Below are 47,354 nucleotides of genomic sequence, written 5' to 3'. Positions count from 1 at the left end.
CATCCGGCTCTCCTCCTCGAAAGCCGGGCATCGAATCACATCTGCGCCGCTCTCAAAACCCCAATCGATTCAATCCGATCGGACACTGCTCTAGGTAGCTTACATGACAATCTCGTGTCGCAGTGCCGCAACACGCTGCGTGATGATGTAAGGAGTTTGAATGACCTCGATCGAGACGTTGGCGGATACGCTTCGTGAGCTTGCAGCCTCTGCGACGAAGCCCAAGGACCTGATGGCTGCCACTCGCGAGAAGCATCCGAACGCCAGCAAGAAGGAAATTGTCCGCGCAGCCTTCTACAGGCTGATCGAGAGCCACGGTGCTGACCCTGAGCATGTAAAAGGTCTTCATGCGTTCGCTCTCAATGAGCGCTCTGCAGATGATGGCGAGCCGCCAAAGGCCGCCAAACTACGTAAGAAGAAAATTCATAAGAAGGAAGGGGAAACGAAAAGTTCTCACTGAGCAAGCCGGTTTGATATTGGCCAAAAGTCTGCCCGGGCTTTTGCCGAGCACCTAATCGTTAGCGCCTATTTGGAATAGCCGCGACTGATTGAAACCTTTGGCCGCCTGTACCGGAAGCTCCCATCCTGCCGGCAGAGCCTAATCACTCCCTTTCTCGCCGCTGCCTTGAAGCTGTCGCAGCCGATCCTCCAAATCTGTGGCAGCATCGCCGTACAGCTCGAAGCGGCGGCGATACAGAGCACGTTTTTCCTCATTTTTCGCGTCTTTGACTTTCTCAGCCGCATGCTGGGCCTTCTGGCGAAACTTACCGGCTAGCTTCTCGTAGGACCCTGCGATTTTGGTCGAGATGTCGGCCGTCTCCTGCTTCAGATCGATCGGTTTGCCATTCTTAGCCATCGGATTGGCGCTCCAATTGGGTATCCCGGAAGGTGGGTCGAACGGGACGAGGAGAGGAAAGCCTGCCCGCTCGACCGCACCCGTTGCAACCATCCTTGGGAAGGATCGATGGCGCAACGCATTACGTATACCATTCGGCGTTCGATCGTATGTGACAGGGGGAGTAATAGCATGCCAGCCGTCGAACGATGTCGGCACTTCTTGAATGTTCTCGCGTCTGTGAAAGACACGTCCTTCACACATCGGGTGTGTCAGGCGTTGGATGATCCGGAGGCGGTCTACCTAAATCGGGCGTGCCGAGCGGACGCGTTGTCTTAGTTCTTGCTGTAGATACGAAGACAGCAACAAGCCCGGCCGTTAACGGCCTTCCGATGCTTCCTCGTTGAGAAGGTCAAGGAAGGCGTTGCGCTAGAAAGTCGGGTTTACAGGGACGATCTTGTGCGGGGGCGATATGGGATCCGGCGGTGGATAGAGCTAGACAGGATAGAGAAATAGATTTCCCCGGCGCCGAGAACCGTAAAACTTGCCCATAGGCAGCAAAAACCAGAATATTTCTAAGATCACAGTTTTGTGAGGATAAATACGGGCTAACGTGGCTTCATTCGAGAGCGTCTCTCTACTATCTATGAGTCGGCTCGAAATCGTACTCGCTGGTACCTTCATCTTATGTGGGACCATGCTTATCCTGCGGCTGATTCGACAGTAGATCAGCTTCAGGCCGCGCGTGAGGCTGCCGTAGCCTCAGGCGCTGCGAGCATCGGCGTCAACTCCGAGAGCGGTATAGGGTGAAAGAATAGGTAGCCCTGCATCTCGTCGCAGCCCTCCCATTGCAGGTGATCGCGCTGCTCGACCCTCTCAACGCCCTCAGCCACCGTGGTAATGCCAAGATCGATGCCGAGCCGGATCACCGCCCTGACGATCGCCGCGCAGTGGCGGTTGGTTGCCAGTTCTCGCACAAAGGACTGATCGATCTTGATCTTGTCGAATGGAAACGTTCGCAGGTAGCTCAGCGACGAGTAGCCCGTACCGAAGTCGTCCATGGCGATCCGCACACCCAGGGTGCGGAGCTGGTGTAGCACGGCGAGATTGGCCTCGCTGTCGGCCAGCAGCACCGACTCGGTGATCTCCAGTTCGAGTCGATCCGGTCTGAGGCCCGACTCAGACAGCGCCGTGAGGACGGCCGAGACCAGTCCACATTGTCGAAACTGGACTGGCGAGAGGTTCACTGCCACCCTGACCGACTCCGGCCAGAAAGCGGCATCGAGACAGGCCCGGCGCAGGACCCATGCGCCGATGGGAGTGATCAGACCGGTCTCCTCGGCGATCGGGATAAAGTCGGCCGGCGAGACGAAGCCGTGTTCGGGATGGCGCCAGCGCAGGAGGGCTTCGCAGGCGCTGATGCGGTTGTTCTGCACGTCGAGGATGGGCTGATAGTACAGCTCCAGACCGCCGGTCGCGAAGGCCTGCCGCAAGTCCCGCTCGATGGTCCGGCGTGCCTGAACGCGGGCGTTCATCTCTGCCTCGAAGAAGCGGAAGCTGCCGCGCTTCTCGGCCTTTGCGCCGTAGAGTGCCAGATCGGCGTTGTGCAGCAGAAGGTCCGGTGTGGCTCCGTCACTCGGCAGCATGGCGATCCCCAGGCTTGCACCGACCACGAGGGACTGGCCCTGGATGGTGAAGGGCTTCGAGAGCTGCCCGATCAGGCGGGCGGCGAGCTGGCTGGCCGCCTCGGGAGCTGGAACGGCGGTTTGGAGGATCACGAACTCGTCGCCACCCAGGCGCGCGACGGTGTCAGTCTCACGGACGCAGGCTCTCAGACGATCTGCCACCGCACGCAGGAGGGCGTCGCCGGCCGCGTGCCCGAGCGTATCGTTGACCCCCTTGAAGCCGTCGAGGTCGAGGCAGAGCACGGCGCCCTGCTGCGGCTGCCGGTGCTGACGCGCGAAGGCAGCCTGCAGCCGCTCATGGAAGCAGGCGCGGTTCGGCAGGTCAGTGAGCGCATCGTGATGCGCCATATGGGCGATCCGCGCCTCGATGGCACGTCGCTCCGTCACATCCTCGCCAACCCCGAGGAGGTAGCGCGGCCTGCCCTCTTCGTCGGAGACCGCCAGCTTCTTCATGTGCAGGAGGCGTCGTCCCTTGGCCCGGGTCTCGAACACCCGTTCCTCGACGAAGGCTTCACCGGGCTCGGATTGCACAACCAACCGGTCCTGCTCGATCGCCCGCGCGGCGATCTCCTGGGGAAACAGATCGTGGGAGGTCTTACCCAGGAGTTCGGCGCGGGGAACGCCGAAGAGCTCCTCCCCGGCGCGGTTCACCAGCAGGAAGCGGTGTTCGACAGCATCCTTGACGAAGAGCACGGCGGGAATGTTCTCGACCACGGTATCAAGAAAGCTGCGCGTCCGGCGCAGTTCGGCTTCGGCGAGCTGACGCTCGGTCACGTCGATGACAGTGACGAGGATGGCCAGACAGCCACGCAAGGTCAGCGGGCGGGCATAGGGCATGACCTGGATGCTCGCGCCATCGGCTCGGATGTGCCGCCAGGCCCGGTCGGCATCGTACGGGGTGGCGCGCTTCATCAGGATGGCGCGTGCCCGATCACGATCCTCCTCCGGCAGAAGGTCGACCAGGCTCATACCAAGGAAGCGCGCTCGATCGTGGCCGTAGTGCTCCAGAGCGGCCGTGTTGACGTCGAGGAAGCGCAAGGAGCCGGCCTCGACCACCCACATCGGCAGGGGGTTGGCTTCGAACATCAGCCGGAAGGAGGCCTCGCGGGTTCGCAGCTCGGTGATGTCGACGAGGGTGACGACGAGGAGATCGTCGAGGACCGAGGCGGAAACCTTGAGGAAGAACTCGACCCCATCCCGCACGTAGTCGAGTTCGAAATCGGCGCTGCCTCCGCGCTCGACCAGACCGAGGAGTCGGGCGATGATGCTGTGCGCGTGCAATCCGAGCTGGAGGCCCGAGAGGGGCTGCCACAGAAGCGCGCTGGCGGGCTGACGCATCAGAGCCGCGGCCCCTGCGTTCAAGGTGACGATCTGCAGATCGCAAAGCTGGCCATGTTCGTCCCGCACAGGGGTGAAGGCCAGGATCCCCTCGTGGGTCGACTGATAGACCCGCTCGATGAGGCTAGAGCGGAGGCTGGGCTCGCCAACATAGACCAGGACCAGGGGAAAGCCCCATTGCGTCTGTAAAGGCAGAGCCAGGATCTCATGGCGCTCGACGATCCCGTTCTCAACCCGGCTGGCCGTTTGTCGCTCTGGTCGGGCGTCGGTCAGGGCGCGACACACGCCCTGGCGCAGCACGCGGGCGCAGTCGCTGCGCCCCGGCGTATCCCGATCCAAGTCCGACCCGTAGAGCCAAGCCTCGAACCGGGGCGCCATGCGCAGGATAGCCAGCTCGCCTCCCTCCACACGGATCAAAGCGGTGCCATCGGCCAGACGACCAAGATGGCCCAGCGCGATCTCCTCGTAGGGCGGCAGCATCGCCCCCGGCCTACGCGCGGCCTGCCAGCGCTCGCAGAGGGCCAGCACGGGGTTAGCCGGGAGCTCGAACGACGGGGGCTGTATCACGCTGGATGCACCGCTGCGGGAAGTCGGAATGATCCCGTCAGGGACGTACAGCATCAAATCTGCTAAGCAATCGCAAAGAGTTTGCGGATAGTACCCTCATAATATCAAGTATATAGTCGGCAAAACTCTCCGCGTAAGATTGCTCGATGCATCGGCTTGCCCGGCATGGCTTGGTCGATTGCAGCCAAGACCCTGAGGGAGACCCTGTGCATGTCCGAGCGCATCTACAACGTCCTGTTTCTCTCGACGCGCAATGCGGCCCGCTCGATCCTCGGAGGCGATGCTCAGCAAGGAGGGGCGCGGACGCTTCCGGGCCTTCTCCGCCGGTATCCAGCCCAGCAGCGAGCCGCACCCGCTGGCCTTGCAGGTTCTCCGAGAAAGTAACTGCCCGATCGACAGGTTGCACGCGAAGTCCAGGGATGCCTTCCTCGGGTTGGCCCGGGCAACCAGTGACGGCGGAATGGACGATTGAGGACCCTGCTTCCGTCGAGGGATCGACCATCGATCAGAAAACCGCACTCGTCACCACCCAGCGCTATCTGAAGAACCGCATTGGGGCGTTCATTGCGTTGCCGATCAACGAACTGGATGCGGTTGCCCTGTCGTCCCGCGTGGAGGCGATCGGATAGCCCTCGAACGGTGGGTAACAAACTCTTCGACGGTTCGCCCGCAACGGTTCAACGACTTGGCTGATACCGTCTTCAACTGCGAGATGGCCGCTGCATCGTAGATTCTCGAACATCTCGAGGCTCTGTAACAAAGGAGCCGCCCCGGCAAGGAGGCGGCTCAAAGTCGCTGGCGGTGCCCTTGGGGGGGGGCTTGCTCACGGATCCAGGAGAAATGGATCTTGTGCGGCGCACTAACTCCGGAGTAAGCGCATAGTTAGTAAGCGCATAGTTCTCAGCGATTGACATCGATAGACGTATAGACTTGTATTTTCGCTATGGAGCCGACAGACATTTGCTTGCAGAAAATGAGTGCCGCCGTACGCATCACCGACTCGACGGTGATTGCAGAGGTTGCGGATGCCCTCGACGAGCTCGAGGCGGCATACCCCCATCCTTGTGACCGAATCATCGCCCTCGAAAAGGTGTTCTCGGAGTTCAGGCGCCGTCGGCCGAGTGAGGCAAAGACGCCCGCCGCGCGGCTGATCCGCGTATCCATCGAACGCCGTCAGATCCGGTGTAGCCGTCGCTACGTATGACAGATCAGTGACACGCCGCGGTTGGGAGCTGTGTCCGATTCAGCACGCAATTCGCCACCGACATCGCGTAGGTGAGGGCATGGTTCCTTCCCGAGACCCGGAGCCTCTCCTTGGCGGCGCACCTTCCTGAGGCTGCGCCGTCTTTCTTTTCCGCCGTAATCAATGATTCTGCTTGGCAGGCTAATTCACAGGGTTCTGGTCGGGTCGTTCGTCGACCGTCTGCTCGACGAGTGCCCGAACGCAAATCGGGTCTTCCCGATGGTCGGCGCAAAAGAGCCAGGACACCGCACCGAGATCCAGGGAACCCTAGTCTCTCACTCGGTGCCACTCGTGGACCTGACGCTGATGCTCGCTCAAACCACGACAGCCTCGTGGGCGGCCTGAAGCAGACAGACGCGGCATTCGCCGCGCCCGGTCTCCTTAATCCGTCGGACGGGCCTACACGGCCCGGACCCGGCCGAGGAAGGTCTCGATCGCCCTTTGCAGGCTATGTGCCCCGCCAGTCACCTGCAGGGCGCTGTTGCGAACTTGCGTAGCCTGGACCTCGTTCGAGGCCGCAGCCTCCTGGACGCCTCCGACGCTCTCGGACACGGTTCGGGCATCGGCGGCAGCGCTGGCGATCGCGCGGGCAATCTCCTGGCTGGCCTGCCCCTGCTGATCGGCTGCCGCAGCCACCTCAGCCGCGATCTCGTTCATCCGTGCGATCGTCCGGCCGATCGAACCGATCGCGCCTGCTGTACCATCGGCCGCCACCTGGATCGCCTCGACTTGGCCGGTGATCCGATCGGTGGCCAGGGCGGTCTGGCTCGCCAGGGTCTTGACCTCGGCGGCGACGACGGCAAACCCGCGACCGGCCGCCCCGGCGCGCGCCGCCTCGATCGTGGCATTGAGGGCCAGGAGGTTCGTCTGATCGGCCACGCTACGGATCAGCGTTACCACGGCCCCGATCTCGCTCGCGGCTCGGGACAGGGCGCCCACCGTCGTCTCAAGGCCCCGCGTATCGGACAAGGCGACGGATGCGATCTCGTTCGTATGCCGCACCTGTTCCTCGATCTCCCGGGCCGAGCTCGACAGCTCCTCGGCCGCGCCGGCGATACTGTCGATGACACCGGCGGACTGGTCGGAGGCATTCGCAACCCGGATAGCCTGCGCCGTCGTGTCTCCGGCCGTACCGGAGAGGGTATCGGCGGCAACCTGCATCGTCGCAGCCGAATTGGTCAAGTCGGCGACCGTGCTCTCGGTGTCGGCCTCGAACGCCCGGGTGGCCTCGGCCAGAGCCGTGGCGCGTCGGACGTCCTCGGTTGTCCGGGCTTCGGCCTGCGCATCGAGCTGCCGCTTCTCGACCAGGGTGATCTGGAAGGCCTGGATGGCCTGCGCCATCTCGCCGATCTCGTCGCGACGCTTGGTGAAGGGGATCACACCGTCGAGTTGGTCGGCTGCCAGGGTTTGCATCGTGCCCTTCAGGCGATGCAGGGGCCGCTGGATCTGGCTCACGATGATCCAAAAGGCGGCGAGCAGTCCGCAGACCAGCGCGATCGCCGGAACCGTCAGGAGCGTCAGGGTGGCCCAACGCTGCGCTTCGGCCGCCGCTGCACGCTGCACCTCGAGGCGCGTCAGCACCTCGGTACCCAGGGCGTTGATCTCGCGCACCATGCGCTCGCGGTTCTTCACCGTTGCCTCGTCGGTGGCCTGGATCAGAGCCGCCTTGGGCGAGATGGTGAGGCCCAGCTCTGCCGTATCGGTTTGGTAGGAGACAAACTCCTTGACCGTGAGGTCGAGCTTGCGTTTGCGCTCGGGTGAGAGCTGGCCGTCCATCGCGACGAGGAAGGGAGCGCGGGACCGTTCCACCTCGGCGAGGGCGGCCTGCAAGGCCGAGAGGCGGCCCTTGGCCTCATCCGTATCGGTGGCGGTGTAGACGGCCGTGGCCTGCACGACGGCGTGCTCGATCGCCTGGGCCAGGGTCCGCGCCTGCAGGCCAGCGTCCCAGATGGCCTCGGTCACCGCGGTGCGCTGATCCTCCTGGGAGGCCTGGTGCAGGGCGAAGCCGGAGATACCGACCGAGACGAGGCCGAGCAGGCCAACCACGGCGGCAAGCTTGTGTCCGAGGGTGATGCGCATGAAACGAAGGCCGATTTCCGTATAAAGCAGGATCGGACGGACCCTTGCGCCAAGATCGTTTACAGACGCGTTAAAGATAGCTGGCAAACGTTGCTGGGAGAATGCTTTAAAATATCAGTGCTATTTATATAGTAAACCTTTTGCAGCGATCAAACTATTATTCTATTGCTTCGAAATTTAGCTGCTTAGAGGAAAGGAGCCGACCCGAGGCAACATGCACTGACCATCCGGTCGACATGAGGCTCGCTCATTGGCCCGGGAATAAGCGATTTCGACATACCCTTCGAACGGTGATGCACTCTGCGTCAACGATCGCAACGACAGTTTCTTCGTCCAGTCGGACGATCCGACACACATCAACAGGCGCAATGCAACTTTTCCTGTCATATCACGAAAAAGTGATCTAGTAAATCTAATATCCACTCATTTAAAGCTAGATATCCACTCATCCTATCAAATCCATCGATTGTTTTTTGGCCGGAACTTTCCGATTGAGGACTAGGACCGGACGCAGAGAAGCCCCGTGGCACTCGAAATCGAACGCAAGTTCATCGCGACCAACGCAGCCCTGGTCCATTGCCGCGTCGGGACGCCCATCGTCCAAGGATACCTCTACACCAATGCGGCGAACACGATCCGGGTGCGTCGCGCCGGCGGCCGAGCGTTCATGGCATGGAAAGGTAGGCGTGAGGGATGCTCCCGGCAGGAGCACGAGCATGAGATCTGTTCCAGGCGTGCCGAGCTGACCTTGGCAGGGCTGCGGCCCGACCAACGGATCGAGAAAACGCGCTACCGCATCGAACATGCCGGGGCGATCTGGGAGGTAGACATCTTCGCGGGCCCACTCGCCGGCCTCATCCCGGCGGAAATCGAACTCGCACATGAAGGCGAGGTCGTGATCCTGCCGCCCTGGATCTCCCGCGAAGTGACCCTGGACGAGCGGTACCGCAACTCTCGGCTTGCAAGCCAAGCGGCCATCCCGCTGCAGAGCGCAGCTTGGAACGTGACGCCCCTCTGTACATCGCTTGATCTGAAGTCAGAACGCCTGCTCGTCCGGTAAGGCTTCGACGTGAGACCGTTGGTGTTGCCGTAAGAATGGATGATGGCCTTGCGGGGGCTGGCGGATCGATGATTTCAGGGGGAGGTCTGTTCATGATCAAGTCCGAGCTCATCTTACGCATCGCGGCCCAGAACCCGCACCTCTATCGGAAGGATGTAGAGGCGGTCGTTGACGCGATCCTGGGCCGGATCTCGGATGGGTTGCTGGCCGGTGATCGGGTAGAGCTCCGCAGGTTTGGAACCCTCTGGGTCAGAGAGCGAGGCGTCCGGTTCGCTCGCAATCCCAAGACTGGCACGCGGGTGTCCGTGGCAGGGAAAAAGAACATCACCTTCAAGCCCAGCAAGGGTATGCGAGCTTGTCTGAACCGCTCCCCGTCGACAGCGGAGCCCCTGTGGGCCGCCGAACCATTCCGCCTGCCCCGCTTGAGCCAACGTCGTCCCCGCGACGAAAGGAGCTCTGCGCCGACCTGTTGAAGCTCTACCGATCGGATGAATAGCTTCCAGGCCGTTGATCCCGTCTTCTTGGTAGAGAATTGTAGACACCCTGCTCTACATAGCCAACCAATTACTTTGGTGCACCCGCCAAGACTGTATGCAATGAATGGTTTTGTTGCTTATATGGCATATGTTAGGTCATTTCTTGACGCGATGACCGGATTTGTGTCTGGACAAGCGCGATCGTATTGGATTTAGTGGCAGCGACCGAAAGCTCTGCTTTGGCTCTGGTGCGCCCGACGACGGGCTTGGTACCGTCCAGCTGTTGCCGGGGATGCGTACGCGTAATCCCGCCCCCTTCGATGGAGTGATCGTCAGCACGTCAGGTTTCCCGTCACCTCGGTTCATCCCCGCCGGTCCTCGGCGCGGGCATCATACAGGGGGACGTCGAGGCCGCTTCGGCTCGTCCGTGCCCCCGACCCCAAGTCCAACGCTCAGTTCCCCCATGGAGAGTGACGATGGCACAGAGCATCATCCTATCGCTCGTCGACACGGACCAGAGGACCGTCGAGGAGAAGGCGCGCGAGGTCGGCGCCGACATCCTTCAGCAGTACCGGCACCTGGCCACCAGGCTGCGTCAGCAGGCCTGGCACGAATTTGCCGGGATCGGGTCAGCCTCCGACCCGACCGAGCGCGCTTCCCGGCGCTGCGCTTTCCAACTCTACACGACGGCCGCGTCCGAGCTCGACGAGATCATCGCGGACCTGCGCGGCGACCCGGACCATCCGGGGAGCGGGGGGCCAGCCCCGGCAACCCTTCAGATCGCCTACGACGTGCGCGCGGAAGAGCTGCGGACCGGGGGGCCGATATGAGCGAGGCTTTCCTGCAAACGGTCGCCGACTGGCAACGCTCCGGCCATCGGGGCCTGCGCATCCCGCACTGCCCCAGCTGCCGGGTCTCGACCTGGGCCACCTGGGAGGAACTCGATGCGGGCGCTTCGGAAAGCGTCGTGGCGGTGGCGCGACGTCTCATGTGCACCGAGTGCGGGCAGACCCCGGCCGGACTAGCGGTCGTCGTCTGCAGTGGCCCTTTGCAGTAGCGCAGGGATGGCTCGATGAAGCCGTCGCGCCCATGTTGGGCCCTGCCTTCGAAGCGCTCGCCCGTCTTCGGGACCGGCGACCACGCGCGTTGGGACTCGCGTCCCCGCTCCGATCCAAAGCGACGCGAGCGCATCGACCTGATCGCACGCGTCCTCGTGGCCTACGTCGCAGAGGACCCGTTCGGGCCACGCCCCCTGCCACCCTTGCTGGACCGCGTCCGGAACGCGCTCGACACCTTTGAACCCATACACAGGGCGGATCACGGACCGCCTGGGTGCCGCCTGGGTGCATCCGGGGGCGTTCCGGTGAGCCTCGACCGTACAGAAAGCCGTCAGGAAGCGATTGACCGTCCGCGAGGCAAGGAGGGTTCCGACAGGAGCCGGATGCGCCATGTCCCACGATCCAACCGATCTTCTGACGGTCCGAGCCGAGGCTGTCGGTATCGCCCCAATGCCATGGGCCTGGGCGATCTATCGCGGTCCACCCCGTCTGCTGATCCTTCGATCGCGTCCGGAATATCACGAGCGCGCGGAGGCGGTGCAAGCGGGCTTGAAGGTGGCCGGCGAGGTCGCTCGCAAGCTTCGCGCGCCGGTCGTCGTTGAAGAAGCCCCCTCGCATGGTGAGACAACATGAGACCCAGGGCCATCCTGTCGTTGTTCCAGATGTCGCGCGCCCATCGCCCCGGTCGCCTCGGGCTACCCGAGGTCGCGAGCCTCCCAGATGCCGGCGGAAGAACCGACCGCGTCATTTGCCCCGAAAAAAGCTGCGCTCGATTGATATGGCTCAACGAACGTTCGAACCCGCACGTCATGGATCGCCTTGCGGCCTTCCGGCTGCAAGACGTCTTTCGGAGGCCGCCATGAGGCAGACTTTCTCCTTAGGTGATCCGGCACGAGTCGCCCGGCGACACAATCTGCGGCGCAGGATTGCGCGGCGACCGGTACCCTTCTCGGCTGCTTCCGGACTGGCCAAGCCCAATGCCGGTCCCACGCAGGCCGAGGACATGGAGTGGCTGGCGCCCTTGGACGACGAGGAAACGAAGGTGCTGCGCGCGGCCTGGTCCTTCGTCGAGTAAGGCCCTGCCCGAGCCTCGGTTGGGAGCCCGCGATGTTCGTCGATCCGGCGGCTCAGGCGGAGGGTGAATACCGTGCCTTCTGGGCGGCTCTGGCACGCGGCGAATTCCGACGCGGAGAGTACGCGTTTGAGGATATCGCACTAACTAATATCAGCATTGAGACTCCTCATAGTGATTGGCATTTCTGATCTATAGTCTGAGCAAACTAATACTATTTAATGATTTAAGGTGCTGGATTAAAGGCGTATTTCTTTCGTGTCAGCCAATGTTGGCACGCAACAGGTGCCTTCGGCTATGCAATATGAGCTTTCATCCAAGTGGAAGCTCGAGCCGACCAGCATCCTCATGACAAGCACCCTGTGTTTGCTGACGGATGCCTCATATCGTAGGGAGGCACGTTCCTCATGTATACGATCGATGGAAGCTTGAGCGATTGGACCTCTGCCAATCTGCTGAATGCCCCTGGAACGACGACGGCGGGTTATAGCCTCTACGGCGATCTCTCAGGCGGCACCTTGACCTTCGCGATCCAGGCCCCCGTCGGGACATCGATCGGGACGTACACCACGATCTGGCTCAACACCGACCGGAATGCTTCGACCGGGTATAACATCTGGGGCCTGTACGGGGGCTACGACTACAACATCAACATCGCGGCAGACGGTAAGCCGTACCTCTACACCGGCGCGGATGGGCAGACCCTCGTGTCGCCGACGCCGCTGACCTTCGCCTACAATGCCGATCACACGGTCCTGGAGGTGAGCGTCTCGGCAGCGCAGGTCGGGGCGCCGAAGAGCCTCAACGTCCTGACCGACGTGAACAACACCATCTTCTTGCCGGGCGATTACAGTGCCGGGCCCTACACGATCACCGACCCGAGTTCGCTGCCCGCGCGAACCTACACCGGGCACAAGGTCGGTATCGTCTACTCGGACTCGACAGCGGCGAACTACTTCAGCACGATGGCGTATTCGCAGCTGTTCATGGCGGCGCAGAACCAGGCCACAGCGGCCGGCGTGCCTTACGATCTTCTCTCCGAGTCCGATCTTACCAATCTGGCAAAGCTTTCGAACTATGACGAGCTGATCTTCCCATCGTTCCGGAATGTTTCTGCCGCCAATGTCGGGGCGATCACCGACACCCTGACGACACTGGAGAAGACCTACCACGTCGGCATCATCACCGCCGGCGACTTCATGACGAACGACGAGAAGAACGCCCCACTCCCCGGCGACTCTTATGCCCGCATGAAGGCGCTCCTGGATGTCAGTCCGGGCGGAGGCGTCAACGGGGTGAACGTCGACGTCACGGCGGCGGCCACCACCAATCCGATCATGGCCGGATATACCGCCGGGTCGTCGATCCACCAGTACACGAACATCAGCACGCAGTTCTTCACCAGCACGGACGGGCTCGGCACGACGCTCGCCAACCAGACCGTCAGCGGTCAGTCGCATGTCGCCGTGATGGCCACCCAGACCGGGGGCAAGAACGTTCACTTCGCCACGGACGGCATGCTGGCCGACAACAACATGCTGGGCCACGCCCTGGATTGGACCATGGCACCGGCGACGGGACCGGACGTCAGCCTTCACATGAGCCGGGACAAGGCGATCGTCGCCGCCCGCGTGGACATGGACCAGGCCATGTACACCGACGACGTCCACCCCGCGTCCGGACAGGGGATCTACGACAAGCTCCTGCCGATCCTGGCGCAGTGGAAGCAGGCCTACAACTTCGTCGCATCGTACTACATCGATATCGGCAACAATCCGGCGGCCGGCGAGACAACCGACTGGACCTACTCGAAACCGTACTACAACCAGATCCTTGCCATGGGGAACGAGATCGGCTCGCACTCGATCAGTCATCCCGAGGACACGAATGTCCTGACCCCAGCCCAGTTCCAGTCCGAGTTCCAGCAATCCCGCACGATCATCGAGCAGCAGCTTGGGCTGACGAATATCGGGGCTGCCATTCCAGGTGCATCCGACACTCTCGCGACCGCCCGGCAGATTGAGCAGTACTATCCCTACATCTCCGGTGGCGCCTCCCTGATCGGCGCCGGATATCCGGGGGCGATCGGCTACCTCAGTCCCGCGGCAGCGGATATGAAGTCGGTCTACATCGCCCCTGACACCTCCTTCGACTTCACCCTCGTGGGCTACCAGCACCTCACGGCAGCCCAGGCCGAGGCGGCCTGGACGACGGAGTGGAACAACCTCACAGCGCATTCCGACCTACCGGTCGTGGTCTGGCCCTGGCACGATTACGGGCCGACGGATTGGCTGACCGACACGACAGATGCCGGCTACACCCAGCAGATGTTCACGGACTTCATCGCGCGGGCGGCCCAGGCGGGCTCGGAGTTCGTAACCCTGGCTGATCTGGCGCAGCGCAGTGCGACTTTCGAGCAGTCCGACGTCGGCTACAGCTACAACGCGGCCACGAACGTTCTTACCGCCTCGGCGACCACCGCGGCCGGAGATCTCGGCAAGTTCGCCCTCGACGTCGGCACCGGCCATACGATCAAGAGCGTCGCCGGCTGGTACGCCTACGACAGCAACAGCGTCTTCGTGCCGAAGGCGGGCGGGACCTTCCAGATCGCCCTCGACGGCACCCCGGACGACGTCACCCACCTGACGACCCTCGCGGACCGGTCCGACCTCCTCAGCGTGACCGGTGACGGCAGCAACCTCAGCTACTCGGTCGTCGGTGAGGGCCACGACATCATCCAGCTGAAGTCCCATGCCGGGCAGATGGTGCAGATCACCGGAGCGGATGCCGCGAGCCTGTCCGGCGCCAACCTGGACCTGACCCTGAACGGACTGGGTCAGCACGATGTCTCCGTCGTCCTCTCGGCAGCGCCCGTGGGCACGGCCGGAAACGACACGATCATCGGGACCGACAACGCCGATGTGATCAATGGCGGACCGGGCGCCGACACACTGATAGGGCTCGGGGGCAACGACACCTACATCGTCGACAATATCGGCGACACCGTCGTGGAGGCCGCGAATGGCGGGACCGACACGGTTCAGAGTTCGATCACCTACACCCTGCCGGTGAACGTCGAGAACCTCGTCCTGACGGGGACGGCCGCCATCAATGGGACGGGCAATGCCCTGGCGAACGTCCTGACCGGGAACAGCGCGGCGAACACGCTCTCGGGTGGGGCGGGCAACGACACCTTGGAAGGCATGTGGGGGAACGACGTCCTGACCGGAGGGCTCGGAGCGGATATCTTCATCTTCAATACGCCAGGTCACGGCGTTGACCGCGTGACGGACTTCACCCCTGCGCAGGGTGACAAGCTCGAAGTTCATGCTTCGGACTACCATCTCCCCATTGGCGCCCTTGCGAGTAGTTATTTCGACTCCAACGTTCTTGGCCTCGCAACGAAGCTGCACGCAGAGTTCATCTTCAACTCTGGCTCTCATACTCTAAGCTGGGATCCAGATGGCCTTGGCGGAGTAGCAGCAACACCGATTGCGACATTCTCGAATAATGCCCTGCTTCACTATCAGGATCTCATAGTGATCGCCTAAATCCGATAGGACTTGCCTCTAGGGGTATCATCCGAACGGTGTGTAACGGATGGTGGGCTGAAGGATTGGCTGGTGAAGGAGAGTGCCGATGTCCTCGGCCTTGTCCGTCGATTTGCGTGAACGTGTCGTGGCTGCCGTCGCAGCGGGGGCTTCGCGGCATCAGGCGGCCGAGTACTTCGGGGTCAGTTTGACCAGTGCGAGTCGGTGGTGCGGGCAGTTTGCGCGGGAGGGGCACGTCACACCCAAGCGGAAGGGTGGGGATCGACGTTCGCATCGGATCGAGGCGCAAGCCGACCAGATTTTGGCGATCTATGAGCAACGCCCGGAGATCGTCCTCCACGAGTTGCAGGCGGCTCTGGCCGAGCGTGGCCTCCACGTGGCCCGGAGTAGCCTAACGCGCTTCTTCAAGCGCCATGGCATCACACGAAAAAAGCACCGGCTACGCGACCGAGCACGAGCAGGACGGTCCAGACGTGAAGGCAGCGCGAGGGATATGGTTCGAGGGCTAGCTCGATATTGACCCCGACCGCATTCGAGAGAATGTCGCAAATGCACCTTTGTGCTTGCATCGCAACTGTTGGCCCCTCGGAGAATGGAGTGTAAAAGACTCCGTGCAATTGCGTTTAAGCGGTAGCAAAAGTTACTATGATATCAGGCCAAGTCGGAGACGGAATGAAAATCAACATTGCCGTAGCTGCCATTCTTACTGGCATTGTAACCTCTCTGACGGGTGCTACTGCACCGTCTGCCCGCAACCTTGAGGAAATGCTAGCGACTGATAAAGCAGCTTGGAGCCGTATCAGTGGATCAATTTGTTCAAGCTGCGGGTCGGAGAAAGCGGCTGCGCGATCAGTTCTCACCAACCCCATAGCCGTTCTCGCAGCCGCACCTCGATTACCTTCTAGTGCGGTTGCCTACAACATTCCTCAACCTAAGGTTCGAACTGCGGGGTTCCACATCCGATACGCTTCATTTCAACGCCGGCGCGCCCAGCGATATGTGCACAGGATGGCTAAAGAGCGGCATCGCTACGCCAGACCTGAGTTAAAGCAAGGTATTCATGTTTCTAATCTTAGTAAGATTTCGATTGATAGGACGCTCAGCGAAGACTTGATCCGTCCGAATTGAAATATAATTGTGATTAACAGCTAATGAGCACACCAATCTGCGGAAGAAATAGCTATTGGATCCAAAGGGCTTCTTCGCTATCTACACATAGGCACCGGGGCTACATGTCGATAAAACAGTGATTTGCTGACACCTACGGCTGCCTGTGACAAAGTCCGAAAAGGGTAGAGAACGGACCATGACCCTCACCTTGAAGCGGGCGTTTCCCCGGCGACCCAATGGTACCGCAGAAGCTGCCCAACGCCATACTATTAAGTGGCCGTGCCTGACTTCGAAGAATGGAATGCAGCAGCCTGGAAATCGAGGATAAGTGCGCTGTGTTCAAGCTTTGGCAACGCTCTGGATCCTATCGTGGTATCGTTCGTCTACCGGTGTCGCCAGAATGTCGTGACGGATGAGGGGGCTCTACAAAGCCTGGAACGTTGCTTGATGCTGGCTCTCGTCCTCGACGACGCCGAAATGAACAACCTGCTCGTGGTCGCCGCCCTGCGACCCATTGCCGGCTGCCGGCCGCACGACTTCACCGTACCGGCCGACGCGCTCGCCTTCGCTCGGTTACACGCGGCCGAGATTGGCGTCGTGATCACCGACTACGACATGCCTGGCATGAACGGGGTGGAGTTTATACGGGCGGTCCGAAGCATTCCGGAGCTCGCTCACGTCCCGACCGTCATGGTCACCAGTCTCGATCAGCGCAAGCTGCGGCGCGAGGCCCTGGAGGCCGGCGCGACCGACTTCCTGACCAAACCCGCCGACCCGGTCGAAATCTGTGCCCGCGTCACGAACCTGCTTGCACTCTCGAAGGCGCATCGAACCCTTCAGGACCATGCCGCCCAGCTCACCCGCGAGGTCGCAGCCGCCGTCGCTCTGGTTGAGGATCGTGAACGGGAGATCATCTCCACGCTGATGCGAGCCGCCGAGAGCCGGGACACGGACACAGGCGACCATATTGCACGGGTCTCGGCCTCTGCGGGACGGATCGCACGGGCCCTCGGCCTTGGGCCCGACGAATGCCGCCTGATGAGCTTGGCGGCAACCATGCACGACGTCGGCAAGATCGCCGTGCCGGACGCTATCCTGCTCAAGCCCGGCCTGCTCACACCCGAGGAACGGCGGGAGATGGAGCTGCACGCCGAACGGGGCCAGCGCATTCTCGGCAGCAGTGCTTCTGCCGTCATGCGACTGGCCGCTGAGATCGCTGCCACTCACCACGAGCGCTGGGACGGCACTGGCTACCCCTATGGTCTACGGGGCGAAGCGATCCCCCTCGGGGGCCGTATCGTCGCCGTCGCCGACGTGTTTGATGCCCTCACCTCAAAGCGTCCCTACAAGCAGGCTTGGTCGCACAGCGACGCCTTTGCCCACATGCGCGAACAGGCGGGCAGCCATTTCGACCCGCGCTGCGTCGACGCCTTCCTGAAGGCCCACGACCAGCCGCTCCTGGCGGCTCGTTCAGCGGCGGATGAGAACCAGAACCACGACGTGGTCAGGCTCGTCTCGTGATCCGTTGTCCCGCGTTCCAAGCCAGATGCGCGAAGAACCTATCGACCGTATTCAGTCCCTGGAAACGTGCGCAAGACATGACGGCGGCATGACAATCGGTAGCGCACGACGCCTCCTCGAACGGCTGAGGCGCGACGAGCGCGGCGGCGTCCTGGTTCTCGTCGCCCTGCTGTTTCCGATCCTCACCGGCCTGAGCGCCGTGGCGATCGACTACGCCTCCCTGGTCAAGCGGCGGGCCGAGCTCCAGCGCGCCGCCGACAGCGGCAGCATCGCGGGCGTCAACCAGTTCAAGCTCGCCAATGCCGACGACGCGGCCGCGATCCGCACCGCCAAGGCCATGGCCCTGGCTCAGGCGCGCAACGGCAATGCGGCGCCTCCGGCCGTGACGGCCGAGGTGCTGAACAACCATTCCGGGGTTCGCCTCACGCTCACCGAGCAGGTCGCCCTGTCCTTCGGCAAGCTCCTCAACACCCCGAGCCTGGAGGTGAGTGTCTCCTCGACGGCGAAGCTCGCCGGCACCACGCGGCTGTGCCTGCTCGCCCTCGACCGTCAGGCGATGGGCGCCTTCCACCTGGAGAGCGCGGCCCGCATCACCGCCTCCGATTGCTCGCTCTACTCGAACTCCGCCAGCCCCGGGGGCATCCAAGCCGAGAACGCGGCGGTCGCCACCGCCCTCTCCACCTGCTCGGCCGGTGGCTACACCGGCACGGGCGCGAACTTCACACCGCCGCCGGCCACCGGCTGCCCGGCCCTGCGCGATCCCCTGATCGACCGGCAGGGTCCGACGCCGGGCTCTTGCATCAGCCTCGGGTTCTTCGTCGATCCGAAGAAGCTCATCGATGGTATCGACGACCCGCTCTACGGCCTGAACGTTGTCAGCGGCACCGTCACCCTCGATCCAGGAACCTATTGCGGCGGTCTGCACATCACCAAGAAGGGCCAGGTGACGCTGAAACCGGGTGTCTACATCATGAAGGACGGGCCTCTGGTCGTGGATAAGGGCGGCTCGCTCACCGGTGTGAACACGGGCTTCTACTTCACCGGCGTGCGCGGCGGCCTGCTCTTCGACGACAAGAGCGTCGTCAGCCTGACTGCTCCGAAAGACGGTTCCATGGCCGGCCTGCTGTTCTTCGAGGACCGCGCTGCGCCTTCAGGGCTCCTATCTCTCCTTCCCCTGGGCGGAAAAGGTAAGCCAAAACCGGCCCCAGGCGGCTTTATCGCGCAACGCGAGTACCGGATTATCAGCGACGACGCCCGCACCTTGCTAGGGACGATTTATCTACCGGTCGGGCGCCTGATCATCGACTCCAAGAAGCCGGTCGCCGACCAGTCGGCCTACACGGTGATCATCGCCCGGACGATCAACCTCTATGACGGCCCGAACCTGATGCTGAACGCCCGCTACGGCAGCACCGACGTGCCCGTGCCGGCCGGCGTCGGACCGAGCTCGGCCGACACGCAGCTCACGCAATAAGGTGATGTTGCATCATCGCTTAGCTGAGTATGCGCTGCGAAAGCGGACCCTCCCAACTCCCGTAAAGGGTCGTGACCTGGCACGACGGCTGTGTCTGCTTCTCCCAACCTTCGCCCGGAAGCAGACCGTCGCAAACCCACCCATCTAGGTCATACGTCCCGTTTTGCAGACAGCCCGCAAGCGGACCTTCCCAGCTTCCGCAAAGGGTCATTCCTTGCCGTTCGACATAGGCTGGTTCTATGTCCGCTTTCGGGTGCCGCTCGCAACAACATGAACGACTATGTTGGGTCAATTTGCGACTGTCCGCTCCGGGGCGAGAGTTGACAGGATCAGATACGGCCGCCTCGGCTCTTAGGCAGTCGATGACGCCTGGGCTTGGAAAAGCGCCTTGAAGTCGGACATGCCAAAAGTGGTCACCGTCTCCTGGCGATCGTCGAGGATCTCATAGACTGGGCCGTCGATGTCTCGGTTCGTGAAGAAGACGATGACATCCTGGTCGCCGCCGCCCTCCGTATGAGGCTCTCCACCGGCTCGGCCAGAGACGTAGCTCCCGACCGAACGGATTTCTTTTAGGTCGCCGTTGGGTCGATAGATTCTCAGTTCGCCCTGCAGGACGAGCGTTCGATAGGCCGCGCCGTGTCGGTGCAGCGCGATGCGTTCGTTCGCCGCGAACTTGAAAAGCAGGTCTACACTGCGCGCCGATTCATCGACGTTCAAGATGAAGAAGGCGGCATGATCGAAGCCGTCGGTCGTTTGCCACGCGATGTTGCGATCATCGAATGCGAGCGTCGGCATAGCGTTTCCCTGGTCTTTCGCGATCACGCGAAGATCTCTTGGACTTGAGCGTATGCTGCCGGCGTGACGCGGTCTTGCCATTCGGTGCCAGCACAGCAATCGTCTCGCCCGTGGAGGGGGCATGGCGGGATACGGCCTGACCAGGGCATGCACGATGGGGCCAATCGCCGAGGCGGTCACGGCCGCGGGCGGATCGCTCGCACGGGTGTTTGCTCGTGCCGAGATGCCCCTGACCCTGCTCGAAGAGCCCGACCGCCTGATCCTGCTGCGCGACCAGCTTCGGCTCGTTGAGGCCGCCATCCGCGAGATCGGCGATCCCGCGCTGCCCGCGCGGCTCTCGATACAGACCGGCATTTCTGGGCTTGGGCCCATCGGCGTTCAGGTTCGCGAAGCTGACACCCTCGGTGCCGCCTTGGCGCGGGTCGAGGTTGTCACGCCCGTCGTACTGCAAACCGCAACGTGGACGGGCCTACGCCGACAGGGTGCGCGCGCATTCTATGGCTATACGGTCGCGGAGCGGATCGACAGCGGACGTCAGTCGAACGAGGTCTTGGCGCTTGGATACCTGCTCGGCACCGTCCGGCACTTCCTTGGGTCCACCTGGCGTCCGGAGCGCGCCGTGGTCACAGGGGCCAGCATGTTCGCCCGCGCCGAGATCGAGGCGCTGTTCGGCTGCGAAATTGCGTTCGGGCCGCAGGCCGGCCTCGTGTTCCCCGCCCGTGATTGCGACACCGCCAATCCAAGCCGCCTCGATCCCACCCTCACGGGTACGACAGAGGGCCGGCCGATCGAAGACGACCTCCTCACATGCGTCGCCCAGCTCATCGCGTTGAGCTTGAACGAATCACGGCCGTCCATCGACTGGGTCGCCCGCCGCCTTGGTCTGTCGCGTCGGACCTTGCAGCGCCGGCTGGAACAAGCCGGGACCCGCTATGCCGACATCCAGCGCCAGGTCCTCGGAGACCGGGCGAAGGAGCTGTTGGCCATGGCAACGCTCCCCATCGGTCGCGTTGGCTTGGAACTCGGCTACGCGGATGCCGCCCACTTCACCCGGGCATTCCTGGATTGGACCGGGGTCACACCGAGCCAATGGCGGAGTGGCGTCCAAAGGAGACGCTTGGGCACGGACTGATCCGCGACGGCCCCCTGTCCGAATGGCGCGAAATGGCAATTCGGGTGCGAGCGGATCGCTTATCGTCGGCGTCAACGCAGGCGATCCCATGCTCGGCATGGAAACGACCTGCCCAAGGAGGACCGCCCCCTGATGCATGAGCAGCCCGTTTCAGCCTTAGCGTACAGCCTGCAACCCCGACGGACGTCGCAGTCGAGACCACGCTGCCTTTGCAAGGTCGCTGCCCTGCTCGTTGCGATGAGCGCCATGGCAGTGCCGGCGAAAGCGCAGCCGCCGGCGACAACGCTCGCGGTCCTTCCGATCAAGCTGCTCGACACCTCGGCAGAGCCAAAGGATCAGACGGCCGAGCATCACCTCCGCTTGCAGACGATGGCGGTCGAACTAACGTCCGACCTCGGTTCGCTGGGACGGTACCGCACAGTGCCGGTGCTAGCCGAGGACGTGCAGCGTACCTGCACGAAGGAAACCACCACCTGCCTGCTATCGACGGCGCGAGCGCAAGGAGCCGAGCTTGTCTTCGTTGGCGTCGTTCACAAGAGCAGCACTCTGATCATGCAGATGTGGGCTCGGATCGTCGATGCCCGGACGGACGGGGTCCTCTTTTCGACTGAGCTCAATTTTCGTGGCGACAACGACGAGGCTTGGCATCGCGCGGAAGCGTTCCTGATTGACCAAATCAGGGAGGCTGCACCCCAGGTGCAGCGGTAACCGCGAAGCAATGTCGGCGTCGCCAAGATCGCAAATGGCACATGGCGCCCGGATGCGGAACCTCAGCTTCTAAGGAGCACAAAGGCGGGCTTTAAAGACCAGGGTGGGTCGAGACCTGTCGGTCTATTCTACGACCGGGTCGGGTGGTTTTGCGACATCCTGAACGTCTCCGACACGCACTATTGGGCCTCCATCGCCCCTGGCAACATCAACGGTGGCACGGGCGCAGACACCGCCTATCTCGGGACTCCGCGCACGTTCCAGCTCAGCAAGGAAGTGGACCTGTAGGGCTTCCAAGAACGAACCGTACCGTCGGTTCGCAAGAGCCGCACCATCTGGCGCATCCGTCACAACCCAGCAGTTCGTTCCTGCTGTTCGAGGACGTGTACGAAGCTGGCGAGGCTCGCGCTGCGGACCGGACGGAACGGCTTGGTCAGCGCTTCGCAGTGCCGCTTCAGGAGCAGGCTCGCCTCATGGCTGATGCAGCTCACTGGGAACACCGCGCAATCGGCCTGACCCACGAGGCCAGGCAGCAGAGCGAGATTGTCGTCGATGCCGCCGTCGTGGCTCAGGAGGCGGCCGCCTCGTTGATCGATGAAACGGCGTAGGTTCCTCACCTGACGCGGGCGACCGCCGACGTAGAGGAAGATCCGTCCCTCGATCCGTCCGTGTGCCGGATCAACGCCCTCATCGTGGTCCGCCCCCTCCAGTGCCGCTTCGAGCGAAGCTAGCTCGGCCTCCGCAGCCGTCCGTCGTGCGATCTCGGCGGCGAGATCAACGCTGAGGCGCTTGGTGGCGTGACTGAGCACGGCGAGGCGTTCCTCCAGGGCTTCGGCATGAGCCGCTTCCCGTGCCAAGCGGGCTTCCACCTCGAGGATCTGGGTGGCGAACTGACCGGCCCCAATGTTGCCCTCGACAACGAGGATGCGCTGCCCCGTTCCGAGAGGCGTCACGCCCCCGTCGGGCCCGCGGACACGGGCCGGGACCGCCTCTTGCTCACCTTCCGGAGGGTAGAGTGTAAAAGTTGTGCCTTCCCCGACCGTGCTGGCCACGCGGATGTCGCCGCCCGATTGCCTTGCAAAGCCGAACACCTGCGACAGGCCGAGTCCCGTGCCCTTGCCGACCTCCTTGGTGGTGAAGAACGGCTCGAGGAACCGGCCGAGCAGGTCCGGGAGGATGCCTGAACCCGTGTCGGCGAGGGAGACCGCGGCGAGGGCGTTTCGCGAGACGGCATGGCCGCGATGACGGGAAGGGCAGTCCGGCATCCGAGGCGCACTCCAAAGCCGCCGAAACGGTTCGGCCACACACGCGGGTGTAGGCTGCTATGAAGGGTTTCCGACATTTGTAGTTCCCCCTTGATTTCGAGGAAATGTAGATTAAAGTCATCATCAACGAGTGAATCGTTAGATTTCTCGTTCAAAGCCGACGGTGTCTAAGCATCTCGACGCCCTGAAGCTCGGCAATTTCGCTTCATTTTCTCGAAGAACGAAGCACTCCGTTCTCTAGCGGAACAGGTGCGTGCGTCCGGTACCTTCGCGTTCGACGTGACGGACATCAAACGATGCAATATCCGCGGCTGGTGGACATACGCCGAACTCGAAAGCGCCTCATGTTGCCCGTCAAGCGCTTTGGCGGAGGGACCGGATTCAGGAGCCCCCGTGCCACGGATGTGGATCGGTCCTGAGAACTCCACTCGCTAACGAAGCGATTTAAACAAAGTCGCTTCCAGACTTTCGAATGTGGACAGCTTGAGACGATTGGGGGCACGGCTTCAGCGACAGGCCCCATGCCGACACCACTCGATCGCGGATCCTTATGCTTGCCGATTAGCCGAGCTTGCAAGGCGAAGGCCGCACCGCGACTTCCTACTACGTTGATGCGACTTATTCCTCGGGAGATCGATCATGACGATCCGCGACCGGAATGCTTCACAAACTGGGCCAGGGGGATTTCAGAGCGGTCCTGCCGGGACAACGCGCGGCGACGCAGCCGGTCACCTCAACCCTGCTGAGCGCGCCTTTCTCATCGCGTTGGCTCGATGGAAGGCGCGCATAGACATCGGCGAACAGAGCAGATGTCTAGGTACCAGGGAGAGACATAGCATTGGCGACAAAGGAAGGATTCGAACCTACGACCTCGATACGTTTGACTATTTCTGTGAAGACTCATCGTAATCTGCAGAGTCAATAGGTCATATTTTTTCTTCCTAGGCTTGCCGGCACCGCTCGCAATGTTCGATAAGGCCGTGGTTCGTTCTCAACGATTCATCAAACAGGATTTCCCGAATGCCGTACACCATCAAATCACCTCGACGGTTCGAACGAGTTACCGGCGGCGTCCAATTTCCGCACGTCTTTCCGGAAACTAGGTCGGACACCGAGCTGCACATCTCAGATGCTGAGCAGAACGCCGGCCGACCAATCTCAGGTCGCATGCCATGGATGATCAATACGAATTTCCGCCTGACGGCCGCCCCCCGGCATTCATAGAAAACTGGATCGACGAGCACCGCTTCATCGACGAAAGCGTACCGAATGGGCGGCCGCGTGCCGCGCTCTACGCTCGGCGCTCGATAGCGGACCTTCTCGATGTGAGCATCGGTCGACAAGTGGCCGACGGTCGAAGCTGGTGCGATGAGGCAGGACTGTTTCTTGACCCGGGAATTCATATCTATATCGACAAACATAGATCCGGCGCGACCCTTGTAGGGCGCGAGGGTATCGAGGCGCTCATCAGAGATGCCCGTGCCCACCTGTTCGAAGTACTCGTAGTCTCCAGTATCGATAGGCTTTCGCGTAGCATCAAGGACATGACGGAGCTCGCCGAGATCTTCGACGAGTGTGGCGTGACGATTCACGTGGCAGGTCGCGGTCCGATATCCAATACGGAAATCGTAATGTTATCGGCCGGCGCGCAGAAGGAGCGCACGGACTTCATCCAGCGTTCCACGACCGCGCGGCGTCAGATGGCGGCAACTGGTCAACTACTCGGAAAATGGGACGTGTATGGATACGACCGGCTACCGAATGGTGGGGGCTGGGCTATCAACGAACCGGAAGCGGCAGTAATCCGTCGTTGCTTCGACGATCTCGACCGAGGCCATACGGTAGGACAACTCGCATTCTCACTGAATCGGGAAGGCATCAAGTCGCCGCGGGGTTTGCTCTGGAGAGGCAACAATTTCTTCAACCATGCGAAATCGGGAGTTATTCAGAAAAAAATCTTGAAAGGTGTTTTCGAATACTCCCGGAGGACACGCGACAGAGTTGAATTTCCCGTTCCCAGTCTACAGATCGTGGACACCGAAATTTTTGACCGAGTGAACGACCGCACGGTACGTCAGCGAATTACACTTGCTCGCTCTGATCTAGAGCCGCTTTTCCGCAACGTGCGTTGCATTTGTGGTTGCACAATGAGCCGGACACACAGGGCTGCACCGGCTTCGAATTACCTATGTTCGCATGCATCCCTTGGAGGAAATTGCATACACAAAAAGAAGGTGCTGGCAGCCGACCTCGATAGGCAGGCACTACTTGCCATCCGTGACGAGATCCTGAACCCAGAACGGCTTTCCTACTGGGAGGATATCAGGAAACGCGAGTGGGATCGCAGAGATCAAGCAAGCTCCGAGGAAAGGGCCTTGTTGACCAAAAGGATTTCCGAAATCGATAAGGAGCTCGATGCCCCGGATGAAGAGGAAGCCCAGGACGAACTCGCTCCGTTGACACTCGCAATTCGTGGAAGACTGGAATACGAGCATCATCAGCTATATCGCAAGCGGTCCGCACTGGAGGTATCGGAACCGGATCCGTCCTTGAGCGATGAGGAAGCCGAACGTCTTAGGGGTGTGATCGACGGTCTACTCCTTCGTCTGCCCTTGGCGATCTCACGCGAAGACGATCGGGAGAGCATCGAAAGATTGCGGGCATTGCTTCCCGTCATCGTAGCTTGGCGTCCAGTCGATCGAAACGAATTGTCGTTCCGCTTCCTGGTGGGAATACCTGGTTGTCCGGACGATCCGAAGCGCCTGTCGAATGTTGGCAAGGAGCGTTGGATCGAGCGGACATCAGCACGGGTACTGGGAGCGCTTCGTTATCCCGAACAGATCCTGAATCATCATCAGGCCGCGGAGGCGGGGGTATATGCTTTCTCTGATCCCGACTGGGAAGCGATAAGAGAGTTGTTTGCTCCGTTCGGCCACTGCGATGCAAAGAACCGGATGTTGGCCGAGACGTTGTTCTTCATCGCGGCTACCGGCCTACCGGTTTCGATGCTTCCGGAACGCTATGCTGAGTGCAACATCCGCAGATGCGCGATCCGCAAATCGGGAATCTGGCCTGTCGTGATTCGCATACTTGATGCACGCAATTGGCCTGGTCTGGTCAATGTTGATAGGCATCGCTTCGATCCGAGATTCTAGTTCGACAAATCTGACCATACGATGGACTCGTCAGCCTATGTCTGACGATTTCGTTTGGGGCCAGCGGATTAGTTCGCGTGCTCGCAATAGTATGCGGCTCACATGCATTCCAATTGCAGTTACAAATGACTGCGCCTACCACTTGAGCATTGAGGATTCGGAGATGTCCGAATATCTGGACACCATACTGGAAGAGACTTCATCATCGATAGTTGGCGGCATATGGGCCGATCAGCATGTTCAAGAAAATCAATCCCATGAGGCAAACGCTTCTGTCTGTGTATGTTATAGTCGCAAATCAACGGATGCTCAAAAGGAAAGCAGCATTGAAAGACAGCACCGGGGTCACATTGCCTATGTAAAACGTAATTGCCATCGCTTAAAAACTGGAAAATTCCACTTCGTAGATCGCGGAAAGTCCGGATGGTATATGGAGGGTCGTGATGAACTTAAAGCATTGCTCGAGCTTGCTCGGACCGGAGCTTTCAAGATACTTCTTATCGAAGATCTGGATCGGTTGTCCCGCCGCTTGCGCGACGTGATCGCGATTTATGACGAGCTTAAAGCGCTAGGCATCGAGATCCATGTGACAGGCTCTGCTATAGGTCGAGTAGACGATGTAACGGCAGTGTTTTACGGACTCTTCGCCCAGGAACAGCGGATCCGACTGCTTCGGATGACCTCTCAAGCTGCATGGTGTAGCGCATCCATCGGCCGTAACATGGCCGGTATCCCCTATGGTTACAAAAGAGGCGACCAGCGCGGCGAATTGCAGATCTACGAGGAGGAAGCTTCGGTTGTGCGTCGTATCTTCAAGCTGTTTGACCGCGGTCTGGATGCGCGCTCCATCGCCTTCCTCCTTAATCGCGAGGGCATCCCCTCGCCCCAGAACGGGCATTGGACCAACCGAACCGTCGCGGGAATTTCTGCGGAAGGTTCGGGCATACTCCGGAATCCGAAATACGTTGGCGTGTATGTATACGGCCGCAAGAGAATAATGCGATCCCATGATGGAAAAAAGTTGTTCTATCGTATTCGCCCGAAAAAACACTGGGTGATCGTCGAGAAACCCGAATGGACGATCGTCGAGCGTCGTCTTTGGGTGAGAGTTGCGTTGCGTATGAAGAAGGCCTCGGACAAACATCGCTCCTTTGGGCCCCGTGAGAAACATAGCTCGAAATCGATCGTCCTGTTTCACGGTCGGTATTTTTGCACATGCGGCTCGCGGATGATCGGGATCTTCAATGGAAAATCCAAAATCCGCAAGCTTTATTGCTCCGGGGCTTTGGATCATGGCACTTGCGATCGAAAGAGGCAGACCAGTGCTTTATGGGTTGAGTTGGAGGTTCTTCGTGAAATTCGCGATAGACTGCTGACGGCTGAAGCTTTGGATCTATTTAAGGAAGAGTATCTCTCGGAGCGATTGCTCGCGATTGAGGACTATACGCGACAGGCGTCCCACCTCCGTCGAAAGATTGGAGAGATCAATCGTTGGCTTGAGAACAGCATGATCGCCGGCCTCAACGCTGGGTTTGTCGACGAAGACATGATCGCGATGCGCGAGAAATGGAGCAGCGAAAAGATGCTTCACGAAGCTGAGCTGTCTTCACTGCCTCGCGCGGACTCGATACGCGAAATTCCTCCGGATCAAATCACGACGCTGAAGGATCAGATCAACGAACTCATCATACGCATGCCGATCGTGGCAACGACCGAACATGATATGCTCTTGGTGCAGACCTTGCGCGATCTTGTGCCGAGGATCGTTCTTCATAGAGGCTCATCCCAAGCCGACTACACGCTCGACATAACGTCGTCGCTCGGAGCGCTCGCGGAGGATGTCGATCCACTCAGCATCGATGCTCCGACGCGTACGGTCAGACGGGCGTGTCCGGCGCCCACGACGGGGGTTCCGGCCCTGAGGGAAGTGCGCGAACGTCTTGAGGATCATGTTCGAACCAACAGGTTCGGCCTGAAGGATGCCGATTGGACCGTCTTGGAACCGATTTTGAGCGACTATCCTCGCCCGGACAAACGTCAACTGTTGGACGCGACGCTTCTCCATCTGAGGACGTCCGCGGGCCTCGCGAGCTTGCCCGCTCCTTTCGATGGTCATGCCTTCATGCAACGCGCCCGCGTCATGATTGCGGCGGGCTGGTTCCGGCGCGCATACGACGCCTTGTCGATGATCGGATCCCCGACGGTCGCGGGGCTGGATACCTCGCGCCTCGCCCACCTCGAGCGAAACATCGACCGATCGACCGCCAAACTGGCGTCGGATCGATAGAAATCGTGTCCGAGAGGACCTGCGGGCTCCGAATCTGTCTTGGGGTGCGTCCTCCACTCGGCATCGGTACCGGCATTTGCTGTAGGAAGTTCGACGTAAGACGACTGGACGCGGCGGACCATGCCGCGCAGGTGATCGCATGGGGCGTGAGATCACACAGGATCTGCAGGCGGCATGCGTTGTCGTGAGCGCTGACGAAGTCGGCCAGGTGAGCGCGGAGCTGTTCGCGAGGTCGATGCCGACGAGCGGGTAGAGCCGCCCTTCCGCCGTTTGAATCTCAGGCAGGTCGATGTGGACGTCGCTCGAGCGGGTAGACGCGACGCGGGACGGCTCGAGCTTGGCACGGTCGACCTCCGGCGATGGGCTGATACCGTGGTGTTGCAGGCAGCGACACGCGGCGAGCGGGTCACGTGCGGGATCGTGGCTAGAAGCCCGTATAGGCTGTCGTGGCCGGCAGGAGCGAGTGACGACGAAGGGGTGACCACGACCGCTTCATCCTAGAGCGACGGCACCGTCGAGTGCGGATCCTTCGACCCCTACGCTGGTCGGTGACCGAGGTCCGCTGCCGCCCTGCTCGGCAATCGTCTTCGGGTTGATCCCGCAGCACTCCAGAGCGCCCGCTGGCTCGCTCGATGGTACTGGATCGCTTGACGGATCGCTTCCGTCGACATGGCACTGCCTTGAGGGATCTAGGCCGCATCGCGTTCCTTCACTCCGACGTGAAGAGAGCGCCGTCAAAACCCGGGGATCGAACATCTATGGCACGAAGCCTACCTCTTTCGGGAAAGCGTCCTGCAGATATAGACGATCTTTCCGCAGCACCTCGCGCGCATCCATGAATTCGCCCAGCCGACGAGCGGCGTGCAGGACTCGCTCATTGATCTCGTCCGCGTCGCGAGCGTGCAGCCGGAATGCCACGTGGGCTTCGAGTGCCGCCGCGACGTCCCAGGCCGGGGAAACACCCGGTGCCGGTGGGGGAACGTGTCGGAACTGGTCGGGGTGCGGGACCAGATCGAAGACCGGAGAAAACGTCCAGCCGTCACCCTCGTCAATGAAGGCGTGGTTCCTGAGATGGTCGTCAGTGTTATGAAGGTAGGCGTTCAGCAGTAGGCGACCGAAGACCTCGGCAGAGGCATTCCGTACGCCGATCCCACGGGCAACCGACGCGATGTCCGTGTAGGTCCGCTCCGTATTGTAGCTGGTTGAGGGTTGTCCAAGAAGCGTCGCGGCGCTGAGATACGAGAATGGTCGTCCACCGATGCCCTCCCCACGATCGAAGCGTTCGACGAATAGCGCTGCTCGACCGCCCGCGACCACGATCTTCCTTCGCGGAACTCTGAAGCCTGCCGCCTCGGCGACGTCCAGGCAGGCCGCTTCGACCCGAGGATCGTCGAACTTGTCCATCGAGGTCGGAAATTTGGCGATCCATTGCCGACCTTCGGACCTGATCCGAGCCTTGGGCCGGGCCCCGCCGACATCACTGTTCCTGAAAAGGAGCTTGAAGTGATGTCCCTCGGCATCACCGGTTTCGATCGCCCCGGCCGCATCCATAAGAGACTCGAGGTCGTCGCTCTCCTTGGGCAATTCCACTAGGGGCTGCTCCGGCGGCAACCAACTCGAAGGTCCGCCATGCGGGTCCGGGCCGAAGGCCAGGTCCCCTGTGCGATCCAGACCTCCGAGGGCGAGATACTCGGGCATCGAAAGCGTGCTCGCGGGGAATGCCTTCGTAAGGATCTCCTTCCCCCATCCGTCGGGTCCCACGTCGTGGAAGACGAGGGGTAGTTCCTCAGGTGTGGCGGCGTAGGACCTCGCGACGAGCTTCAGTCCGATCGGGTCGATCGGCTTCGCGCCGTCGAGGCGAAAATACGACCCGGCGTAGCGGAATCGCCCGATGCGCTTGGGACCCGTCCCCTCGAAAGTGAGCTCACCCACTGGAGCGTAGCCGTCAGCATGCCAGCGGTAGACCACGAGGTAGTCGAGCCGTCCTGACTTAGAAGTCCGCCACACCCGCCCTGCTCCCCGCTCGCTTCCTACCGGATGCCAGCTCCATGCCCTCGCCAGTCGGATCCACCGCCAGTAGTTCCCCGATGCGCTCCGCGTACCCGAATACGGATAGGGCTTTGACGACGATGGCAATCGTCACGCCCGGCCGTCCTTTCTCCAGGTTGATAACGGTCGGCCGATGGACGCCCATCCTTTCAGCCAGCTCGGCCTGCGACAGGTTTCTGCGAAGGCGTGCGAGGCGCACGCGCGCCCCAAGGAGGCGGAGGCTTTCGAGTTCTTCGGTCGATAGGATTGCGGTCGTGTTCATGTGGATATGTCATACATTAAGCCTTCCTATGTGCGTTCTAGCCGCACATTTTTCAAGCGCTCGGATGCGTGATGAAGCGTCTGGCGTGTAGGACGGAGGCTGATGGACCAGACACATCACGCCCCTCTTAGCGCCAAGGCCCGGAACTGTGTCCAAATCGAATCTTCGTGGTTCGACCAAGACGTACGCTCTCTCCGTTCGAGCCCGACCGGCGAGACGACGTCGATCCATGAAGAAATATCTCGGCAGCCGCTGCCCGTGCCACGGCGTCCCATCTTCGGGGACCAGGCAGCGGAAGCCAGGTTCGCTACCTCGCCGATCAAGCACTGTACCGGTGTTCCAGCCGCCCTGAAAAGCGCCACTGTGCCGGACGATCTCGCCCGGATCGTCGGCCGCGATCTCGTCGCATGGTGACTGCCCCGGCTGCCGCAGCGAAGCCGAAAGATCAGCAGTTGGAGCCACGTAAGCAATCGCATGGACCTGTGCGATCGAACGAGGCGTAGCAGCATCCACATCGATGTTCGAACCGAACTGACCACGAAGCAGCGCTCTTAGAAGGCCGTAAGGTTCCCGGACCTGTTGTAGGCGTTGTCTTGCCGTCCGGCGTCCGGGACGACGCGCTTGGTCCACTTTCGCCCGAGTGTATTGTCCGCCCCGCGGCGCGGCCGAGGTAGCGGCCTGTAGCACTGGGATCGGGGGCGCGCTGCCACGGCCGGCAGTAGCGGTCTGTCGACCGCCAAGCTATTCTAGATTGCTTTGTGATCTCCGCCAGCCGACTAAAACTGTAAAATCATAGATTGTGTTTTTGAATTCGTAGTCGTAGCTTGCTCTCGCCGCCATATAAGAGCCTTTATTTGCGCATGTATTTATATATATCTATCTCATAATAAAAATTGTTGGAAAGCAACCTATCCTTCGAAATAAATATCCCGTTAGTAAATTCATGGAGATCTAACAACCGTCGATAACCGTTGTGCATGGCGGAAGCTACAGCATGCGTTCTGAATACAATCCTCAATTTGCCATCTGGCGCATTTTGCATGCGCGAGAGGGAGGAGCTGCTGTTGAATTCGCTCTGGTCGTACCCGTCCTGTTGGCGCTCTTTGCGGGCATCGTCGCCTTCGGAATTTATCTCGGTGCATCGCACAACCTGAAGCATATCGCCTCGGAAGCGGCCCGCGCCTCGATCGCCGGTGTGAGCGACCAGGAACGGGAAGACCTCGCGCGCCGACGGGTCGCGGATGCCCTCACCGAGGGCGCCATGTTCAAACCCGGCACCCTGCTGGTGGCGGTCGGCCCGAACCCCACGGACACCACCCTGTTCACCGTGACCCTGACCTTCGATGCGAAGTCCCTGGGATTCTCGGGCTTCTCGGGCCTGATTCCCCTGCCGCCGGACCTCATCCAGAGCACGGTGAGCGTGCGCCGGGGTGGGTTATGATCGGGCGCTTCAGGCAGGACGAGCGCGGTGCCGTCGCAGTCTTCACGGCGCTTGCCATCACCACACTCCTGACGGTGACGGCGATCGGTGTCGATTACGGTTCCATGGTGGTCGCCCGGCGCAAGGCACAGGGGGCGGTCGATCTCGCCGCGACCCTGGCCGCCGCCGATCCGCAGCGGGCCGACCTTCTGGCGCGGCAGTCCCTGGCCGATAACGGCTTCGGCGCCGATGTGGTGATCAAGGTCCAGCCGGGCGTGTACGTGGGCGATGCCAAGGTGCCTGTCGCGGACCGCTTCGTGTCCAACGCAGTGTCGCCCAGCGCCGTCCGGGTGGATCTGCGGACGCGAACACCGACCTTCTTCGCCCCGGCAATCGGCTTCAAGCGCGATGTCCAGATCGACGTGCGCGGGACTGCCGCTTCTGCGCGATTCGCGTCCTTCAGCATCGGATCCGGGCTGCTGCGTCTCGATGCCGGCGTCATCAACGGCCTGTTCACGGCTCTGCTCGGGAAGCCGGTCAACCTGTCCGCCATGGACTACGAAGCCCTCGCGGCGGCGCAGGTCGACGGTTTCCGGGTGCTCGACGCGCTCCAGCCGGCGCTCGATCTCAAGGTCGACAATTACAACGACGTCGTCACCGCGAACGCCACGGTCGGTCAGATTCTCTCGGCGCTCCAATCGGTCGCGGCCACGAGCGCGGGCAACAGCGTCGCGGCGGCCGCCCTCGGGCAATTGAACAATGTGGTTCGCGGGGCAGGCGGGTCCGTGCGCATCGGGCGCATCATCGACCTGGGCGATGCAGCGAACCTCGCGCCGAGCACGGGCGTCAAGGGACCATCGATCGGGCTGATGGACACCCTCTCGGCAGCGCTTCTGGTGGCGAACGGCGATCGCCAGGTCTCCGCGGATCTCGGCGCGAGCGTGCCGGGCCTGTTGCGGACCCAGGTGACGCTGGGGATCGGCGAGAAGCGCCAGAGCTCGGGCTACGTCCAGCCCGGTAGCCCCAGGGCCACCGTGACGACGGCGCAGACGCGTCTCCTCATCGAAAGCACCCTGACGCTGCCGCTCAATCTCGGCACCCTCCAACTGCCGCTCTACGTGCAGGCCGCCAAGGCGCAGGGACGGCTGCGGTCGGTGACCTGCCCATGGTCGGACCGGCAAAGCAGACAGGTCGTGGTGGACGCCCAGACGGGCCTCGTCGACCTCGCGATCGCGGATATCCCGAAGGCTTTGCTCAATCCGGATGCCCGCATTCCGGACCTCGATCAGCCGGCGACTCTCCTCCGTGTCGCTCCCGCTCTCACGGTGGCGGGCCGCAGCCGCCTGACGCTCGGAAGTCCCGCCGCCCAGCCGGTCGTCTTCAGCGACGACGACATCGCCCGCCGCACCGTCCGCACGGTCTCTTCGGGCGGATACGCGCAATCACTCACCGGCCGCCTGATCGGCGACCTGGACCTCCAGATCAATGGCCTCGGCGTGCTCGCCCCGGGCGTCGTCAGGAGTACGGTCGCGACCGCCCTCTCGGCGGCGACCCCGGCGCTGGACAAGGTCCTGGACAACACGCTGCGGGTTCTCGGCATCCGCCTCGGCTACGCCGACCTCACCGTGGAAGGCACGCGCTGCGACCAGGCCGTGCTCGTCCAGTGATCGTCGGCAACTCTACCCCGCGATGGTTGTCGGCCTGAACGGCTCCGCGCCTCATCCGGACCGGCTGCGGGCCGCAGGCACCAGGGCATCCCGCCCTCCGATGGGGCATCCTGCCTGATCGAAAGACAGAAATCCGAACTGATTCCACGGCGCGAAGGGGGCGCGAAATGATTGCAACGAATACCCGGTGGATCGACCACCTGCTGCGCCTGAACAGACACATCGTCGCCGCCGAGAGAGCCCTCAGTGCGCAGGCCGGCCGCATCGTCGACGCGTTGGAGATGCGGGAGGATATCGCCGAGAAGGAGGAAACCTTCGTGAGCTATCGGTCCCACCTCCACTGCCTGCGCCAGATGCGGGACGAGATGCTGTCCGGCACTCACGCCATCGACTGAACACGGCACGGACGCTCGCGAGAGGGACCGGCGCGTTACAGGCGGTGCCGGATCGACGTTCGGACGATCGCCCGACGGGTTCGCGCGGGCCATACGCGGCTGGGCAGTCGCGCCAGCGGCAGCCCGAGGTCAGCACGTGCAGGATGTCGGGGATGAACTGCCGATCGTCGTTCCGCTCTGGCCCAGGTTGGTTCTTGGGCAAGAGCGGTTCCATGACCGCCCATTGCTCGTCCGAAAGCCAGAACAGGTCCGCCATCGCCGCCTCCGTGCAGGAAAAGCGGCGGCTCTGAATTACAAAATCACCGCGCTCGCAACGCCTTGGTTTGGTTCACATCCTAGGGACTCGGCCTACAACGAGGTCCAGATGGAGGCCTCATGGCCAAAGACGAGCTCCAGGCGCAGGGCCGAATCCGACGTAACGGGGTCGTTGCCGATGATGATCGAGCTGACGGGCTTCGGTGCCAGGCCGACCATGTCCGCGCGCGGAACGCACCTTGAAGCATTCCTTGGTCGCAGTCCGGGAGGGGAAACTGCCGGAACTCCCAGCATTCGACGGCAGCGTCGCTGAAGTGGCTCTGCTGGATTGAAACGTACGTACACCGGATGGTTACGCGGGAGGGTCATGAAGGAACGATCGTACGCCGAGTCCAAGACATGCCTCATTCCCTTCCACCACCTGACGGTCGCAGCCCCATGTACGCATGCCTGTCCGACGTGGCGATGACGCGTGTAATGCGGTCGTTCTGATGCCGGGCACGATGATCGCATCCTTTTCGGCAATCCAATTCGCGTGCGAGAATGTCGGACCGTTTCGTTCGGGCTACCCGGCGGTGGTGCGCTTCATGGGAGCGCATCCGCGCTCAGCTGACGCACTGAGACCTGCCTACGCTCGCAAAGCCGCCGTACCTGCGCTTCTCGGAGATTGGTCAACCCCCGACCAGCAGATGCGACGCCGTTTTCTCAGCCGCATCTTCTTCCTGCTCGGCGACGAAGGGTTTGGAAAAACCACCATCCTCGAGAGCATCCACGGTCTGTTCGGACTTCTTACGGGAGAAAGCGCCGGTCCGTTCGACGATGGAGCCGCAGATCCCGCCGAAACAGTCGACATCGTTGCCGACAACCGGATGCGAATGCAGATTGACCTACTCGCGTCATGTGTCGTCGACGGAGCCTTGCAGGAAGTCATTCTTTCGATCTGGTTCGGCTCCATAGGACCGTTGGTCGATTGGACGGACGCCTTCCAGGAAGGACCAACCTGGGGCGCGACTGAATGGGCGCGGATCGGCTTCATTGAACGAAGCAAGGACCCGACGGAAGGAACCAACGAACTGGGGGCCAAACTCCTGGCAGCCCTTCGATCCACGACCGACATGCGGAAACTTGGAACGTCCTCAGTTTCACGACTGTGGAACAGTAGAAGCGTCGCGGTCGAACCTCTACCGACCTGCCTATTATTTCGTTTTGGCGACCGTACGCCTGGTCGTGAAGAGCGCCGCATAGGAGGCGACTCGAGCTATCGATCGACTTGCGAGGTCGATCTCGCCGTCAGATCTGATCTCCAAGTGAACCTCTTGAGAATGCGGAGCGATCAGCCTGAGAAGTTCGAGCGCCTCCTCAAACATTTGAACGCAAAGGTATTCTTCGGTCCCGGACGGCGCCGCAGCTTCGGGCTCTTACCAGACGGTACAGGCGTCGGTGTGGATATAGGCGGCAATGATGTCCTTCGTTCTGTTGCCGTACTGACCGAAAGTGAACGCGCACTCTTTGCCCTGCATGCGGGAACGTGGGTCCATGGGACCAGAGGTTCGCTGATCATTGTCGATGCAGTTGATAGATTTGCCAAAGAGGAATTTGCAATTCTGTTCCAGAGATCGATAGCATCGCTTGCCGAATGCATTCCTGACATAACTTTTCTTCTTGCATCCCGCGATGTGCCGATGGCCCGCACTTTTGCTAAATGTCAAATGGGTAGTCCTCTCCCCATTGGCGGCCAAATCATCGCTGGATGGTTCATTCCATGATAGATCTCCACGGATTCGAACAATTCGTTGATTTGACGTGGCGCACTCGAAACGGCAACGTAGATCGTCAAGCAATTACGATCTATGTCGAGAACAGCGCTGATGCTCTCCTATACCAGAATTTGATAGGTCCTATGCTCGGCGAGTGGATCAGATTCTCTGAGCCCCCCGACTCCAATGGAAGACGCGGTCAAAAAACTACGTCCGAGAACGAGGGATGGAAAGCCGCATTGAGCGCCTGCAGCAAGGCGCGCGCGGATGCTAATCCGGAAGAAAACCGAAGTTTCTACTGCCTGCTCGATGGGGAGGAGATGACTCGATCCAAGCCGAATGGACATCATCCCAGGCGAGATTTTTTCGATCTCAGTTCTCCACTGAATTTTGGAACCAATCCAGAAGCATTTGAGAGCGCTGTACTTTCTGCATCCGATGGAAATTGGCGGGGCGTATTATTTTTAGACTGCTGGGAATTGGAAAATATGTATCTATTGCATACAGATGCAATAGATTTCATTGCTGATTGCTGGACAGAGGGGCATAATGCGTTTGGAACAAAACTCATGGGCGCAGATCTCTGGAAAGTTCTTCAGCGCTGCCTTTATATGTCGGCTATTTCGACTTACGCGAAGATTATATCTCGCGACTTTGAGCAAGACATCAAGCTCAATTCGGTACTCGGCAATCTCGCGAGGCAGGCAAATAAAACCGATTATGCGCTTTCGATATGTATGACAACACTTCAAAATGATGTCTCTCAGAAAACCGCGAAATACTTCGCCGATTTGAAAGATCACATAGAATATCTACGCTCGTGTCCTTATGAGCTTCTTTCTCTGGATAAATCGTTTTTGCGGATATGCGATGGCAAGGAGTTTTTTAAATTCTGCTTTGCAAACGAAAGAACGAACAATTTGAACCGGTTTGCCAGTCAACTCGTCATGAATGGATTTGCCACGAAGTTTCAAGTGAGCCTTATCGCGAACCTCGTAGGAAGTATGCGGCCCACGGGAGGACCAGGTGAATTTCGCTTCGGGGCCGGCAAGTCGGCGCTTTACGCGAGACTGCGCTCGACGCTGCAGCGCTCAGGAGCGCTTTGGCGCGCTTGACGGATAAGATGGTTCATCCATTCCACTCGTCGCTCGTGCGTGCCGGTCCCACATTACGAACCAGCGCCGCAAATGCCATGAGATAAAATCGACGCATTCTTCGTAGCTGTCCTTCCAATGGGCAAGCAGGTGGACTGAGTCGTCCTCTTGTCGCGTGACCGGAAACCAAGCCACGGTCCCATCGTCATAACTGACTCCGAGCGGGAAAAGGTAATCGGCAGGCAAGTCTTCGAACGTCGCGTGCCCGAGGCTGTCGATAGCGACCGGAGGCCAGATCGCAGCTTCTGCTTGCTTCCATGTATCGGCATCGATTGATGCGCGGCGGAGGGCTCCGCGCTCGACTCCGCCGTAGATGACCTCGAGATCATCCTCATCTGGGCCGATGAGGCTCATCCGGAGAATTTGTAACCACATGAATTGAACAGTCGCTTGGACTGCCCCGAGATCATTCGTGACAGGTCCAAGAACGGTAAAATTATCGTCATTGTCCCTCACCCGAGCCGCATAACACCTTTCGCCGTGATCGCCACCGAAGCGAACCACATGCACGAAGCCGCATGGGAACCGATAGAAATTCTCCGTGTCGGTCGGGCTGACGTCGATCGGCTCCAGTGGTCGTGGAAACCGTAGTGACTGCTCAGTCGACCCCGTCACTGCGAAACCCAGGCTGTCTTCGCCATCCATAGCACTGTCTCCTGCTGTCACAGGCGCCTGAGTATCGAAACTATCTGCGACCATGTTCCTAGGCAGATCAGCCTAGTAGGGTTTCATGAAAAACTCGAGTGTGCGGACCAATGGGTGCTATCCATCGTTAAATCCATAGGGGTCTTAGGCTCCTAAAGGCGCGGCTAAATCACGGATAAACCCCCATGTTGATAACTTACCCAGTAAAAGAAATTTAATGTTGTTTCACATAGACTTAGGAAGCAACCTCATGGCCGCCTATCTGTGGACGGTCGTTGGTTTGAGCTACCAAATTCGGTTCAGGCATCCGGTGAAAACCAGTGGCGATGCGTCCGAGAAAGAAGCAAAATATAATAGGTCTGATATCCTATTAGGACTATAGGCATAATTTTCGACGTTCGCTGTCCCTTAGCGAGACTGTCTTTGCCTCCGTAGATTTGCGATGGCAGACTCATCGTGACGAGCCGAAATATATCTATTATTATTGTCGGATAGACCGCTATGTATAAATGAAATGCTATTTTCTATGCGGGTCACTCAGCAAGATAACGCACTAACCTGAGTTGAGGCAATAATCTAAATTTTTATTTCTGTTCGGGATATGATCTTATTGTAATTGTCCTGGCCATATAGTTAGAGCTGTCCGTGACATCAAAAAACTTCTCCGGAGCTGCCAGTTCTCTCGTTATAGATCGAAGTCTTATATAGGTTGTAGATCGTTTTATCTGATTTCGGCGGCGTGGAGGTTGGTCTTTAGTGGCCGATCTCGTACGCACCAAGCGCTCTTCACGTTCCCGAAGCGGTGCCGCGCCGTGAATTCGCGCAATACCTGTCTTGGGTGGCGGAGGCGCCGCCGATCCGGCGGTGAGAGACCGATGTCTTCAAGGTATTGCATGACGGTTCAGGGTTCGTCCTCACCGTCGGGTCGGAGCAGATGCGAACCCGCATCATCGCTATCGGCGTGGGGCTGAAGCCCTACCTGCCAGCTGGGCGCACAGCTTCGATTCGGCGCGGTGCTTTCACGCCAACCGGGCGACAGCACTCCTCACAGGCCTGCCGCATGGACGGGTTACGGCGGGTCGGCGTGGGTCAGAGCGGTGCCAATATCGTGCAGTACCTGCTCTCCCTCGATACGCCGCCCTCGGTGCTGCCCTGGATCAGCCGGTGCCACAGCTTCGAGCCCCTGAACGACCCTCCTCTTTAACCAAGTGCTCTCGCCCGAATACGTCGACGCCATCCGGCGCCTCGGTGACGACCGCAAGGCGAACGCCTTCGCCACCAGCGTGCTCATGAGCGACGGCATCTCGCCGTCCACGATCGATACGATCTACCGACGGCTCTACCTCGGGGGCGGGGGTACGGATGCGCGAGCCCCGTCTCGTTCGGCCGTATTTACGTTCGGCCGATGAGTTTGGACAGTTCGCACGCGTTAGACGAATGATGCTTTAAGTCCGTCGCCTTATCGTCATCTCGCGCCTTCGCTGTGGGGGTGAAACGATCCCATCCCGGCGCCCTTCGCGACATCATCGCTCTCAACGTGCGGAGGATCCGCACCGAGAAAGGACTCACTCAGGACGCGCTGGCGGATCTCTGCGAATTGGATCGTACGTATGTGGGAAGCATCGAACGTGGTCAGCGAAATCTGACGATCGATAGTCTCGAACGCCTATCGAACGGCCTCGGGGTGGAGCCCTGGCAACTCGTACGCCGGACCATCGTCGAACGCTGAAGTCGGCGCGGATCAGGGTCCCCGACGTCGGTCCGCGCATCGAGGCGATCGCATCCTATCGAGCGCCTTCGCGCGAGACCCATTCACCGGATCACGAAACTCTACTCGTCGCATCAATCACGCTGACGTCTCCCTCCTCGTTGCAGGAGAAGCGGATGCCGGCCGCGAGGTAGGCGTCCAGTACCGCCTGCACGTTCCGCGGCTGAGTACGTCGACCTCCGCTCTCAAGCATCACGATGGTTCTCCGAACGACATGGGCCCGATCGGCCAGTTCGCTTTGGCTCCACGCAAGAAGAGCGCGGGCCGCCCTGAAGTGACGGGCCGAGAGATAATCAAATTTCCCACTTGCGCTGCACAGAAAGTGCATTATAGTCATCACCAGGCGGCAGGAGAATCGGCAAGACGGGGTCTTCGCCGGAAGCCTGTAGGCTCAAGCCGACGGAATCGGACCGAAACCGAGGCCTTCAAGATCGGCCGCAACCATTGCTTCGTCAAGAGAACGAAGCAATTCATTCCTTCAAAAAAGGAATGCGTACGCATGACACCCTTGAGTGTCGCGTGACGGAGAACTTATCCGATCCGACGATTTGATGTCCGCCTTGAGGCGACACAGATCGGAGATGCAGCATGTCCTCGCATCCAGATCGCTGTGTACGGGCCAAACCCTCTTTTTCACCGCTGCATTGGCGAGCGCGGAGGGAATACTCCTGCGTAAAGCGGTTGGGATCCGAGCTGTCCGCATTGGCGGCAGTGCATGGAGCCACCTGCCTTGTCCCCGACGAAACTTTGCGAAGCAGCTTCGATCGCGTCCACCTCGGCACCGATGCAATCGCGCTTGTTCGGTTCCGGTTCGCCGGAGTGACTTCAACGATCGCCGTTCCGACCTTTCGCACCTGGAGCCGAAACGAGAGGCGTAGGCTGGCGATCTCGATCGCAGAAAGCGCCTTTGCCGTGGGCCGATATGTTCAAGTCGTCTCCCCCTACGATGTGACGCAGCAGCCCAGGCTCGCAAACGCGATGCATATCTTCCAGGCCATGCGACCGCCCATCGAAGGCGACGCCCGTGCCGTCCGACGCCGGATGGTCGCCGATGGCGGGACGACGTCGCTGCAGGCCTGCGAGGAGGCGCTCGCCTGCCCCTCCTCGCGGGAGCGCATATTCGGCCTTATGGCAGGCGGAATGATTGCGATCGATCTCGCGGGTCTCCTCGGATCGCATAGCACAGTCCGGCTGAACCCCGATGGCTGGACCTTCGATTGGGATGTTCTCGGCTGGCAAGCCGTGATCGACCGATAGACGAAACGACCGAGGTCCACGCCGTCCGAATCCCTGGTTCGAGGGCGGCTTTCAGACAACCGAGCGCCACGCGACGCGCATGGAGAGGTGCGATGCAAAGCAGCGGCATCATCGTTCAATTTCCGACAGGACGAAGACTTCGGTGGGGATCCCCGACGTCGAGCATCGCACGTCTAGTCAGAAGTCTCTCGGGTGGGGGACAGGGGATCGACCGAGCCACTGCACTCGTTCAGCCGCTTCCCATCCGTCTCGACGTGCTCACGGGCATGGACGACGAGACGATCGCGGGCTTGGCTGCGCTAGCGGCAGGCGGCGTCATCACTTCCGCCTCTGCCGCGAGGTTCGCGCTGCGCCACGCGGCGGAGTCGACAGTCGAACGGACGAGCCTCCCGGATGTCTCGATTGATCGCAGGATCGTAATGACGTGCGCGGGCGACGTGTTCGGCGAGTTCGGTCTCCTCCTTCGCATGGAAGAAGTCTGGGTTGCCTTCGCGTACACGTCGTGTCTCGGCCGCCTCTACGAGATCTGCCCTGTGGATCCAGGATCGATCTGTCTGCTGATCGGCTGCGATGCGGGAAGCAGAAACACGATACGCGTCCTCGCCTCCCGCGATTGGCGGCGCCGTCTCGCGACGCTGGGAGCGGAGCAACTGCGGTCGGCCCATCATCTACTGGTCCTGGGCGGCATTCCCACTGCCGGTCAAGCGAGATCGTCCACCCTGATCGATCTGCGGAACGCGGTGAGGGCGAGCGGCAGCAAAGTCTTTGTCGGGGGCGGACGCATGGGCGGTTCGGCGTTCGGCCGCCATCGGCCGCCGACAAAGCTTGGCCGTAAGCTGCTTATTTTGATCGAACTCGTGATGCCGGGCCTGGTCGATGTCGATCAAAGCAAAGGGAACGATGCGAGATGACGAGCTCCAGTTCACCGTCCTCCACCCCGGGATCGGCAGCCTCAGCTTCGGATCATACCGAGTGTGGGCCGTCGGACCCGGCACTGGATTTCGCCCGCACGCTCCTATCGAGGCTTGGAACGATTGCCGCTTCCACGACCTCGGAGGACGACGGCCTGGATCGCTTCAGTACTCCAGACGCTGAAGACCGAAGGTTCGCAGGTTTGCCGACGGAGGATCCAGCCTTCATCGGAGCGGTCGTTCTTCTCGGCCGCGTACTCGGCCCGCACCCTCAACTCGTTGCAAGACTCGAGAACGACGCTGCGGTCGTGATCCTGGAGGTGGCACATGCCGACTGGATCTCTCCGGTCGAGGAAGCCGTGCTCGCATGCTTCAGGGACGCTAATCCGACTAAACGCGGGCGGCGAGGGCGGGCGGAACAGGAGCGCCCTGCAAACGACGTACGATCCGGTCCCGTCGTGATAGCAGCTCGAGGTACCGGCTCCGCCAAGGAAGGGTATCGCGACCGGGAGACCGCATACGCGTTCCTACAACACAGAAGCTTGATAGGCATCACGACTCCGGTCGGCCAGGGCCTGCCGAAGGATCTGGTTGCGGCGTGTGAGACTCGGCTCGTGCTCGGCAGGTTCGATGCTGCTTCGCTGTCCCTCGCCGTGGAACACGCAGTCGGGAGGCTGTGCGGCTGCCCGATAGCCCAAGAGATGGCCCGCTCCGTTGAGCCGAGCGACCTTAGGATCGCGCTGCACTCCTCACGTGGCGCCGAGGCATCCGTGCGCCGCCTGGTTACAGTGGTGGGCAGAAGGCTCCAGAAGACGCATACGAGCGTCGATCCCAAACTTGAAGTCCTGGCCGGGTACGGTGCCGCGCTCGAATGGGGACTTGGTACGGCATCGGACCTATCCGCCTACGCGAGAGGCGAACTGGATTGGGAGGACTGCGAGCGGGGGGTTCTTCTGGTGGGCCGCCCCGGCACTGGCAAGACGCTTTTCGCGGGCGCAATGGCGCGCCAGGCCGGCATTCCGATCGTTGCCGGATCGCTCGCGGAGTGGCAGTCCGTGGGCGAAGCTCATCTCGGCACCACCCTCAAAGCCATGCGGGGGTTCTTCGAGGCGGCCGCGATGGCTGCCCCCTGCATCGCGCTGATCGATGAACTCGACTCTTTTGGCGACCGACGAGAATTTCAAGACCGCAATCGTCAATACGCCAGCCAAGTCGTCAACGGCCTCCTAGAGTGTTTGGATGGACAGAGCGGGCGTGCCGGTGTGTTTCTCGTAGGTACAACGAACATTCCCGAGCGGATCGATCCTGCCATAATTCGGTCGGGCCGCTTCGATCGCCGCATGCGGCTCGAACTTCCGTCGATCGTCGGCCTTGCCGCCATCCTGCGTCACCATCTCGGGCACGATCTTGCCGACGCGGATCTGGATCAGGCTGCTCGGAACGCCTTCGGGTGTACCGGCGCGGATTGCGCCGCATGGGTGCGAAGAGCTCGTGGCCGTGCCCGCCGCGCGGAACGTTCCATAGAGCTTCCGGATCTCATGGCTGAGATCGGTGTGAACAACTCCGGGATCCACTCGGGTGTCGAGCGTCGTGCGGCGATTCATGAGAGCGGCCATGCCCTCGTCGCAAGCAGCCTGGGCATCGCAATCGAGAGGATTTCGCTTCATTCCGCCGAAGACGAGGCCAGCGGGTGGATCCGGTTCAACCCCTCCGGCGAGAGTACGGCTGAAGCCATGCGGGATATGCTCACGGTCGCGCTAGCGGGACGCGCCGCCGAGATCCTGGTGTTCGGTACACCGTCTGCAAGCGCCGCTGCGGACCTGCGAATGGCAACGTCGATCTGCCGGAACATGCATTGCCGATGGGGCCTGGGTACCCGGCTGTCCGTATGCCCGATCGATCACCAGTCCCGCGGAATAGACATGGCCGTGGAGCGAGCGCTTCAGTCCGCCATGAAAAGAGCCAGCCGGCAACTTTCCACGCTCCGGATGGACCTACACCGTCTCGCCGAGGCCTTGCTGGAACGCAGGTTGCTCGAAGCAGCCGAGATCGCGCTTCTGATACCGACCGGCCGACACCGGACGGGCGGCACGGCCACGACGAGAGCGAAAATGCGTTCCGGACCTCGTTCCAAAGTATCGCAAGTCGGGTTCATCGAGGCTGTGCACGACAAGATGGAAATCAGGAGTTGAGGATGCCTCGACGGCTCTCGGACACATGTCCAAATTTCGAATTTAGTCTCCCGAAGAAATTTATGTCCACGCATCTAAATTATGAGGTTCGTATATCGCAGCCTTTCGTAGCTGCATCTAGGTTTATAAACTACGCTTGGGTACGCCCAGGGGTGGCATCCTGTTCGTTGTCAGGGACGGTGGACATCTGGATTCATGATCCTAGCGGGATGCATCGCAGCGAGGTCCATCAGAGGCTGCACGCCCGTAAGGACGATCCAGGTTTTTTTCACGTCGCTCATAGAATTTGATTGGCGAAGGAGTCCGGAACGTTTGTGCCAGATCAAGTCGTCCGCCAAACTCCTTCGACCGGAGCGATCAATACTATAGTCGATCGCTCCGGTCGTGGGAATGTCGATCTCGATCCCGGCGCCGTATGATGCTCACCGATCTAGCATGCCGCCGGCGAATTACCCTCTTTTGCCGAACCGGGGGGACCGAGACAGCGCGCCCTACGACTTACGATACTGATCCATGAACGGCCCTACGAACGTTGCCGACCGTTGTTGGCGAGACCCCTATGCGACGGGCAATTTCACGGTCTGTGAGGGGGCGCCCGTTCGGACCTGCAACGGATAGCAGGTCGGCTACTTCGCGCCGCTTTTCCGCCGAGGTGCGATGCACCGGGTGTGTGGATTGCTCGTAGCGGCCTCGCTGTCCATTTTGGACATCCGCAGAATTAGGCTCAGCAGCATTCGGCCTAGCAGGCGATACACCGTGTCCATTTTGGACAGTCGCAGAATTAGGCTCAGGTGCGTTCGTGCTGGCAGGTGATACGCCGTGTCCAGATTGGACAGCCAATCGTTCGATGTCCGAACGCAACGACGTGAGGCAGACCTGATCCTCGTCGATGGAACGATTGGAGTGGTGATCCAGCACATACTGCATCCAACCGAGTCGGGCCTGAAGATCCTGCATGGTGACGCTTGGCAGCGTGTCCAGGAGTTGCTCGAGAACCGCGATGCGAGCGAGCACCCGTACGTCAGCGGAGTAGACTGGGCAGAACGTGCGCCTCTGATCGATCAGCTTTTCCCAACTCAGCAATTCTGCCCAGGCTTCGTGCACGCTGGGCGGTAGGGGATAGGCTCGTGAGACAGCCTCTCGGGCGAGGATTGGCAATGAAGCGAAGGGACCGCCATTCCAGCCCAGAAGGGTATCACTTGGGCCATTCTCGCTGGTCGGGCTTCGCAGCAGCCCACGGCAGGCCATACCAAGCGCGATCTCCGACCTCGTCTTTCTCCATACGGCGTCCTCGCTTCCGACCTCGGAGAGAACTCTGGCACGGCGTTCGGCTTCCTTCTTGAGACGTTCGGCCTCGGCTGCCTGCTGTTCCGGCGAAGCATAGAGATCTTCCCAGAAGGTCTGTGTTTGCGGTGCCGGCCTGTCCAAACTGGACAATGCCTCCTCGAGTGTCATTCCGGCTGAGCGTGCCAGCACCTCCATACGACTCGCTGCGGCGGCTCTCTCTCCGGGGTGATCCGTTCGATCATGGAGAGCACGCACCTTGGCGAAGGTTTCAAGACCGGCAATCATGATACAATCCTAAGGTCGCCGTGAATGCTTGCCCACGGGGCGATCCGCAGATCGGCGTTATGGACACCGGCATAAAATGCCCGAGTGGGTCTCCACAGGGACCCGACTCGCCTCGCTGCCAATGCGTGCCGTCGCGGAGTTGAGGTGCTGTGTACGGCAGCGACGCAAACACAGCGCACCGAAGGGCGGCTCAGGTGGCATTCTGATAAATAGTTTCGTGTAGGGAAAATCGTATGCGTGGCCGGTTGAGCCTGTTGCTGTTCCGTCAACCTGTCAACCAAGTGCGATCAGCATCCACGGGGGATCCACCTCCTCCCCTTCAGATCAAGCGGTCATCACATCGATCAGCGCCCAACATGCACTCTGTATCACACCAAGGGCACACGCCAGTAGACCTGACGCAGACCAGCGCCCACAGGTACGAAGGCCAAATGCTGGGAATTGATCTCGACGCATTGCGATAGGTCCGCACCGACCGATGTGCTCGATCGCGGCGAAGACCGGAAAAGCTGCAAGGCGCATAAGCCTACGACCAACGTTGCTGTCGGCGCGAGTGCCGTGCCGCGATCATCTCGCCGAAGATCGCTCGGCGCAGCATCGCGAGCAGTGAGCGCCAGCGTCTTCAACCCCGGATCGTGGCGCACACCCTGCGTGGCTGGCCCGCTTTTCGTCTGCTGACCATACTGGCCTGCCTCCTGAAAAGTGGTCCTCCCTGAGGTATGGCTTTGCGCCATGTGGAGGATGTCGTCATGGGACGGAAGAAGCATACGGCTGAAGAGATTGTCGCCAAGCTTCGTCAGGTGGATGTCTTGGTCTCGCAAGGCCGCAAAGTTGCCGAAGCAATCCGGTCCATCGAGGTGACCGAGGTCACGTACTACCGCTGGCGTTCCGAGTACGGCGGTCTGAAGGGTGACCAGGTCAAGCGGCTGAAGCCCCTGGAGACCGAGAACCAGCGCCTTCGTCGAGCAATCTCCGATCTGACCCTGGAGAAGCTCATCCGGAAGGAGGCAGCCTCGGGAAACTTCAGAGCCCGGCTCGCCGCCGGGCCTGTGTCGACTTCGTCGTGGCCGAGCATGGTGTGTCCGAACGCTTCGCCTGCCGTGTTCTGGGCCAGCATCGTTCGACGCAGCGCAAATCCGCCGTCGTGGCCGAGGACGAAGCCGCTCTGACGGGCGCCATCGTCGCCCTGGCGCTGCAGTATGGACGTTACGGCTACCGTCGGATCACGGCCCTGCTCCGACGTGACGGCTGGACGGTGAACGTCAAGCGCGTCGAACGGATCTGGCGGCGCGAGGGGCTCAAAGGTCCCGCTCGTCAGCCGAAACGGGCACGCCTCTGGCTCAACGACGGCGCCTGCCTGCGACTACGGCCCGAGCGGCCTGACCACGTCTGGTCCTACGACTTCATCGAGCACCGCACGCACAACGGACGCAAGTACCGGATGCTGAACGTCATCGACGAGTTCACACGCGAGCGCCTGGCCATCCGCGTGTCTCGCAAGCTGAAGGCATTGGACGTGATCGACGTGCTCTCGGACCTGTTCAGCCTGCACGGCATCCCGGAGAATATCCGCTGCGACAACGTCCTACGTAGCGAGGAAGGACGGCTGGCTAGGCAACAGGTCTCTGTTCGCGAACAT

At 60.8% G+C, this 47,354-nt stretch carries 35 protein-coding genes and 3 pseudogenes; 27 read left to right on the top strand and 11 right to left on the bottom strand.

What is annotated here, in order from left to right; all coding sequences use genetic code 11:
* The first annotated feature begins 160 nt into the window (after positions 1-160).
* Positions 161-460 carry a hypothetical protein gene (locus ACPCJR_RS24930; RefSeq protein ID WP_391516055.1) on the top strand — a complete coding sequence of 100 codons (300 nt, stop codon included), beginning with the start codon at positions 161-163 and terminating at the stop codon, positions 458-460.
* A 138-nt stretch (positions 461-598) separates the two neighbouring features.
* Here ACPCJR_RS24930 and ACPCJR_RS24925 read toward each other — a convergent pair whose 3' ends face one another.
* Both ACPCJR_RS24925 and ACPCJR_RS24920 read right to left on the bottom strand, forming a co-directional pair.
* The gene (locus ACPCJR_RS24925) at positions 599-856 is read right to left on the bottom strand and encodes a hypothetical protein (protein ID WP_391516053.1); all 258 of its coding nucleotides are present in this window, start codon (positions 854-856) and stop codon (positions 599-601) included.
* 713 nt (positions 857-1,569) lie between these two features.
* Entirely contained in the window at positions 1,570-4,338 is a 2,769-nt protein-coding gene (locus ACPCJR_RS24920; protein WP_391516051.1) for an EAL domain-containing protein, read from the bottom strand.
* A 297-nt stretch (positions 4,339-4,635) separates the two neighbouring features.
* Between ACPCJR_RS24920 and ACPCJR_RS24915 the strand changes: the two are divergent.
* Positions 4,636-5,054: pseudogene (locus ACPCJR_RS24915) on the top strand (arsenate reductase ArsC).
* A gap of 1,013 nt (positions 5,055-6,067) precedes the next feature.
* Here ACPCJR_RS24915 and ACPCJR_RS24910 read toward each other — a convergent pair.
* On the bottom strand, positions 6,068-7,747 hold the full coding sequence (locus tag ACPCJR_RS24910) for a methyl-accepting chemotaxis protein (RefSeq protein ID WP_391516050.1): 1,680 nt from the start codon (positions 7,745-7,747) through the stop codon (positions 6,068-6,070).
* Positions 7,748-8,270: 523 nt separating this feature from the next.
* Here ACPCJR_RS24910 and ACPCJR_RS24905 point away from each other — a divergent pair.
* From ACPCJR_RS24905 to ACPCJR_RS24855, 11 genes are all read left to right on the top strand, one after another.
* A complete protein-coding gene (locus tag ACPCJR_RS24905) occupies positions 8,271-8,807 on the top strand; it encodes a CYTH domain-containing protein (RefSeq protein ID WP_391516048.1) in 537 nt (178 codons plus the stop codon).
* Positions 8,808-8,842: 35 nt separating this feature from the next.
* On the top strand, positions 8,843-9,280 hold the full coding sequence (locus ACPCJR_RS24900; RefSeq protein WP_391516046.1) for an HU family DNA-binding protein: 438 nt from the start codon (positions 8,843-8,845) through the stop codon (positions 9,278-9,280).
* A 479-nt stretch (positions 9,281-9,759) separates the two neighbouring features.
* Positions 9,760-10,113, top strand: coding sequence for a hypothetical protein (locus tag ACPCJR_RS24895; protein WP_391516044.1), 354 nt, complete (start codon positions 9,760-9,762; stop codon positions 10,111-10,113).
* A gap of 618 nt (positions 10,114-10,731) precedes the next feature.
* On the top strand, positions 10,732-10,974 hold the full coding sequence (locus tag ACPCJR_RS24890) for a hypothetical protein (RefSeq protein WP_391516042.1): 243 nt from the start codon (positions 10,732-10,734) through the stop codon (positions 10,972-10,974).
* Between the two features lie 226 nt (positions 10,975-11,200).
* Positions 11,201-11,416 carry a hypothetical protein gene (locus ACPCJR_RS24885; RefSeq protein ID WP_391516041.1) on the top strand — a complete coding sequence of 72 codons (216 nt, stop codon included), beginning with the start codon at positions 11,201-11,203 and terminating at the stop codon, positions 11,414-11,416.
* 32 nt (positions 11,417-11,448) lie between these two features.
* Complete coding sequence (locus tag ACPCJR_RS24880; RefSeq protein ID WP_391516040.1) at positions 11,449-11,604, top strand: hypothetical protein; 156 nt, start codon at positions 11,449-11,451, stop codon at positions 11,602-11,604.
* Between the two features lie 216 nt (positions 11,605-11,820).
* Positions 11,821-14,964, top strand: a complete 3,144-nt coding sequence (locus ACPCJR_RS24875) for a polysaccharide deacetylase family protein (protein ID WP_391516038.1) — start codon at positions 11,821-11,823, stop codon at positions 14,962-14,964.
* An 88-nt stretch (positions 14,965-15,052) separates the two neighbouring features.
* The gene (locus ACPCJR_RS24870; RefSeq protein ID WP_391516037.1) at positions 15,053-15,484 is read left to right on the top strand and encodes an IS630 transposase-related protein; all 432 of its coding nucleotides are present in this window, start codon (positions 15,053-15,055) and stop codon (positions 15,482-15,484) included.
* A gap of 152 nt (positions 15,485-15,636) precedes the next feature.
* Complete coding sequence (locus ACPCJR_RS24865; protein ID WP_391516035.1) at positions 15,637-16,092, top strand: hypothetical protein; 456 nt, start codon at positions 15,637-15,639, stop codon at positions 16,090-16,092.
* A 429-nt stretch (positions 16,093-16,521) separates the two neighbouring features.
* Positions 16,522-17,595 carry an HD-GYP domain-containing protein gene (locus ACPCJR_RS24860; RefSeq protein ID WP_391516033.1) on the top strand — a complete coding sequence of 358 codons (1,074 nt, stop codon included), beginning with the start codon at positions 16,522-16,524 and terminating at the stop codon, positions 17,593-17,595.
* 88 nt (positions 17,596-17,683) lie between these two features.
* The gene (locus ACPCJR_RS24855) at positions 17,684-19,069 is read left to right on the top strand and encodes a pilus assembly protein TadG-related protein (RefSeq protein WP_391516031.1); all 1,386 of its coding nucleotides are present in this window, start codon (positions 17,684-17,686) and stop codon (positions 19,067-19,069) included.
* 351 nt (positions 19,070-19,420) lie between these two features.
* Here the strand turns inward: ACPCJR_RS24855 and ACPCJR_RS24850 are convergent, their stop codons facing one another.
* On the bottom strand, positions 19,421-19,891 hold the full coding sequence (locus tag ACPCJR_RS24850) for a regulator (RefSeq protein ID WP_391516029.1): 471 nt from the start codon (positions 19,889-19,891) through the stop codon (positions 19,421-19,423).
* Between the two features lie 94 nt (positions 19,892-19,985).
* Here ACPCJR_RS24850 and ACPCJR_RS24845 point away from each other — a divergent pair, with 94 nt between their 5' ends.
* Both ACPCJR_RS24845 and ACPCJR_RS24840 read left to right on the top strand, forming a co-directional pair.
* Entirely contained in the window at positions 19,986-20,996 is a 1,011-nt protein-coding gene (locus ACPCJR_RS24845; RefSeq protein ID WP_391516027.1) for an AraC family transcriptional regulator, read from the top strand.
* Positions 20,997-21,242: 246 nt separating this feature from the next.
* Positions 21,243-21,704 carry a DUF2380 domain-containing protein gene (locus tag ACPCJR_RS24840; RefSeq protein WP_391516025.1) on the top strand — a complete coding sequence of 154 codons (462 nt, stop codon included), beginning with the start codon at positions 21,243-21,245 and terminating at the stop codon, positions 21,702-21,704.
* Positions 21,705-22,051: 347 nt separating this feature from the next.
* Here ACPCJR_RS24840 and ACPCJR_RS24835 read toward each other — a convergent pair whose 3' ends face one another.
* Entirely contained in the window at positions 22,052-22,969 is a 918-nt protein-coding gene (locus ACPCJR_RS24835) for a DUF2325 domain-containing protein (protein ID WP_391516024.1), read from the bottom strand.
* Between the two features lie 1,172 nt (positions 22,970-24,141).
* On the opposite strand from ACPCJR_RS24835, the gene ACPCJR_RS24830 reads away from it, so the two are divergent.
* Together ACPCJR_RS24830 and ACPCJR_RS24825 are read left to right on the top strand one after the other, a co-directional pair.
* Positions 24,142-26,124 (top strand): recombinase family protein, encoded by a 1,983-nt coding sequence (locus ACPCJR_RS24830; RefSeq protein WP_391516022.1) that lies wholly within the window; start codon positions 24,142-24,144, stop codon positions 26,122-26,124.
* 163 nt (positions 26,125-26,287) lie between these two features.
* Positions 26,288-28,411, top strand: a complete 2,124-nt coding sequence (locus ACPCJR_RS24825) for a recombinase family protein (protein ID WP_391516020.1) — start codon at positions 26,288-26,290, stop codon at positions 28,409-28,411.
* Positions 28,412-29,167: 756 nt separating this feature from the next.
* Here ACPCJR_RS24825 and ACPCJR_RS24820 read toward each other — a convergent pair.
* Complete coding sequence (locus ACPCJR_RS24820) at positions 29,168-30,379, bottom strand: type II toxin-antitoxin system HipA family toxin (protein ID WP_391516019.1); 1,212 nt, start codon at positions 30,377-30,379, stop codon at positions 29,168-29,170.
* Between the two features lie 22 nt (positions 30,380-30,401).
* The gene (locus ACPCJR_RS24815; RefSeq protein WP_391516018.1) at positions 30,402-30,722 is read right to left on the bottom strand and encodes a helix-turn-helix transcriptional regulator; all 321 of its coding nucleotides are present in this window, start codon (positions 30,720-30,722) and stop codon (positions 30,402-30,404) included.
* 994 nt (positions 30,723-31,716) lie between these two features.
* Here ACPCJR_RS24815 and ACPCJR_RS24810 point away from each other — a divergent pair.
* Both ACPCJR_RS24810 and ACPCJR_RS24805 read left to right on the top strand, forming a co-directional pair.
* Positions 31,717-32,163: a TadE/TadG family type IV pilus assembly protein gene (locus ACPCJR_RS24810; RefSeq protein ID WP_391516016.1), complete on the top strand. Its 447-nt coding sequence runs from the start codon at positions 31,717-31,719 to the stop codon at positions 32,161-32,163.
* A complete protein-coding gene (locus tag ACPCJR_RS24805) occupies positions 32,160-33,809 on the top strand; it encodes a TadG family pilus assembly protein (RefSeq protein ID WP_350634366.1) in 1,650 nt (549 codons plus the stop codon). Before ACPCJR_RS24810 ends, ACPCJR_RS24805 begins: the two co-directional genes overlap by 4 nt.
* 243 nt (positions 33,810-34,052) lie before the next feature.
* On the opposite strand, the gene ACPCJR_RS24800 is transcribed toward ACPCJR_RS24805, so the two are convergent.
* Positions 34,053-34,460, bottom strand: a complete 408-nt coding sequence (locus ACPCJR_RS24800; protein WP_391516014.1) for a transposase — start codon at positions 34,458-34,460, stop codon at positions 34,053-34,055.
* A 502-nt stretch (positions 34,461-34,962) separates the two neighbouring features.
* Here ACPCJR_RS24800 and ACPCJR_RS24795 point away from each other — a divergent pair.
* On the top strand, positions 34,963-36,225 hold the full coding sequence (locus ACPCJR_RS24795) for a hypothetical protein (protein WP_391516012.1): 1,263 nt from the start codon (positions 34,963-34,965) through the stop codon (positions 36,223-36,225).
* Positions 36,222-37,331 carry a hypothetical protein gene (locus tag ACPCJR_RS24790; RefSeq protein ID WP_391516010.1) on the top strand — a complete coding sequence of 370 codons (1,110 nt, stop codon included), beginning with the start codon at positions 36,222-36,224 and terminating at the stop codon, positions 37,329-37,331. Before ACPCJR_RS24795 ends, ACPCJR_RS24790 begins: the two co-directional genes overlap by 4 nt.
* Here ACPCJR_RS24790 and ACPCJR_RS24785 read toward each other — a convergent pair.
* The gene (locus ACPCJR_RS24785) at positions 37,308-38,015 is read right to left on the bottom strand and encodes a hypothetical protein (RefSeq protein WP_391516008.1); all 708 of its coding nucleotides are present in this window, start codon (positions 38,013-38,015) and stop codon (positions 37,308-37,310) included. The two genes, ACPCJR_RS24790 and ACPCJR_RS24785, sit on opposite strands and share 24 nt — an antisense overlap.
* Positions 38,016-38,949: 934 nt before the next feature.
* On the opposite strand from ACPCJR_RS24785, the pseudogene ACPCJR_RS24780 reads away from it, so the two are divergent.
* Together ACPCJR_RS24780 and ACPCJR_RS24775 are read left to right on the top strand one after the other, a co-directional pair.
* Positions 38,950-39,424, top strand: a pseudogene (locus tag ACPCJR_RS24780) (SidA/IucD/PvdA family monooxygenase).
* A gap of 74 nt (positions 39,425-39,498) precedes the next feature.
* Positions 39,499-39,744 carry a helix-turn-helix domain-containing protein gene (locus ACPCJR_RS24775; protein WP_391516006.1) on the top strand — a complete coding sequence of 82 codons (246 nt, stop codon included), beginning with the start codon at positions 39,499-39,501 and terminating at the stop codon, positions 39,742-39,744.
* Positions 39,745-39,835: 91 nt separating this feature from the next.
* Here ACPCJR_RS24775 and ACPCJR_RS24770 read toward each other — a convergent pair whose 3' ends face one another.
* On the bottom strand, positions 39,836-40,111 hold the full coding sequence (locus tag ACPCJR_RS24770) for a helix-turn-helix domain-containing protein (protein WP_391516004.1): 276 nt from the start codon (positions 40,109-40,111) through the stop codon (positions 39,836-39,838).
* Between the two features lie 260 nt (positions 40,112-40,371).
* On the opposite strand from ACPCJR_RS24770, the gene ACPCJR_RS24765 reads away from it, so the two are divergent.
* The 3 genes from ACPCJR_RS24765 (at position 40,372) to ACPCJR_RS24755 (ending at position 44,143) form a co-directional block, all read left to right on the top strand.
* Complete coding sequence (locus ACPCJR_RS24765; protein ID WP_391516836.1) at positions 40,372-41,040, top strand: hypothetical protein; 669 nt, start codon at positions 40,372-40,374, stop codon at positions 41,038-41,040.
* A gap of 266 nt (positions 41,041-41,306) precedes the next feature.
* Positions 41,307-41,951, top strand: coding sequence for a hypothetical protein (locus tag ACPCJR_RS24760; protein ID WP_350634386.1), 645 nt, complete (start codon positions 41,307-41,309; stop codon positions 41,949-41,951).
* Positions 41,952-42,652: 701 nt separating this feature from the next.
* Entirely contained in the window at positions 42,653-44,143 is a 1,491-nt protein-coding gene (locus ACPCJR_RS24755) for an AAA family ATPase (protein ID WP_391516000.1), read from the top strand.
* A 498-nt stretch (positions 44,144-44,641) separates the two neighbouring features.
* Here ACPCJR_RS24755 and ACPCJR_RS24750 read toward each other — a convergent pair whose 3' ends face one another.
* Entirely contained in the window at positions 44,642-45,715 is a 1,074-nt protein-coding gene (locus tag ACPCJR_RS24750) for a hypothetical protein (RefSeq protein ID WP_391515998.1), read from the bottom strand.
* Positions 45,716-46,464: 749 nt separating this feature from the next.
* Between ACPCJR_RS24750 and ACPCJR_RS24745 the strand changes: the two are divergent.
* Positions 46,465-47,354 (top strand): annotated as a pseudogene (locus tag ACPCJR_RS24745) (IS3 family transposase); the annotation flags it as partial.

It is taken from the genome of Methylobacterium sp. NPDC097929, from assembly GCF_049543375.1.
Taxonomy (GTDB): Bacteria; Pseudomonadota; Alphaproteobacteria; order Rhizobiales; family Beijerinckiaceae; genus Methylobacterium.
This window is presented reverse-complemented; position numbering and strand designations above follow the sequence as displayed.

Coding starts and splice junctions, on each gene's coding strand:
- ACPCJR_RS24795 (WP_391516012.1), top strand. CDS start 34,963: ATGATCGCATCCTTTTCGGCAATCCAATTCGCGTGCGAGAATGTCGGA.
- ACPCJR_RS24865 (WP_391516035.1), top strand. CDS start 15,637: ATGAAAATCAACATTGCCGTAGCTGCCATTCTTACTGGCATTGTAACC.
- ACPCJR_RS24760 (WP_350634386.1), top strand. CDS start 41,307: ATGGACGACGAGACGATCGCGGGCTTGGCTGCGCTAGCGGCAGGCGGC.
- ACPCJR_RS24800 (WP_391516014.1), bottom strand. CDS start 34,460: ATGGCGGACCTGTTCTGGCTTTCGGACGAGCAATGGGCGGTCATGGAA.
- ACPCJR_RS24790 (WP_391516010.1), top strand. CDS start 36,222: ATGATAGATCTCCACGGATTCGAACAATTCGTTGATTTGACGTGGCGC.
- ACPCJR_RS24870 (WP_391516037.1), top strand. CDS start 15,053: ATGTCCTCGGCCTTGTCCGTCGATTTGCGTGAACGTGTCGTGGCTGCC.
- ACPCJR_RS24925 (WP_391516053.1), bottom strand. CDS start 856: ATGGCTAAGAATGGCAAACCGATCGATCTGAAGCAGGAGACGGCCGAC.
- ACPCJR_RS24805 (WP_350634366.1), top strand. CDS start 32,160: ATGATCGGGCGCTTCAGGCAGGACGAGCGCGGTGCCGTCGCAGTCTTC.
- ACPCJR_RS24890 (WP_391516042.1), top strand. CDS start 10,732: ATGTCCCACGATCCAACCGATCTTCTGACGGTCCGAGCCGAGGCTGTC.
- ACPCJR_RS24750 (WP_391515998.1), bottom strand. CDS start 45,715: ATGATTGCCGGTCTTGAAACCTTCGCCAAGGTGCGTGCTCTCCATGAT.
- ACPCJR_RS24880 (WP_391516040.1), top strand. CDS start 11,449: ATGTTCGTCGATCCGGCGGCTCAGGCGGAGGGTGAATACCGTGCCTTC.
- ACPCJR_RS24900 (WP_391516046.1), top strand. CDS start 8,843: ATGGATGATGGCCTTGCGGGGGCTGGCGGATCGATGATTTCAGGGGGA.
- ACPCJR_RS24860 (WP_391516033.1), top strand. CDS start 16,522: ATGCTGGCTCTCGTCCTCGACGACGCCGAAATGAACAACCTGCTCGTG.
- ACPCJR_RS24765 (WP_391516836.1), top strand. CDS start 40,372: ATGTCCTCGCATCCAGATCGCTGTGTACGGGCCAAACCCTCTTTTTCA.
- ACPCJR_RS24770 (WP_391516004.1), bottom strand. CDS start 40,111: ATGCACTTTCTGTGCAGCGCAAGTGGGAAATTTGATTATCTCTCGGCC.
- ACPCJR_RS24755 (WP_391516000.1), top strand. CDS start 42,653: ATGGCCCGCTCCGTTGAGCCGAGCGACCTTAGGATCGCGCTGCACTCC.
- ACPCJR_RS24815 (WP_391516018.1), bottom strand. CDS start 30,722: ATGAACACGACCGCAATCCTATCGACCGAAGAACTCGAAAGCCTCCGC.
- ACPCJR_RS24920 (WP_391516051.1), bottom strand. CDS start 4,338: ATGCTGCCGCCCTACGAGGAGATCGCGCTGGGCCATCTTGGTCGTCTG.
- ACPCJR_RS24885 (WP_391516041.1), top strand. CDS start 11,201: ATGAGGCAGACTTTCTCCTTAGGTGATCCGGCACGAGTCGCCCGGCGA.
- ACPCJR_RS24840 (WP_391516025.1), top strand. CDS start 21,243: ATGGCAGTGCCGGCGAAAGCGCAGCCGCCGGCGACAACGCTCGCGGTC.
- ACPCJR_RS24845 (WP_391516027.1), top strand. CDS start 19,986: ATGGCGGGATACGGCCTGACCAGGGCATGCACGATGGGGCCAATCGCC.
- ACPCJR_RS24930 (WP_391516055.1), top strand. CDS start 161: ATGACCTCGATCGAGACGTTGGCGGATACGCTTCGTGAGCTTGCAGCC.
- ACPCJR_RS24875 (WP_391516038.1), top strand. CDS start 11,821: ATGTATACGATCGATGGAAGCTTGAGCGATTGGACCTCTGCCAATCTG.
- ACPCJR_RS24785 (WP_391516008.1), bottom strand. CDS start 38,015: ATGGATGGCGAAGACAGCCTGGGTTTCGCAGTGACGGGGTCGACTGAG.
- ACPCJR_RS24830 (WP_391516022.1), top strand. CDS start 24,142: ATGGATGATCAATACGAATTTCCGCCTGACGGCCGCCCCCCGGCATTC.
- ACPCJR_RS24895 (WP_391516044.1), top strand. CDS start 9,760: ATGGCACAGAGCATCATCCTATCGCTCGTCGACACGGACCAGAGGACC.
- ACPCJR_RS24835 (WP_391516024.1), bottom strand. CDS start 22,969: ATGCCGGACTGCCCTTCCCGTCATCGCGGCCATGCCGTCTCGCGAAAC.
- ACPCJR_RS24855 (WP_391516031.1), top strand. CDS start 17,684: ATGACAATCGGTAGCGCACGACGCCTCCTCGAACGGCTGAGGCGCGAC.
- ACPCJR_RS24910 (WP_391516050.1), bottom strand. CDS start 7,747: ATGCGCATCACCCTCGGACACAAGCTTGCCGCCGTGGTTGGCCTGCTC.
- ACPCJR_RS24810 (WP_391516016.1), top strand. CDS start 31,717: ATGCGTTCTGAATACAATCCTCAATTTGCCATCTGGCGCATTTTGCAT.
- ACPCJR_RS24825 (WP_391516020.1), top strand. CDS start 26,288: ATGTCCGAATATCTGGACACCATACTGGAAGAGACTTCATCATCGATA.